This window comes from Bradyrhizobium sp. 138, from assembly GCF_023074075.1.
In the GTDB taxonomy this organism is placed as follows: domain Bacteria; phylum Pseudomonadota; class Alphaproteobacteria; order Rhizobiales; family Xanthobacteraceae; genus Bradyrhizobium.
The window spans coordinates 171,758-228,272 of the sequence record NZ_JADPKT010000094.1; the positions used below are offsets into that span (position 1 = coordinate 171,758).

53 protein-coding genes (2 of these 53 cut by a window edge) are annotated in these 56,515 nt (G+C 64.6%); 31 read left to right on the plus strand and 22 right to left on the minus strand.

Annotated features, from left to right (window positions below):
- Window positions 1–538, minus strand: the 5' portion of a protein-coding gene (locus IVA79_RS33055) for a TRAP transporter substrate-binding protein (RefSeq protein WP_346658223.1). It extends 473 nt beyond the left edge of the window; only the first 538 of its 1,011 coding nucleotides appear in the window; the start codon lies at window positions 536–538; its stop codon lies off the left edge, out of view.
- 220 nt (window positions 539–758) lie between these two features.
- Between IVA79_RS33055 and ugpB the strand changes: the two genes are divergently transcribed.
- The gene (gene ugpB / locus IVA79_RS33060) at window positions 759–2,063 is read left to right on the plus strand and encodes a sn-glycerol-3-phosphate ABC transporter substrate-binding protein UgpB (protein ID WP_247561532.1); all 1,305 of its coding nucleotides are present in this window, start codon (window positions 759–761) and stop codon (window positions 2,061–2,063) included.
- A 180-nt stretch (window positions 2,064–2,243) separates the two neighbouring features.
- A complete protein-coding gene (locus tag IVA79_RS33065; RefSeq protein WP_247561174.1) occupies window positions 2,244–3,191 on the plus strand; it encodes an aminoglycoside 3'-phosphotransferase/choline kinase family protein in 948 nt (315 codons plus the stop codon).
- 34 nt (window positions 3,192–3,225) lie between these two features.
- On the opposite strand, the gene IVA79_RS33070 is transcribed toward IVA79_RS33065, so the two are convergent.
- The 3 genes from IVA79_RS33070 to IVA79_RS33080 are packed head-to-tail and all read right to left on the minus strand — an operon-like array spanning window position 3,226 to window position 4,739.
- Window positions 3,226–3,675 carry a hypothetical protein gene (locus IVA79_RS33070; RefSeq protein WP_247561176.1) on the minus strand — a complete coding sequence of 150 codons (450 nt, stop codon included), beginning with the start codon at window positions 3,673–3,675 and terminating at the stop codon, window positions 3,226–3,228.
- A gap of 36 nt (window positions 3,676–3,711) precedes the next feature.
- Complete coding sequence (locus IVA79_RS33075; RefSeq protein WP_247561178.1) at window positions 3,712–4,158, minus strand: hypothetical protein; 447 nt, start codon at window positions 4,156–4,158, stop codon at window positions 3,712–3,714.
- Window positions 4,159–4,169: 11 nt separating this feature from the next.
- Window positions 4,170–4,739, minus strand: coding sequence for a hypothetical protein (locus tag IVA79_RS33080; protein ID WP_247561179.1), 570 nt, complete (start codon window positions 4,737–4,739; stop codon window positions 4,170–4,172).
- Window positions 4,740–4,921: 182 nt separating this feature from the next.
- Here IVA79_RS33080 and IVA79_RS33085 point away from each other — a divergent pair, with 182 nt between their 5' ends.
- From IVA79_RS33085 to IVA79_RS33125, 9 genes are all read left to right on the plus strand, one after another.
- The gene (locus tag IVA79_RS33085) at window positions 4,922–6,325 is read left to right on the plus strand and encodes a caspase family protein (protein WP_247561181.1); all 1,404 of its coding nucleotides are present in this window, start codon (window positions 4,922–4,924) and stop codon (window positions 6,323–6,325) included.
- 224 nt (window positions 6,326–6,549) lie between these two features.
- On the plus strand, window positions 6,550–8,172 hold the full coding sequence (locus IVA79_RS33090; protein ID WP_247561183.1) for an ABC transporter substrate-binding protein: 1,623 nt from the start codon (window positions 6,550–6,552) through the stop codon (window positions 8,170–8,172).
- Between the two features lie 111 nt (window positions 8,173–8,283).
- Window positions 8,284–9,297 carry an ABC transporter permease gene (locus IVA79_RS33095; RefSeq protein ID WP_247561185.1) on the plus strand — a complete coding sequence of 338 codons (1,014 nt, stop codon included), beginning with the start codon at window positions 8,284–8,286 and terminating at the stop codon, window positions 9,295–9,297.
- A gap of 9 nt (window positions 9,298–9,306) precedes the next feature.
- Window positions 9,307–10,206, plus strand: a complete 900-nt coding sequence (locus IVA79_RS33100) for an ABC transporter permease (protein WP_247561187.1) — start codon at window positions 9,307–9,309, stop codon at window positions 10,204–10,206.
- 91 nt (window positions 10,207–10,297) lie between these two features.
- A complete protein-coding gene (locus IVA79_RS33105) occupies window positions 10,298–12,034 on the plus strand; it encodes an ABC transporter ATP-binding protein (protein ID WP_247561189.1) in 1,737 nt (578 codons plus the stop codon).
- Window positions 12,035–12,060: 26 nt separating this feature from the next.
- The gene (locus IVA79_RS33110; RefSeq protein ID WP_247561190.1) at window positions 12,061–12,240 is read left to right on the plus strand and encodes a DUF4089 domain-containing protein; all 180 of its coding nucleotides are present in this window, start codon (window positions 12,061–12,063) and stop codon (window positions 12,238–12,240) included.
- 7 nt (window positions 12,241–12,247) lie between these two features.
- Window positions 12,248–13,642: an AtzE family amidohydrolase gene (locus IVA79_RS33115; protein WP_247561193.1), complete on the plus strand. Its 1,395-nt coding sequence runs from the start codon at window positions 12,248–12,250 to the stop codon at window positions 13,640–13,642.
- A gap of 12 nt (window positions 13,643–13,654) precedes the next feature.
- Window positions 13,655–14,050, plus strand: a complete 396-nt coding sequence (gene hpxZ / locus IVA79_RS33120) for an oxalurate catabolism protein HpxZ (RefSeq protein WP_247561194.1) — start codon at window positions 13,655–13,657, stop codon at window positions 14,048–14,050.
- On the plus strand, window positions 14,047–14,769 hold the full coding sequence (locus tag IVA79_RS33125) for a GntR family transcriptional regulator (protein ID WP_247561197.1): 723 nt from the start codon (window positions 14,047–14,049) through the stop codon (window positions 14,767–14,769). The genes hpxZ and IVA79_RS33125 overlap by 4 nt, the downstream gene beginning before the upstream one ends.
- A gap of 144 nt (window positions 14,770–14,913) precedes the next feature.
- Here IVA79_RS33125 and atzF read toward each other — a convergent pair whose 3' ends face one another.
- Window positions 14,914–16,722, minus strand: coding sequence for an allophanate hydrolase (gene atzF, locus IVA79_RS33130; protein ID WP_247561199.1), 1,809 nt, complete (start codon window positions 16,720–16,722; stop codon window positions 14,914–14,916).
- A 194-nt stretch (window positions 16,723–16,916) separates the two neighbouring features.
- Window positions 16,917–17,423 (minus strand): MarR family winged helix-turn-helix transcriptional regulator, encoded by a 507-nt coding sequence (locus tag IVA79_RS33135; RefSeq protein WP_247561200.1) that lies wholly within the window; start codon window positions 17,421–17,423, stop codon window positions 16,917–16,919.
- A 153-nt stretch (window positions 17,424–17,576) separates the two neighbouring features.
- On the opposite strand from IVA79_RS33135, the gene IVA79_RS33140 reads away from it, so the two are divergent.
- Window positions 17,577–19,433 (plus strand): feruloyl-CoA synthase, encoded by a 1,857-nt coding sequence (locus IVA79_RS33140; protein ID WP_247561202.1) that lies wholly within the window; start codon window positions 17,577–17,579, stop codon window positions 19,431–19,433.
- Window positions 19,434–19,806: 373 nt separating this feature from the next.
- On the opposite strand, the gene IVA79_RS33145 is transcribed toward IVA79_RS33140, so the two are convergent.
- Entirely contained in the window at window positions 19,807–20,313 is a 507-nt protein-coding gene (locus tag IVA79_RS33145; RefSeq protein WP_247561203.1) for a MarR family winged helix-turn-helix transcriptional regulator, read from the minus strand.
- An 83-nt stretch (window positions 20,314–20,396) separates the two neighbouring features.
- On the opposite strand from IVA79_RS33145, the gene IVA79_RS33150 reads away from it, so the two are divergent.
- On the plus strand, window positions 20,397–21,617 hold the full coding sequence (locus IVA79_RS33150; protein ID WP_247561205.1) for a cytochrome P450: 1,221 nt from the start codon (window positions 20,397–20,399) through the stop codon (window positions 21,615–21,617).
- 44 nt (window positions 21,618–21,661) lie between these two features.
- Window positions 21,662–22,873, plus strand: coding sequence for an ABC transporter substrate-binding protein (locus IVA79_RS33155; RefSeq protein ID WP_247561207.1), 1,212 nt, complete (start codon window positions 21,662–21,664; stop codon window positions 22,871–22,873).
- Between the two features lie 126 nt (window positions 22,874–22,999).
- Here IVA79_RS33155 and IVA79_RS33160 read toward each other — a convergent pair whose 3' ends face one another.
- The gene (locus IVA79_RS33160) at window positions 23,000–24,262 is read right to left on the minus strand and encodes an NAD(P)/FAD-dependent oxidoreductase (protein WP_247561209.1); all 1,263 of its coding nucleotides are present in this window, start codon (window positions 24,260–24,262) and stop codon (window positions 23,000–23,002) included.
- A gap of 334 nt (window positions 24,263–24,596) precedes the next feature.
- Between IVA79_RS33160 and IVA79_RS33165 the strand changes: the two genes are divergently transcribed.
- Complete coding sequence (locus tag IVA79_RS33165) at window positions 24,597–25,769, plus strand: ABC transporter substrate-binding protein (RefSeq protein WP_247561211.1); 1,173 nt, start codon at window positions 24,597–24,599, stop codon at window positions 25,767–25,769.
- A gap of 216 nt (window positions 25,770–25,985) precedes the next feature.
- On the opposite strand, the gene IVA79_RS33170 is transcribed toward IVA79_RS33165, so the two are convergent.
- From IVA79_RS33170 to IVA79_RS33210, 9 genes are all read right to left on the minus strand, one after another.
- Window positions 25,986–27,857 carry a sugar phosphate isomerase/epimerase and 4-hydroxyphenylpyruvate domain-containing protein gene (locus IVA79_RS33170; protein ID WP_247561213.1) on the minus strand — a complete coding sequence of 624 codons (1,872 nt, stop codon included), beginning with the start codon at window positions 27,855–27,857 and terminating at the stop codon, window positions 25,986–25,988.
- Window positions 27,854–28,591 (minus strand): ABC transporter ATP-binding protein, encoded by a 738-nt coding sequence (locus tag IVA79_RS33175; protein WP_247561215.1) that lies wholly within the window; start codon window positions 28,589–28,591, stop codon window positions 27,854–27,856. Before IVA79_RS33175 ends, IVA79_RS33170 begins: the two co-directional genes overlap by 4 nt.
- Before the next feature lie 9 nt (window positions 28,592–28,600).
- Entirely contained in the window at window positions 28,601–29,344 is a 744-nt protein-coding gene (locus IVA79_RS33180) for an ABC transporter ATP-binding protein (protein ID WP_100179514.1), read from the minus strand.
- Window positions 29,341–30,339: a branched-chain amino acid ABC transporter permease gene (locus IVA79_RS33185; RefSeq protein ID WP_247561217.1), complete on the minus strand. Its 999-nt coding sequence runs from the start codon at window positions 30,337–30,339 to the stop codon at window positions 29,341–29,343. The genes IVA79_RS33180 and IVA79_RS33185 overlap by 4 nt, the downstream gene beginning before the upstream one ends.
- The gene (locus IVA79_RS33190) at window positions 30,336–31,211 is read right to left on the minus strand and encodes a branched-chain amino acid ABC transporter permease (RefSeq protein ID WP_247561219.1); all 876 of its coding nucleotides are present in this window, start codon (window positions 31,209–31,211) and stop codon (window positions 30,336–30,338) included. The genes IVA79_RS33185 and IVA79_RS33190 overlap by 4 nt, the downstream gene beginning before the upstream one ends.
- 103 nt (window positions 31,212–31,314) lie before the next feature.
- Entirely contained in the window at window positions 31,315–32,445 is a 1,131-nt protein-coding gene (locus IVA79_RS33195; protein ID WP_247561220.1) for an ABC transporter substrate-binding protein, read from the minus strand.
- Window positions 32,446–32,501: 56 nt separating this feature from the next.
- A complete protein-coding gene (locus tag IVA79_RS33200; protein WP_247561222.1) occupies window positions 32,502–33,377 on the minus strand; it encodes a shikimate dehydrogenase in 876 nt (291 codons plus the stop codon).
- A 143-nt stretch (window positions 33,378–33,520) separates the two neighbouring features.
- Window positions 33,521–34,459 (minus strand): LysR family transcriptional regulator, encoded by a 939-nt coding sequence (locus tag IVA79_RS33205; protein ID WP_247561224.1) that lies wholly within the window; start codon window positions 34,457–34,459, stop codon window positions 33,521–33,523.
- Window positions 34,460–34,781: 322 nt separating this feature from the next.
- A complete protein-coding gene (locus IVA79_RS33210) occupies window positions 34,782–34,958 on the minus strand; it encodes a hypothetical protein (RefSeq protein ID WP_247561226.1) in 177 nt (58 codons plus the stop codon).
- A gap of 166 nt (window positions 34,959–35,124) precedes the next feature.
- On the opposite strand from IVA79_RS33210, the gene IVA79_RS33215 reads away from it, so the two are divergent.
- The 9 genes from IVA79_RS33215 (at window position 35,125) to IVA79_RS33255 (ending at window position 43,858) form a co-directional block, all read left to right on the plus strand.
- Window positions 35,125–35,862 (plus strand): LuxR family transcriptional regulator, encoded by a 738-nt coding sequence (locus IVA79_RS33215; RefSeq protein WP_247561228.1) that lies wholly within the window; start codon window positions 35,125–35,127, stop codon window positions 35,860–35,862.
- Between the two features lie 85 nt (window positions 35,863–35,947).
- Window positions 35,948–36,607 carry an acyl-homoserine-lactone synthase gene (locus IVA79_RS33220; protein ID WP_247561230.1) on the plus strand — a complete coding sequence of 220 codons (660 nt, stop codon included), beginning with the start codon at window positions 35,948–35,950 and terminating at the stop codon, window positions 36,605–36,607.
- 1 nt (window position 36,608) lies between these two features.
- A complete protein-coding gene (locus IVA79_RS33225; RefSeq protein ID WP_247561232.1) occupies window positions 36,609–36,827 on the plus strand; it encodes a hypothetical protein in 219 nt (72 codons plus the stop codon).
- Between the two features lie 294 nt (window positions 36,828–37,121).
- Window positions 37,122–38,039, plus strand: a complete 918-nt coding sequence (locus tag IVA79_RS33230; protein WP_247561234.1) for a branched-chain amino acid ABC transporter permease — start codon at window positions 37,122–37,124, stop codon at window positions 38,037–38,039.
- A complete protein-coding gene (locus IVA79_RS33235) occupies window positions 38,036–38,980 on the plus strand; it encodes a branched-chain amino acid ABC transporter permease (protein WP_247561235.1) in 945 nt (314 codons plus the stop codon). Before IVA79_RS33230 ends, IVA79_RS33235 begins: the two co-directional genes overlap by 4 nt.
- Entirely contained in the window at window positions 38,973–39,737 is a 765-nt protein-coding gene (locus IVA79_RS33240; RefSeq protein WP_247561239.1) for an ABC transporter ATP-binding protein, read from the plus strand. Before IVA79_RS33235 ends, IVA79_RS33240 begins: the two co-directional genes overlap by 8 nt.
- On the plus strand, window positions 39,730–40,443 hold the full coding sequence (locus IVA79_RS33245; RefSeq protein ID WP_247561241.1) for an ABC transporter ATP-binding protein: 714 nt from the start codon (window positions 39,730–39,732) through the stop codon (window positions 40,441–40,443). Before IVA79_RS33240 ends, IVA79_RS33245 begins: the two co-directional genes overlap by 8 nt.
- Window positions 40,444–40,571: 128 nt before the next feature.
- Window positions 40,572–41,456 (plus strand): helix-turn-helix transcriptional regulator, encoded by an 885-nt coding sequence (locus IVA79_RS33250; protein WP_247561243.1) that lies wholly within the window; start codon window positions 40,572–40,574, stop codon window positions 41,454–41,456.
- Window positions 41,457–41,608: 152 nt separating this feature from the next.
- Entirely contained in the window at window positions 41,609–43,858 is a 2,250-nt protein-coding gene (locus IVA79_RS33255; protein ID WP_247561245.1) for a TonB-dependent siderophore receptor, read from the plus strand.
- Window positions 43,859–43,862: 4 nt separating this feature from the next.
- Here the strand turns inward: IVA79_RS33255 and IVA79_RS33260 are convergent, their stop codons facing one another.
- The 3 genes from IVA79_RS33260 to IVA79_RS33270 all read right to left on the minus strand — a co-directional run bounded on the left by IVA79_RS33260 (window position 43,863) and on the right by IVA79_RS33270 (window position 47,438).
- The gene (locus tag IVA79_RS33260; protein WP_247561246.1) at window positions 43,863–44,216 is read right to left on the minus strand and encodes a hypothetical protein; all 354 of its coding nucleotides are present in this window, start codon (window positions 44,214–44,216) and stop codon (window positions 43,863–43,865) included.
- A gap of 298 nt (window positions 44,217–44,514) precedes the next feature.
- Window positions 44,515–45,951 (minus strand): glutamine synthetase family protein, encoded by a 1,437-nt coding sequence (locus IVA79_RS33265; RefSeq protein WP_247561248.1) that lies wholly within the window; start codon window positions 45,949–45,951, stop codon window positions 44,515–44,517.
- A 128-nt stretch (window positions 45,952–46,079) separates the two neighbouring features.
- Entirely contained in the window at window positions 46,080–47,438 is a 1,359-nt protein-coding gene (locus tag IVA79_RS33270) for an aromatic ring-hydroxylating dioxygenase subunit alpha (RefSeq protein WP_247561250.1), read from the minus strand.
- 111 nt (window positions 47,439–47,549) lie between these two features.
- Between IVA79_RS33270 and IVA79_RS33275 the strand changes: the two genes are divergently transcribed.
- The 3 genes from IVA79_RS33275 to IVA79_RS33285 all read left to right on the plus strand — a co-directional run bounded on the left by IVA79_RS33275 (window position 47,550) and on the right by IVA79_RS33285 (window position 49,163).
- A complete protein-coding gene (locus IVA79_RS33275) occupies window positions 47,550–48,335 on the plus strand; it encodes an IclR family transcriptional regulator C-terminal domain-containing protein (protein ID WP_247561262.1) in 786 nt (261 codons plus the stop codon).
- Window positions 48,332–48,676 carry a hypothetical protein gene (locus tag IVA79_RS33280; protein ID WP_247561264.1) on the plus strand — a complete coding sequence of 115 codons (345 nt, stop codon included), beginning with the start codon at window positions 48,332–48,334 and terminating at the stop codon, window positions 48,674–48,676. The genes IVA79_RS33275 and IVA79_RS33280 overlap by 4 nt, the downstream gene beginning before the upstream one ends.
- Window positions 48,677–48,830: 154 nt before the next feature.
- The gene (locus IVA79_RS33285; protein WP_247561266.1) at window positions 48,831–49,163 is read left to right on the plus strand and encodes a PRC-barrel domain-containing protein; all 333 of its coding nucleotides are present in this window, start codon (window positions 48,831–48,833) and stop codon (window positions 49,161–49,163) included.
- A 13-nt stretch (window positions 49,164–49,176) separates the two neighbouring features.
- Here IVA79_RS33285 and IVA79_RS33290 read toward each other — a convergent pair whose 3' ends face one another.
- The gene (locus tag IVA79_RS33290; RefSeq protein ID WP_247561268.1) at window positions 49,177–49,572 is read right to left on the minus strand and encodes a group II truncated hemoglobin; all 396 of its coding nucleotides are present in this window, start codon (window positions 49,570–49,572) and stop codon (window positions 49,177–49,179) included.
- A gap of 2 nt (window positions 49,573–49,574) precedes the next feature.
- Window positions 49,575–50,483, minus strand: a complete 909-nt coding sequence (locus IVA79_RS33295) for a helix-turn-helix transcriptional regulator (protein ID WP_247561270.1) — start codon at window positions 50,481–50,483, stop codon at window positions 49,575–49,577.
- Between the two features lie 121 nt (window positions 50,484–50,604).
- On the opposite strand from IVA79_RS33295, the gene IVA79_RS33300 reads away from it, so the two are divergent.
- The 4 genes from IVA79_RS33300 to boxB all read left to right on the plus strand — a co-directional run.
- Window positions 50,605–52,146: a benzoate-CoA ligase family protein gene (locus IVA79_RS33300; RefSeq protein WP_247561273.1), complete on the plus strand. Its 1,542-nt coding sequence runs from the start codon at window positions 50,605–50,607 to the stop codon at window positions 52,144–52,146.
- Between the two features lie 124 nt (window positions 52,147–52,270).
- Complete coding sequence (locus IVA79_RS33305; RefSeq protein ID WP_247561275.1) at window positions 52,271–53,089, plus strand: alpha/beta hydrolase; 819 nt, start codon at window positions 52,271–52,273, stop codon at window positions 53,087–53,089.
- 143 nt (window positions 53,090–53,232) lie between these two features.
- Window positions 53,233–54,921 carry a 2,3-epoxybenzoyl-CoA dihydrolase gene (gene boxC, locus IVA79_RS33310; RefSeq protein WP_247561277.1) on the plus strand — a complete coding sequence of 563 codons (1,689 nt, stop codon included), beginning with the start codon at window positions 53,233–53,235 and terminating at the stop codon, window positions 54,919–54,921.
- A 144-nt stretch (window positions 54,922–55,065) separates the two neighbouring features.
- A protein-coding gene (boxB, locus tag IVA79_RS33315) for a benzoyl-CoA 2,3-epoxidase subunit BoxB (protein ID WP_247561290.1) crosses the window boundary here: on the plus strand, window positions 55,066–56,515 show its 5' portion. 2 nt of this gene lie beyond the right edge of the window; only the first 1,450 of its 1,452 coding nucleotides appear in the window; the start codon lies at window positions 55,066–55,068; only part of the stop codon is in view: it crosses the right edge, with 1 base visible at window position 56,515.

The window sequence follows — 56,515 nt, forward strand, 5'->3', positions numbered from 1 at the left end:
CGCGGATCCGCAATCCCCTGAGGTCCGCGATATTCCTCACCGGGCGGACGCCGTTGTAGATCGACCGCGCGCCGGAATCGTAAAAAGCGAGCCCGACGAAGCCGTAGGGCTCGAAGCTGCCGAGGATCTCGCTGCCAACAGGCCCGTCCAGCACCTTCTGCATGTGCTCGATGGACCGGAACAGGAACGGCATGGCAAGCACGTTCATCGCCGGCACGAAATTGCCGATCAGCGCCACGTTGGTCCGGTTGAGGTCAATCGCACCGGCCCGGGTCTGCTCGATGGTCTCCTTTTCCTCGCCGAGCTGACGGGAGTGGAACACCTTGATCTCGTGGCGGCCGCCGCTGCGCTCGGCAATCAGGGCGCCCATGTAGCGCAGCGCCTGGACGGTCGGGTAATCCTCGGTCTGGGTGTCGGCGGCGCGAAATTCGCGCGCAAATGCGTCCGTCGCGCGCAAGCCCATCGAGACTGCGGCAAGCAGAAGCGCGACGAAGATCACCCCGGTCCGCGAGAGTTCGGCACGGCTCAGCACTGGCACACTCAACCCCTCAGTGGTGCAGTCTATGGCGGGAGGAAAAGGTTCAATGCAATCTAGCAAATGGTTAAGGGAAGGCCATCCCGCCCGGTTCCGCGGACCGATTGTGCGGCGCGGTTGGCGCTCATTCCCGGTTGAAACCGCAATTGCCGCGCCTTAAGCAGGGCGGCCGCCTTTGTCGTGCGGCTCGGGAAGAGCCATCTTGACTTCAACATTGCGCTTTTTGCAGGTCGTCGCCGCCGCCGCGGCCTTCACCTTTATCGCGCCGGCAAACGCCGCAACCGACATCGCGCTGTGGCACGCCATGTCCGGCGAGCTCGGCCGGCAACTGGACAAGCTCGCCGCCGACTTCAACGCCTCGCAGTCCGGCTACCGCATCGTGCCTGCATACAAGGGCAACTACACCGAGACGGTGACCGCCGCGATCTTCGCCTTCCGCTCGCGCAGCCAGCCAGCGATCGTCCAGGTCAATGAGGTCGCCACCGCCACCATGACCGCGGCCAAGGGCGCGATCTATCCGGTGTTCAGCCTGATGCGCGACCAGGGCGAGCCGTTCTCGCTAAGCGATTACCTGCCCGCGGTCTCCGGCTACTACACCGATGCGGCCGGCAATCTGTTGTCGTTCCCGTTCAATTCCTCGACGCCGATCCTGTACTACAACAAGACCATGTTCCGCGACGCCGGCCTCGATCCGGAGACGCCGCCGAAGACCTGGCCGGAACTGGGTGCGGCTGCAAAGCGCCTGCGCGATCGCGGCGCGCCTTGCGGCTTCACCACGTCCTGGCCGTCCTGGATCCATGTCGAGAATTTCTCCGCCTTCCATAATCTGCCGGTGGCGAGCCGCGCCAACGGCTTTGCCGGGCTGGATGCGGAATTGACCATCAACAATCCCTCGCTGGTGCATCACATCGCAGCGCTCAGCGAGTGGCAGAAGAGCAAGCTGTTCGACTATAGCGGCCGCGGCCAATCGGCTGAGCCACGCTTCCAGAAGGGCGAATGCGGCATCTTCATCGGCTCCTCGGCCACGCGCGCCGACATCAGGGCGAATTCGAAATTCGAGATCGGCTACGGCATGATGCCGTACTGGCCGGACATGAAGGGCGCGCCGCAGAATTCGATCATCGGCGGCGCCACGTTGTGGGTGCTGCGCGACCGTCCCCGCGAGGAATACAAGGGCGTGGCCCGGTTCTTCTCTTATTTGTCGCAGCCCGGCGTGCAGGCCGCCTGGCATCAGAACACCGGGTACTTGCCGATCACCCGTGCCGCTTTCGAGCTGACGCGGTCGCAAGGTTTTTACGAGCGCAATCCGGGCTCGGCGATCTCGTTCGAGGAGATCACGCTCAATCCGCCGACCGAGAATTCGAAGGGCATCCGGCTCGGCTCCTTCGTCCTGATCCGCGGCGCGATCGAGGACGAGCTGGAGCAGGCCTTCGCCGGCCACAAGAGCGCGCAAGCCGCGCTGGACTCCGCCGTCGAACGCGGCAACAAGCTGCTCCGCCAGTTCGAGCGCGCAAGTCCGGAGCGGTAGGGTAGTGCGCGCGCCTCGTCCTTCGAGACGCCCGCCTTCGGCGCGCTCCTCAGGATGAGGCTAAGCAGCATCGGTGCCTGTCGATAATGCTGCCGCGCACTCAGCTCCTCATCCTGGGGAGCCCGCACAGCGGGCGTCTCGAAGGATGGCCGCAGGGAATTTGATCTGATTGAATTTGCAATGTCGATGACACTCCCTCACTTCACCCACGCCGAAAGCTTCCGCGCCTTCCGCTCCGATGCGCCGCGTTGGTTTCCAATCGCGCTCGACATCGCACGCGGCCACGGTCTCGATACCAGCGCGCCGCACGTGTTTGCGACCGGCACCAATCTGGTGGTCGGGCTCGGCGACAAGCTGATCCTGAAAATCTTCCCGCCGCTCTTGCATGCGCAGTTCGTCTCAGAGCGCGGCTCGCTCGCGCAGCTCGCTGGCCATCTCGATCTGCCGATCCCCGAGATCGTCGCCGAAGGGACGCGCGACGGATGGCCATACCTGATTATCACGCGCCTTGCCGGCACGCTCGGCTCGGAGGTGTGGCCGCAACTGCCGGAAGACCAGAAGGAGCGCCTGCTGCGCCAGATCGGCGAGACCATCGCCGCCGTGCAGCGTGCCCCGCTCGGGCCGCTTGCACTGATCGAGCCGCGCTGGGACGATTTCATGCGCCAGCAGATGCAGGGTTGCCGTGCCAGGCACGAGCGTCTTGGCCTTGCGCCGAAATTCCTCAAAGGGCTCGACGATCTCCTGCGCGACGCGGCCAAGCTCATTCCGATGGATGCGCCGCCGGTGATCCTGATCGGCGAGTACATTCCGGAGAACTTTCTGCTCGCCTGCGACGACGGGCAATGGTCGCTCGCTGGTCTGTTCGACTTCGGCGACGTGCTGGCGGGATGGCGAGATTACGATCTGCTCGGCCCCGGCGCGTTCATGGCGGCCGGGCGGCCGGGGAGGGTGCGGAGCCTGCTCGAAGGCTTTGGCTATGCGAAGCTCGACTATGCGCTCAAGCGCCGGCTGACGGCCCTAATGCTGCTGCACCGCGCCAGCGACCTCAACAGCCACATCTGCATCGAGGGCTGGCAGGAGAAGGCGGCGGATCTCATCGAGCTGCAGGAGCTGATTTGGGCGGAGTGAGCACTCGCGGAGCCGCGAGGCTCCGGCGTGCCCGCTAGCCCTTGGACTGGATCAGCTGGGCCGCCTTGGTCAACACCCCGACAATGGCGCTGAGTCCGGAGCCGTGACCAGCGGTGGCCTGCTTGATCAGACCCGCAAAGACGGAGCGGCACTGGGAAATTGCCGAGAGTGCCTGAGCCTTGTTGCTCGCAGCCCGCAACTGCGAAGCTGCGGCCTGCAACGCACTACGTGCCTCGGGAGGATCCCATTTGTTGAGCGTCCCGCTCATGCGATCCAGCACGCCTGCCACGCAGTCGTAGAGCACCTTGCCGGCGGTGGCGCTGCACGATTGCAGGCCGGCACTGCCGACTGCGGCGGCCGCGGATGCTCCACCTCCGGCGTACGCAGGGCCTGCCGCCGGCAGAGCGGCTCCGACCAGGAGCAATACCAAGATGGTGCGAAGGCGTGCCTTCGTCGAGCTGACTACGTCATTTCTGGTCGCCATGATGCGGTCCTCCTCTGTGCTCCTGTCCCGTCGGCCCTATCCCTTGGCCTGGATCATTTGCGCCGCTCGTGCCAGCACGCCGGCGATGGCGCTGAAGCCGGTCGTCGTTTTCCCTTCTGCCTTCCACCGCTGGATGATGCCAGAGAACACCGAACGGCATTGTGCGATGGCGGAGAGAGCCTGGGCCTTGTTGGTAGCGGCCCGTAGCTGGGATGCCGCGCTCTGCAGCGCGCTTCGCGCTTCCGCTGGGGCTCGTTGGTCGAGGCTGCTGCTCATCCTGTCGAGCACGTTCGCGACGCAATCGTAAAGCGGCTTGCCTGCGTTGGCCCTGCAGGAATTGAGGCCCGCCTGGCCAACCTCAGCGGCTGAACCCGCGTGAGCCATGCTGCCCAGCGGAGCCGCCGCAATCAGCAAGGCTAGTGCCAGCATCCGCAGATCCGAGCGCTGGCGGCCCCTGCGGGCTCCAGGAGTCAGCGTCGTCATGAAAGTCCCCCTTATCGCGGTGCCGTTGGAGTCACCGCATTGCCAACCGTGAACTCGCACGGCACCGTCGTCAGTCTAGGTTCACCTTTAAGCGCGAACAGCCGCTCCCACTGTGATCTGCGGCACACGACGCCGCCCGGCGCGTCCTCGACGATCACGACGGCGTAGAGTCGGTCGCGCTTCTGGAAGGCCTTGATGGTGGTGTCCTCGGGAAAGGTCTGGAGCAGGGTCAGCACGCCATGGCCGCTGTCGGCATCGGCGGCGATGCCGGCGATTCCCGAGATGGTGCGCCATTTACCGCTCTCGATCGTCGCACCGATGAAGGTGCCCTCAGTGACCGTGTTCTGAAGGATCTTCTGCTTCAGGAATTCCGTGCCGAGTTCGCCGCTCTGGCGCAGCCGGTTCTTCAGGCTAGGCGAGTAGAAGATCTTGTCCGTGCCGCCCTGAAATACGATGGTCGTCCCCTCTGGCCCGCCGGCAATCAGGTTCTGGAATTCGCGTCCGCTGAGCACGCCGGCCGAGGCCGGCATCGCTTGCAGGATTGTCAGCGCACCAGCCATCACCAGCCGGCACAGGATCAATCGGGATATCGAGCAGGGATTTTGGCGCCGCATGGAGGGTAAAAATATGATTGCTGAAAATTCAATCCTAGATATTGCGCCGGTCACTCGTCAATCTGATGAATCTCTTCGTCGTCGCCCGGCATGACAGATCAGCAGCATTTGCGTAACGTCGGTCACGTAATGATGGTGTGATGGTACGGATGCGAAGAAGTCGTCTTGCGGTGTTGTTTGCCGCCGCACTCATGTGGCTGGCGGCCGGCTGCGCGTGCGCCGCAACGGAGGCGCGGAAGCCGGTCGCGGATTCGGCACCGCGCCTTGCACTGGTGATCGGCAATGCTCGTTACGCAAAGCTTGGCACGCTCGCCAATCCCGGGCGCGATGCGCATTTGATGGCGGACAGGCTGCGGCAGACCGGCTTCGAGGTCACGTCGGTCGCCGACCGCGACTTGAAAAGCCTGTCGCAGGATGTCGAGGAGTTTGCGCTGAAGGTCAAGGCGCGCGGCCCGGCGGCTGTCGCCGTGCTCTATTATGCCGGTCATGGCGTCGAGAGTGACGGCGTCAATTACATCGTGCCTGTGAACGCCGATATCAAGCGGCGCGCCGACATCGGACCGCAATCGCTCAGCGTCAAGCGTGTCGCCGATCGCCTGTCCGGCGCCGGCAATGCGCTCAACATCCTCATCGTCGATGCCTGCCGTGATAATCCGTTTCCATCAGGCGTGGCCGGAAGCGAGACGCTCGGGGGGCTGGTGCCGATGGGCGCCGTCTATGGCGTGTTCATCGCCTCGGCGACCGGCTCGGGCAAGGTCGCCCTCGACGGCGAGGACGGCCATAGCCCGTATACCAAAGCGCTGGCGGATGCGATGACGGTGCCCGGCGAACGGCTGGAGGACGTCTTCAAGAGCGTGCGCCGCCAGGTGCGGCTTTCAACCGGCGAGCAGCAGATCCCCTGGGAATCCACCTCGCTTGAGCTCGACTTCTTCTTCGTGCCGCCGCCGCCTCCACCAAGCCAGGCCGCGCAATTGCTCGCGGCGGCGAAGGAGACCGGCAATGTCGCGCTATATGATCTCCTGATCGACCGCTTCCCGGAAAGCCCGGAAGCGGTCGAGGCGCGCGCCGCCGCCGGGGAGCTGAAAAAAAGGGCGGGCGCCACCGGGGCTCCAGCCTCCTCCGCCGCGTCGCTGGTGCTCGACCGCGCGCGACAGACCCGTGCGCCGGAAGCCTACGACCTCGTTGCCTCGCTATTTCCGGATACGCCCGAGGCCGACGAGGCGCGCGGCGCGGCCTCGCGCCTGCGCGAGATCACCGTGCTCGACAGCGCCGGGCCGACCTATGAGGGCCGCGAGCTGGTGCAGCTCATCCAGGCCCAATTGGCGCGGCTCGATTGCTTTGCCGGCGAGCAAGTCGGGATGTTCGATGCCGCCACCATCCAGGGCCTGCGCCGCGCTTCGCTGCTCTCCGACGAGCGCTTCCTCTGGTATCGCCCGACCATGGCCGCGTTGCGAGCGCTGAAGAAGGTCGATAGCCATGATGGCTGCGCTAGGCAAAGGACAGTTGCGGCGCCCCGCTGCCTGCGCGTCAACAATGAGGACTTTTGCCAGTAGGAGGCTGCCTTTCAAGCGGGCCGCGAACTCATTCTGTCTATTTTTTGAGCAATTCATCATGTTTGTATGCAATGTAAGATTTCGACACTCTCCATTCGGCCGATGGGAAGTATGAATCGAGTTTTGACTTCAAAAGGTTAGGCCTAGCTTAAACTCCCGTTAAGCCTTGGCACGAACCTTGCGAATCCGCTTCCAACCAAAAACGTTTGTGTTGGAGCCATTTCATGAAGCGCCGCGATTTTCTCAAGTCCGTTTCCGGATTGGCCGCTGGAGCTGCGCTTCCGGCCATGCCGCAGGTCATCTCCACCGCCTATGCCGACGCCCGTTCGGAAACGCTGCTGATCGTCTCGGAGGGCGGCCCGAACAATCTCGACATCCACGGCATCGGCACCAACGTGCCCGGCTATGAGGTGTCCTGGAATTGTCACGACCGTCTGATCAGCCACGAGATGAAGAGCGGCCCGGGCGGCGTGCCCTATTACGACCGCGACAAGTTCAAGGGCGAGCTCGCCGAAGACTTTAGGATCGACGACATGTCGGTCACCTTCAAGCTGCGCAAGAACGCCAAATTCCACGACGGCACGCCCGTCACCGCCAAGGACGTGAAGTGGTCGCTCGACCGCGCCGTCAGCGTCGGCGGCTTTCCAACCTTCCAGATGAGCGCGGGCTCGCTCACCAAGCCGGAGCAGTTCGTCGTGATCGACGACTATACCGTGCGCGTCGACTTCCTGAAGAAGGACAGGCTGACCATCCCCGATCTCGCCGTGATCGTGCCCTGCATCGTCAACTCCGAGCTGGTCAAGAAGAACGCCAGCGAGAAGGACCCCTGGGGTCTCGAGTTCACGAAACAGCAGACCGCGGGCTCCGGCGCCTACAAGGTGACGAAATGGACCGCCGGCACCGAGGTCATCATGGAGCGCAACGACGATTGGGTTTGCGGTCCGCTGCCGAAGATCAAGCGCGTGATCTGGCGCATGGTGCCGCAGGCCGGCAACCGCCGCGCGCTCTTGGAGCGCGGCGATGCCGACATCTCCTACGAGCTGCCGAACAAGGACTTTCAGGAGATAAAGGCGAACGGCAAGCTCAACGTGGTGTCGCTGCCGTTCTCCAACGGCATCCAGTATATCGGCATGAACGTCACCAAGCCGCCGTTCGACAATCCCAAGGTGCGTCAGGCGGTGGCCTACGCGCTGCCCTATCAGAAGATCATCGACGCGGTGATGTTTGGCCTGGCCAACCCCATGTTCGGCGCAGCGAAGGACAAGCCGACCGAAATCGCCTGGCCGCAGCCGCACAAATATAACACCGACATGGACAAGGCGAAGGCGCTGCTCGCCGAAGCCGGCTACGCCAATGGTTTCGAGACCACGATCTCGTTCGACCTCAACTTCGCCGGCGTCAACGAGCCGCTCTGCGTGCTGGTGCAGGAGAGCCTGGCTCAGATCGGCATCAAGACCACCATCAACAAGGTGCCGGGCGCCAACTGGCGCACTGAATTGAACAAGAAGGAGATGCCGCTCTTCACCAACGTATTCTCGGGCTGGCTCGATTACCCCGAGTACTTCTTCTACTGGTGCTATCACGGCAACAATTCCGTCTTCAACACCATGAGCTACAAGTCGGCCGAGATGGACAAGCTGATCGACGGCGCGCGCACCGCCGCCGCGAGCGGCGACAAGGCGGTCTACGATGCCGACGTGAAAGGCTTCGTCGATCTCGCCTTCACCGACATCCCACGCATCCCGCTGTACCAGCCCTTCGTCAACGTCGCGATGCAGAAGAACATCAGCGGCTATCAGTACTGGTTCCACCGCAGGCTGGACTATCGCGCGCTGGCGAAGGGGTGAGAGAGGCGAATAGTGAGTGGCGAATAGCGAATAGGGGGAAGTGATGGCCGATAGCCGCGAGTATCCATTCGCCACTCGCTATTCGCCATTCGCGCGAGCGGAGCGAGTATCATGCTGACCATGATCGGCAAGCGCCTGATGTTCGCGATTCCCTCGCTGATCGGCGTGGTCATCGTCACCTTCCTGCTGACGCGCGCGTTGCCGGGTGATCCCGCCGCCTACTTCGCCGGTCCCGCAGCGACGAAAGAAGCCGTCGAGCAGATCCGCAAAAAGCTCGGCCTCGACAAGCCGCTGATCGAGCAGTTCTTCCGCTACACCAATGACCTCGCCCATGGCGATTTCGGCAATTCGCTCACCACGGGGCAACCGGTGGCGGCCGAGATCCGCAACCGCCTGCCGGCTTCGGCCGAGCTGACGCTGCTCGGCCTCATCGTCTCTGTCGTCATCGCGATCCCGCTCGGTGTGCTGGCGGCAACGCGGCCGGGATCATGGATCGATCATCTCTGCCGGGTCACCACGACATCAGGCGTATCGCTGCCGGTGTTCTTCACCGGCCTCGTGCTGGTCTATGTCTTCTACTTCAGGCTCGGCTGGTCGCCGGCGCCGCTCGGCCGTCTCGACGTGTTCTACAGCGCGCCGCCGACGGTCACCGGCTTCTATCTGATCGACACGCTGATCGCGCGCGATTTCGAGGCGTTCCGCTCCGCGCTAAGCCAGCTCATCCTGCCAGCAACGACGCTCGCGATCTTTTCGCTCGCGCCGATCGCGCGCATGACGCGGGCCTCGATGCTGGCGGTGCTGGCGTCCGAATTCGTCCGCACCGCGCGCGCCAGCGGCCTGTCGCCGGCAACCGTGATCGTCACCTACGCCTTCCGCAACGCCATGCTGCCCGTCATCACCACGCTCAGCATGGTGTTCTCGTTCCTCCTGGGCGCCAACGTGCTGGTCGAAAAAGTGTTCGCCTGGCCCGGCATCGGCTCCTACGCGGTGGAAGCGCTGATCTCGTCGGACTTCGCGCCGGTGCAGGGTTTCGTGCTGACCATGGCGGTGATGTACGTGCTGCTCAATCTCGTGATCGACATTCTCTACGGAGTGATCGATCCGCGCGTGCGGCTGGAAGGGTAGGGGTGAAAGATGAGCTCCGTTGCACCTGCTGTTGAACCTGCCGGTCCGGCGCGGACCTCGGGATTGGTCGCCGTCCTCGAACAGACCCGCTACGTGCTCGGCGAGAACAAGGTCACGGGCTTCGCCTTCGCCCTGCTGATCCTGATCCTCATTGCCGCGATCTTCGGCCCCTATGTGGTGCCCTATGATCCGCTGGCGTCCGACACCGCCGCGGCGCTAAAACCGCCGTCGGCGGCGCACTGGTTCGGCACCGACCAGCTCGGGCGCGATATTTTCAGCCGCGTCATCGTCGCGACCCGGCTCGATACTTTCATCGCGATCGCCTCCGTCGCGCTGGTGTTCCTGATGGGCGGCCTCGCTGGCATTGCCGCGGGCTATTTCGGCGGCTGGACCGACCGCATCGTCGGCCGCATTGCCGATACCATCATGGCCTTTCCGCTGTTCGTGCTGGCGATGGGCATCGTCGCCGCGCTCGGCAACACCGTGCAGAACATCATCCTCGCGACCGCCATCGTGAACTTCCCGCTCTATGCCCGCGTCGCGCGCGCCGAAGCGAACGTTCGCCGCAATGCCGGCTTCGTGCAGGCCGCGCGTCTGTCCGGCAACGGCGAGTTCCGCATCCTGCTGGTGCATATCCTGCCCAACATCATGCCGATCATGATCGTGCAGATGTCGCTGACCATGGGCTACGCCATCCTCAATGCCGCCGGCCTGTCCTTCATCGGCCTCGGCGTCCGTCCGCCGACCGCCGAATGGGGCATCATGGTCGCTGAAGGCGCCGGCTTCATGGTCTCAGGCGAATGGTGGATCGCGCTCTTCCCCGGCCTTGCACTGATGATCGCGGTGTTCTGCTTCAACCTCCTCGGCGACGGCCTGCGCGACATCGTCGACCCCCAGCGGAGGACGTGATGGCAAAAATCCGTCGAAAATTCCCCAACGATTCCAGCGCCATTCTACTGTGCATGGGGTTGTTTTCGCACTTTTTGATCGGCAGGCCCGCATGACCGCCCAGCCGCTGCTCGATGTTCAGGACCTCACCGTCGAATTCACCACCCGTCGCGGCATCGTCAAAGCCGTGCAGCACGTCAACATCTCCGTCGCCAAGGGCGAGACGCTCGCCATCGTCGGCGAGTCCGGCTCGGGCAAGTCGGTGACGTCCTATGCGGTGATGCGCATCCTCGACCGCGCGGGGCGGATCGCTGAGGGCTCGGTGATGTTCTCCGGCATCGACGTCAAGGCCGCCACCGAGGACCAGATGCGCGATCTGCGCGGCCGCGAAGTCTCGATGATCTTCCAGAACCCGCGCGCCGCGCTGAACCCGATCCGCAAAGTCGGCGACCAGATCGAGGACGTGCTGCGCACCCATGTGCAGCAGGCCCAGGTCACAGATGGCGGCGAGAAGGCGATCGAGGCGCTGGAGCAGGTCAAGATCGCCCGCCCGCGCGAGCGCTACCACGCCTATCCGTTCGAGCTGTCGGGCGGCATGTGCCAGCGCGTCGTCATCGCGCTCGCGCTCGCCTGCAATCCGCAACTGCTGATCGCGGACGAGCCGACCACCGGCCTCGACGTCACCACCCAGAAGGCGGTGATGGACCTGATCGTCGAGCTGACCAAGCGTAAGGCGATGTCGACCATCCTGATCACGCATGATCTGGGTTTGGCCGCAGCCTATTGCGACCGCGTCGTGGTGATGGAGAAGGGCCGGGTGGTCGAGACCGCCAAGGCTGCCGACATTTTTGCCAACCCGCAGCACCCCTACACCAAGAAGCTGATGCGCGCGACGCCGCGGCTGGGCGTGAGCTTGCGGGACTTGCTGCCGGAGGAAGAGGGAGTAACCCCATCCGCATCCGTCGCCGCTACGCCCGACCAACGCGTCACACAAAGCGATGAGAAAAGCGTGCAACCGCTCCTCCTCGTCGACAAGCTCGTGAAAGAATACCCCCGCCAGGGCGCGACCGCCGTGCTTGGAAAACTGTTCGGCCGCAAGCCGCCGGTGGACCCCGATGTGTTCCGCGCGGTCGACGGCATCAGCTTCTCGATCAGCCATGGCGAGAGCGTTGGTCTCGTCGGCGAATCCGGCTGCGGCAAATCGACGACGTCGATGATGGTGATGCGGCTGCTGGACCAGACCTCCGGCCTGATCCAGTTCGACGGCGAGGACATCTCCGGCGTCGCACCATCCGCCTTCGCCCGGCTGCCGCAGCGCAGCCGCATCCAGATGGTGTTTCAGGATCCGACCGACAGCCTCAATCCGCGCTTCACCGCAGTGCGCGCCATCGCGGACCCCATCATGCAATTGGGCGACATTAGGGGCCGCGACGCGCTGCGCGCCCGCTGCGAGGAGCTGGCGACCATGGTTGGCCTGCCGCACAATCTGCTCGACCGCTTCCCGCACCAATTGTCCGGCGGCCAGAAGGCCCGCGTCGGCATCGCGCGTGCGATCGCTCTGCATCCGAAGCTCGTCATCCTGGACGAGCCGACGGCGGCGCTGGACGTCTCGGTGCAGGCCGTGGTGCTCAATCTGCTTCAGGACCTCAAGGCGCGGCTAGGTATGAGTTATCTGTTCGTCTCGCATGATTTGAACGTGGTGCGCTTGCTGTGCGATCGTGTCATTGTGATGCGGACGGGACGGATCGTCGAGGAGGGCTCTTCCGAGCAGGTGCTCGGCGATCCCAAGGACGACTACACCAAGGAACTGCTGACGGCGATCCCGCATCCGCCGCTGCAGGTCCACTGAGAGTGCACTGATTGTTGGGAAGCGCGATGGCCGAACCTCTGGACGACTATATCGACGCCGTATCGAAAGCGCTGGCGCTGCCGGTCGAGGAGGCCTGGCGGCCCGCGGTGCGGGTCAACCTCGAAGTGTCGCTGCGCCTTTCCCGCCTGGTCGACGAATTCGCGCTGCCGGACGAGACCGAGCCGGCGCCGATCTTCACGGCCTGATGCTGTCATGACCACCAAGCCAGAAATGACCGCCGCCGAAATCGCAAGCGCGGTCGCATCCCGCAAGATGTCCGCGCTCGATGCCACCGAAGCCGCACTCGCGCGCATCAAGCAGCACGACACTATCCTCAATTCCTTCACCGACATCACCGCGGATCGCGCCCGTGCCAAAGCGCGCGCGATCGATGCCGATATCGCGGCCGGAAAGGAAGTCGGCCCGCTTGCCGGCGTGCCCTTCGCGGTGAAGAACCTGTTTGACGTCGCGGGGCTGCCAACGCGCGCCGGTTCGAAGATCAACCGTGACCTCGCACCGGCCAAGCGTGACGCCACGCTGATCGAGCGCATGGAAGCCGCCGGCGCCGTGCTGGTCGGCGCGCTCAACATGGGCGAATACGCTTACGACTTCACCGGCGAGAACGTCCATGACGGTCCCTCGCGCAATCCGCATGATACGACGCGCATGACCGGCGGCTCCTCCGGCGGTTCCGGCAGCGCCGTCGGCGGCGCACTGGTGCCGATTGCGCTCGGCTCGGACACCAACGGCTCGATCCGCGTGCCGTCCTCGTTCTGCGGCATCTTCGGTTTGAAGCCGACCTATGGAAGACTGTCGCGGGCGCGTTCCTTTCCGTTCGTCGCAAGCCTCGATCATCTCGGCCCGTTCGCGCGCTCGGTCACCGATCTCGCGCTCGCCTATGACGTGATGCAGGGCCCGGATGCGGAAGACAGCGCCTGCACGACGCGCGGCCTTGAGCCGACGCTGCCGCTGCTCGCCAATCCGGTCTCGGACCTGCGGATTGCCATCGCGGGCGGGTATTTCCAGAAGAATGTGTTCCCGGAAGCGGTCGAGGCCGTCGGCCGCGTTGCCAAGGCGCTTGGTGCAACGCAGGTGGTCGAGATCCCCGAAGCCGCGCGCGCCCGCGCGGCAGCCTATGTCATCACCACCACTGAAGGTGCCTCCCTTCACCTCGATCGTCTGCGTACGCGGCCGAACGATTTCGATCCGGCGGTGCGCGACCGGCTGATCGCCGGCGCGATGGTGCCTGCTCCCATGGTCGACCGCGCGCAAAAATTCCGCCGCTGGTACCGCGCTCAGCTTGCCGAGATCTTCAAATCCGTCGACGTGCTGCTGGCGCCGGCAACGCCCTGCACCGCGCCAAAGCTCGGCCAGGTCAATTTCAATCTCGATGGCGTCGAGCTGCCGGTGCGCGCCAATATCGGTATCCACACCCAGCCGATCTCATTTATCGGCCTGCCGGTCGTCGCGGTGCCCGTGCCGCTCGAGCCGCTGCCGATCGGCGTGCAGATCATCGCCGCGCCCTGGCGCGAGGACATTGCGCTGCGCGTCGCCTACGCCCTGGAGAAGATGGGCGTTGTGTCAGCACCCACGCCAAGGGGACTTTAAGAGGAATTTGAAATGGAGATCGATCTCCCCGACGTGATCGCGGAAGTCAAAGCCGCATTCGATCGTTATGAGCAGGCCCTCGTCAGCAACGACGTCGCCGTGCTCGGTGAGCTCTTCCGCAACGATCCCCGCACATTGCGCTACGGCATCGGCGAGAATCTCTATGGCTACGAGGCAATCAGCGGCTTCCGCGCCGGCCGCTCGCCGGTCGGCCTCAACCGTCGCACTGCAAAGACCGTGATCACCAGCTATGGCCGCGACGCGGCCGTTGCGTCCACCCTGTTCTATCGCGACACGGCGCCCGGCAAGGTCGGCCGGCAGATGCAGACCTGGATTCGTTTCCCCGAGGGCTGGCGCGTCGTCGCCGCCCATGTCAGCATCATCGACGCGCCGAAAGAGACCGCATGACGCTCGACGAGTTTCCGCGAGAGACACCGCCGACTGAGCCGGTGGTGCCGCGCGTCGATCGTCCCTCGGCATCGGTGCAGAAGGTCACGCGCGCCGAGGAGCTGCGGCTGCAACTCGCCGACGAGATCGTGCGCGGTGCCCTGGCCCCCGGCGCGCCGCTGGACGAGACAGATATTGCGCGCCGTTTCAGCGTCTCGCGGACACCGGTGCGCGAGGCGCTGCGTCAGCTCGTGGCAAGCGGCCTCGTCGAAGCGCGTGCCCACCGCGGCGCGGTGGTGGCGCAGCCCTCGATCGAGCGTCTCAAGAGCATGTTCGAAGCGATGGCCGAGCTCGAGGCGCTGTGCGCTGGTCTTGCCGCCGAGCGTATGTCCGCGGCCGAGCGCCACGGCCTGGAGGCCGTCCACGAGGAGCTGCGGGTCTTAAGCTACACCGGCAATCCCGATCGCTTTCACGAGGTCAACGAGCGCTTCCACAACGCGATCTATGCCGGCTCGCAAAACGGCTACATTGCCGAGATCACGCTGGCGACGCGCGTGCGCGTGCAACCGTTCCGCCGCGCCCAGTTCCGCAATCTCGGACGTCTCGCTAAATCGCAAGCCGAGCACGACCGCGTCGTCGTCGCCATCATGCGCGGCGACAAGCAGGGCGCTGCATCCGCGATGCGCGCGCATATCGAGCTGGTGCGCGGCGAGTACGAGATCTACGCGGTGTCGGTGTAGAGCCGAACACCCGGTGCCGTAGGGTGGGCAAAGGCGCAAAGCGCCGTGCCCACGATCTTTTCATGAAGGACGAGATCGTGGGCACGCTTCCGCCTTCGCTCTTCGAGCTTCGGCGGACAAGTCGCTTTGCCCACCCTACGGGAGCTACGTCTTGGCGGCTTCCGCCACATACGCGCGCCATCCCCCAAACGCGGTGATATCCCGCGCCTCGCCTAGCACCTTCGGCTCGACGAGAAACCCCTTCACGTTGCGTCCATCCGCGAGCTGCACCGTGCCGATCGCCATTGGCGAAGGAATCGCGTTGACGAACCTGCCGAAGGCGGACGACGACAGCGACCAGATCTCCAGCTCGATCGCGGCGCCCTTGCCTGCCGCGACGCGCAGCAGGCCGGGCTTTGGCGGCGTGGTCTTCAGCGCGTAGAGCTTGTAGTCCGGCGCCGTCCTGGTCGCCTCGATTAGGTGGCCGTTCAGCGTCGTCAACTCGCCGTTCAGCACCATGCCGGACAGATGCGCGCCGACCACCGCGATCGCAATGTCGTCGCCGCTGCTTGCCGGCAGCGGCGCGAGCGGTGCCTGCGCCACGCTCTTTGCACCGAGGGTCAGCTTTGTATCCGCATGGAATACGCGGCCGATGCTGGCCAGCATCGCATCGCGTCCTGCGGGCGCGAGCAGCGTGATGCCGAACGGAATGCCGTCGGCGCGCATCGATGCCGGCACGGCAAGGCCGCAGAGATCGAGCAGATTGACGAAATTGGTGTAGGTGCCGAGGCGGCTGTTGAGCTCGATCGGATTGGCGAGCACCTGCGCGGTCGTGTAGGCCGTCGGCGCTGTCGGCAGCACCAGCGCGTCGATATTGGCAAAGGTGCGCTCGGCGATCTTGCGCAGGCCCTGCAGGCGGTAGAGCGCCGAAAAGGTATCGGCCGCCGTCAGCCGCGCGCCGGCCGCGGTGATCTCGCGCGTCACCGGATGAATCGCATCCGGCGCGGACGCGAGCAGATCCTTGATCACGAGATAGCGCTCGGCGACCCACGGGCCCTCATAGAGCAGCCGCGCCGTCTCGTAGAACGGCTCGAGGTCGAACTCGACCAGCGTTGCGCCGAGCGAAGTCCAGCGCTTCAACGCATCGCTGTAGGCGGCCTCCGCCTTCTTGTCGCCGAAGAAGATCAGCTGCCCGTTGCGCGGCACGCCGAGGCGCAGGTTTGCGGTAAACGGTGTGAGCGCGCCCAGCGGCCGGTCACGCGAGAACGGATCGGCCTGGTCTGGCCCCGCCATCACCGACAGAGCGAGCGCGGCGTCGTCGACGGTCAAGGCGAACACCGAGACGCAGTCGAGCGTGCGGCAGGCCGGTACCAGGCCCGCATTCGAGATCATGCCGAGGCTCGGTTTCAGCCCGACGATGTTGTTGAGCATCGCCGGGACGCGGCCTGAGCCGGCAGTGTCGGTGCCGAGTGACAGCGGAACGAGGCCGGCGCCGACGGCGACGGCGGAGCCGGAGCTCGATCCGCCGGGAATGAGATCCTCACGGATCGAGTTCTTGGGAATGCCGTAAGGCGAGCGCACGCCGACGAGCCCGGTTGCGAACTGGTCGAGATTGGTCTTGCCGATGATGATGGCGCCGGCGGCACGCAGCCGCGCCACCGCGGTCGAATCGTGTGTGGGGGTGGTGGAAAAGGCCGGGCAGGCCGCGGTCGTCGGAAATCCCAGCGCGTCGATATTGTCCTTCACCGCAACCGGCACGCCATAAAGCGGCAGTTCGGCGGCATCCGCGCGCGCGGCCAGCTTCTCGGCTTCCGCCACCGCATCCTTCTCGTCGCGCAGGCTGATGAAGATGGCGGGATCGTTGTGGTCATGGATGCGCTGATAGGTCCGCGTGACCGTCTGCGCCGGCGTCAGCGTGCCCGCGCGATGCGCGGCCACAATCGCGGCGATCGTTTCAGGCTGCTCGGCCCCCATGGCGACAAAACTCCGGCAATTCGTCTTCGCCCGGAGCGAAGCAAGCGATGTGCCATTGTGTACAATATCCGGGCAGCTCGATTGCTCCGGATATTATCGTGTGATCAGTGGCTTGGGAGATGTTTCGATGGCCGGACCGGCGGCCGCGCCGGCGCCCTGTGACGGGCATCTGCCCAAATCATGGGCAGTGGAGTTCAGGTGAAGCCGGCGAGGATGCGGAGCAGGTGGGCCCGGTTCTCCTTGCCGATCTTCGCCTCGACGTTCCGCTCGTGCTCGGCCGCGAGCCGCTTGAACTTCGCCAGTGCCGTCTCGCCCGGCGCGGTGAGATGCAGCGCATGTGAGCGCCGGTCCGCCTTCGACTTGATGCGCTTCACCAGCTTGCGCTGTTCGAGGCTGTCGAGCAGGTGCACCAGCCGGGCGCGCTCGATGCCGAGGCGCTTGGCCACGGCCATCTGCGACAGGCCCGGATTGGCGCCGATCACCGTCAGCACCGAATATTGCGTCGGCCGGATGTCGACATCGCCGAGCGTTCGGATGAAATCCTGGAAGATCCAGATCTGGAAACGCCGCACCGCATAGCCGGCGTGCCCGACCAGCGCGTCGAGGCCGACATCGTCGGCGATATCGCGGGGCGCCGGGCCATTGCCGGCGCGCTTGCGTGGGGAGGGGCGGGCGTCGGCCCGGGCTGCACTGGCTGTCACGTCAAGGTCTCCTGCCGCGCAAACCCTAGCGCTTCGGCGGGCCAAGCGAAAGATTGTTGTTGACGACAACAATTGTCGTGCCCAACATTATGGCCAAAGCAACGCGGAACGAAGCCGCGGCCAATCCCGTGACCGGGCGGAGGGAGGAAACACATGACAGTCGCCCCATGCGGTGACGTTGCAGGCCTGTTCGCTAGCCCGCGGACCGTCGCAGAGCATCGCGCCGACGGCAGCATCGTGCTGCGCTCGCCCGATCCATTGCGCGATGGCGCGCGCTGCGTCGGCGACTGGCTGGAGCAATGGGCGCAGCAAAGCCCGGATGCGACCTTCCTTGCCGAGCGCGGCAAGGTCGATGCGCCGTGGACCACAATCACCTACGCGCAGGCGCTGCGCCAGGTGCGCGCGGCAGCGTCCTGGATTCTGGCGCAGGGCCTCAGCGTCGAGCGCCCGCTCGCGATCCTCTCGGACAACAGCATCGATCACGCGCTGCTGGCGCTTGCCGCCCAGCATGTCGGCGTGCCCTCGGCCGCGATTTCGCCGGCCTATTCGTTGATGTCCGGGGATTTCGAGAAGCTCAAGAGCATGATCACCCTGCTCGAGCCAGGCGCGATCTACGTCTCTGCGACAAAACCCTTCGCGGTGGCGCTGGCGGCCATCGCGCCGCTGCACCGGGCGCAGATCATCAGCGGCCATGAGGATGACGCCGGCGCGCTCGCCTTCCGCGCTATTGTCGCAACGCCGGAGAGCCCCAGCGTCGCAAAAGCGTTCGCCGCGGTGACGCCGGATACGATCGCAAAGTTCCTGTTCACGTCAGGCTCGACCGGCACGCCGAAGGCCGTCATCAACACCCAGCGTATGCTGACCTCGAGCCAGCAGGCCAAGGCGCAGACCTGGACATTTCTCGAACCGGGCCGCGGCGATCTGGTCATCCTCGACTGGCTGCCCTGGAGCCACACCTTCGGCGCCAACCACAATTTCAATCTCGTGCTGCGCAATGGCGGCTCGCTTTATATCGACGGCGGCAAGCCTGCTCCGGGCCTGTTTGCGACCTCGCTCGCCAATTTGAAAAGCGTGATGCCGACGGTCTATTTCAACGTGCCGCGCGGTTTCGACATGCTGATCGCGGCCCTGCGCGGCGACGAAGAGCTGCGCCGCCGCTTCTTCGGCGAGGTGAAATTCGCCTTCTATGCCGGCGCGGCGCTGCCGCAAAATCTCTGGGACGCTCTGGAGCAGCTTTCGCTCGAGACTGTCGGTCGCGCGCTGCCGATGGTCTCGGCCTGGGGCTCGACAGAGACGTCGCCGCTCGCGGCCGATTGCCATTTCCTCGCCGAACGTTCCGGCAATATCGGTGTGCCGATCCCCGGCACCGAATTGAAGCTCGTCCCCTCCGGCGACAAGCTGGAGGTGCGGGTGCGCGGGCCTAACGTCACGCCGGGTTATTGGAAGGCGCCCGAACTGACCAGGCAGGCCTTCGACGAGGAGGGCTTCTATCTCATTGGCGATGCCGTGAAGCTTGCCGATCCGGACAGGCCGGAGCGTGGCCTGTTCTTCGACGGCCGCGTCGCGGAGGACTTCAAGCTCAATTCCGGCACCTGGGTCAATGTCGGCACGCTGCGCGTCGCCGGCATCGCTGCGCTTTCGCCGCTGGCGCAGGACATCGTTGTCGCCGGCCATGGCGGCGACGAGGTGCGCTTTCTGGTGTTTCCGAATATCGCTGCCTGCCGCGCCCATGCCGGGCTCGCCGAGACTGCGGCGGTGAGCGATGTGCTGGCGCATGACAAGGTCAGGTCTGCGATCGCGCTAGGCTTGGTGAAACTCAAGCAGCAGGGCCCCAACTCGTCCGGCCACGCTACGCGCGCACTGCTGCTCGCCGAGCCGCCATCGGTCGACGGCGGCGAGATCACCGACAAAGGCTACATCAACCAGCGCGCCGTGCTCACGCGCCGTGCGGAAGCGGTGGCGAAGCTGAACGATGATGCGCCTGGCGAGTGGGTGGGCTGTAGCGAGTAAGGGTACCTTGACTCAGGAGAATATCGTGCCCCGGACGCAGTGCAGCACGAAGTGATGCGCTGCAGAGCCGGGCCCCATCTCTCGTCGTGCACGTAGCTGCTGGGTCCTGGCTCAGCGTCGCGTCATTTCATGCCGCGCCGCGTCCGGGACATGAAATCGGGGCTGCGCTACGCCAGCAACCCTGCCGCATTATCTTGCCGATTCTTTTGTTGCTTAAGCAACTAATTTGTGCGAACCGTTCTAGAGGAGGATGACGGCGGGCAAACCGCTGCGCCTTTTTCTGGAGGAAACAATGCGCGGCAGAACCGGTGCCGTCGGCAAGCGCCGACGCATGCCTGAAGGCGGCGAGACGGCGTGCCCGGCGCGCGACCCGTCAGGTCTCGGCGCCGCCGGTGACCGCGCCGAGATTTTCGTGCAGCCGCCGCAACAGGTCGATCAGCACCTCGCGCTCGTCCTTGTTCAGACACGACAGCAGCCGCCGCTCGCGCTCGAGCGCCGCAACGATCACCTTGTCATGGGTGGCGCGGCCCTTCGCCGTCAGCGAGATCGAATGAGTGCGGCCGTCATTCGGGTCGGTGCGGATCGACACCAGCCCGCGCTTGTCGAGGCCCGCCAACGTCCGGCTCACCGGACCCTTGTCGAAGCCGATGACGTGGCAGATGCGCGATGCCGGAATGCCGGGTTCGATCGCCAGCAGCGACATGATCCGCCATTCCGTGACGTTGACGCCGAACTCGCGCTGATAGAGCGCGGTCGCGCTGTTCGAGAGCTTATTGGCGATGAAGGTGACGAACGCCGGGACGTAACGGTCGAGGTCGAGCGTCGGTCCCGCCTCGTTGGGCGCAGGCTTTTGGCGGGATCTGGTCGAGGGCGCAGGCATATCGGGATTTTATCTCGCGGCGGGACGGCTGACCTAATGGCATGCGCCGGCCTTTCACAAGATCAAAATGAGGGAGGTCTTCCATGACCGCATCCGGCTCCCCTGGATCGACGGGCTCTGCGGCCGTTCCGCATCTTGACGTCGATCCCTTCGACATGAAGTTTTTTGCCGACCCCTATCCCACGCATCAGCGGCTGCGCGAGGCCGGGCCGGTGGTCTATCTCGACAAGTGGAACGTCTATGGCGTGGCGCGCTACGCCGAGGTCCATGCGGTGCTGAACGATCCCGCGACCTTCTGCTCCAGCCGCGGCGTCGGCCTGTCCGACTTCAAGAAGGAGACGCCGTGGCGGCCGCCGAGTCTGATCCTCGAAGCCGATCCGCCTGCGCACACCCGCACCCGCGCCGTGCTGTCGAAGGTGCTGTCGCCGACCGTCATGAAGGGGCTGCGCGACCGCTTCGCCGCGGCGGCCGAGAAGCTGGTCGACGAATTGCTGGAGAAACGCAGCTTTGACGCGATCACGGATCTGGCGGAGGCCTATCCGCTCTCGATCTTTCCGGATGCGCTCGGGCTGAAGCCGGAGGGACGCGAGCACCTGATTCCCTACGCGAGCGTCGTCTTCAACGCCTTCGGGCCGCCCAATGAATTGCGTCAGAAAGCGATCGCGCGCTCGGCGCCGCACCAGGCTTACGTCACCGCGCAGTGTCAGCGGGACAATCTCACGCCCGGCGGCATCGGCGCCTGCATTCACGCCCACGTCGACGAAGGGGCAATTACGGCGACGGAAGCGCCGCTGCTGGTTCGCTCGCTGCTCTCCGCCGGCCTCGACACCACCGTCAATGGTATCGGCGCCGCCGTCTATTGCCTCGCGCGCTTCCCGGAGCAATGGCAGCGCCTGCGTGCGGATCTCACACTGGCGCGCAATGCCTTCGAGGAGGCGGTGCGCTTCGAGAGCCCGGTGCAGACGTTCTTCCGCACCACCACCCGCGAAGTCGAGCTGTCCGGAGCGACCATCGGCGAGGGCGAGAAGGTGCTCATGTTCCTCGCCGCCGCCAACCGCGATCCGCGGCGCTGGGACGAGCCCGACAGCTACGACATCGGCCGCCGCACATCGGGCCATGTCGGCTACGGCTCCGGCATCCACATGTGCGTCGGCCAGCTCGTGGCGCGGCTCGAAGGGGAGACGATGCTCTCGGCGCTGGCCCGCCGGGTTGCCAGCATCGAGATCGCCGGCGAGCCTAGGCGCCGTTTCAACAATACGCTGCGCGGGCTCGACAGCCTGCCGGTGACCATCACGCCGGCCTGACGCGGTCGGCGACGCAAACAACACATGCAAAAGGGGAGGGAGCATTGAAGAACTTGAAGTGGACGCTTGCGCTGGCCGCAAGCCTGGTATCCGGCGCGGCAAGCGCCGAGATCTCCGACAATGTCGTGCGCGTCGGTGTGCTCAACGACATCTCCGGCATCTTCCAGGACACCAACGGCATGGGCTCGGTGGAAGCCGCGCGCATGGCGGCGGAGGATTTCAATGGTGGCGGCAAAGGCATCAAGGTCGAGATCGTCTATGCCGACCATCAGAACAAGGCCGATGTCGGCAACGCCATTGCGCGCAAATGGCTCGATGTCGAAGGCGTCGATGCTATCGTCGACGTACCGAACTCGGCGGTCGGTCTGTCCATCAACTCACTGCTCCGCGACAGCCGCATGACCTTCCTGGCCTCCTCGACCGCGAGCTCCGATCTCACCGGCAAGGCTTGCTCGCCCAACACCATCCAGTGGGTTAACGACGCCTGGGCGACCGGCAACACCACGGCCGCCGCGATGATGTCGCGCGGCGGCAAGGACTGGTATTTCCTCACGGTCGATTACGCGCTCGGCAAGGGCATCGAGGCGGAGGCGCAGAAATACATCGAAGGGCACGGCGGCAAGGTGCTCGGCTCCTCCAAGCATCCGCTTGGCACCTCCGACTTCGCCTCCTTCCTGTTGCAGGCGCAGGGTTCGAAGGCGCAGGTGATCGGCCTTGCCAATGCCGGCGGCGACACGATCAACGCCGTGAAGCAGGCCGCCGAGTTCGGCATCCAGCAGAACGGCCAGAGGCTCGTCGCCTTCCTGCTCTTCATCAACGACATTCACGGCATGGGCATCAAGGTCGCGCAGGGCCTGCAGCTCATGGAGGCCTTCTACTGGGACATGAACGACGACACCCGCGCCTTTGCCAAGCGGTTCGCCGCGCGGCCCGGCATGAACGGCAAGATGCCGAGCGGCAACCAGGCCGGCGTCTATGCCTCCACGCTCGCTTATCTCAACGCGGTTGCCACCACCGGCAGCGACAATGCCAAGGACGCCGTGCCCGAGATGAAGAAGTTCAGGGGCAAGGACAGACTGTTCGGCGACACCACCATCCGCCAGGACGGCCGCGTCGTGCATCCGATGTACCTGTTCGAGGTGAAGAAACCGGAGGAGTCGAAATACCCGTACGATTATTACAAGCTGGTCTCGACGATCCCCGCGGAGCAGGCGTTCCGGCCGATGGCGGAAGGCGGGTGTGAATTGGTGAAGTAGGTCTGGTGCCCCGGACGCAGTGCAGCGCGTAGCGCTGCGCCGCAGAGCCGGGGCCCATAGCTTCTGGATCCCGGCTCTGCGTCGCGTCATTTCATGCCGCGCCGCGTCCGGGACACGAGAGCTTCCCTACACCACCTTACTGCTCCCCTGCGTGATCAACCGCGCCGCGCGCTGATCGCGCGCGTAGATCCAGAGCCAGCTGAGCGCGACGCTGAGGCGGTGGCGGAGGCCGATCAGGAAGTAGATGTGGGCGATGCCCCAGATCCACCATGCGATCGTGCCGCGCAGCTTGAAGCGGCCGAAATCGATGACGGCGAGCCGCTTGCCGATCTGGGCGAGGCTGCCGGCGTGCTTGTAGCGGAACGGGCCGGTCGCAGCACCGCGCAGGCGGGCCTTGATGGTGTCGGCGACGTGTCGGCCCTGCTGCTTGGCGGCCGGCGCGATGCCGGGCACCGGCTTGCCATCCCAGGCGTTGATGCTGACGGTGTCGCCGATCGCAAAAATCTCGGGATGATCAGGAATCGTCAGGTCCGCCTCGACCTGCACCCGCCCGGCGCGATCGCTGGGTGCGCCGAGCCACTCGGCGGCAGGCGAGGCCCGGACGCCGGCGGCCCAGATCCTGGTCTTGGCATTGAGCCGCGTGCCGCCGAAAACAACGCCGTCGCGGTCGATCTCGGTGACGGCCTGCCCGAGCACGACCTCGACGCCGATCTTCTCCAGCGAGGCCTGCGCATAGGCCGAGAGATCGTCGGCAAAGCCCGCGAGCACGCGCGGTCCCGCCTCGATCAGCACCACACGCGCTTTCGTCGTGTCGATGTTGCGGAAATCGCCGGGCAGCGTGCGACGCGCCATCTCGGCGATGGTGCCGGCGAGTTCGACGCCGGTCGGGCCGGCGCCGACGATGACGAAGGTCAGCCGCGCCGCGCGCTTGTCCGGATCGGTCTCGCGCTCGGCGCGCTCGAACGCCACCAGGATGTGCCGGCGCAAGGTGGTACCATCCTCCAGCGTCTTCAGGCCCGGCGCCCATTGCTCCCACTCATCATGGCCGAAATAGGCGTGACGTGCACCGGTCGCCAGCACCAGCGTGTCGTAGGGCACCTCGCTGCCGTCGTCGATCAGCACGCAACGCCTTGCCGCATCGACGCCGCTGACGGTCGCGAACAGTGTCGTGACCTCGGGCCTGTCGCGCATGAGATGACGGATCGGCCAGGCGATCTCGCTGGTCGCGAGCGAAGCGGTCGCGACCTGGTACAGCAGCGGCTGAAACAGATGATGATTGCGGCGATCGATCAGCGTGATCTCGACCGGGGTGCCCGCGAGCCGGTAGGTCGTCTCCAGCCCGCCAAAGCCGGCCCCGACGATGACGACGCGATGCGGTGTCGTGGTCATGATGTACCCTCGAATCTCGCTGCTCCACTCTCCCATTTAAGTGCGGATTGGACGCGGTGGTCCAATAGCTGTCATCAATCGCCGCATAGGCCGAATGTATCGATCAGCCGCGAAAAGCGCCGCAGCCTTGGATCACGCCCTGGACCACGCCTTGGACCAGACCTTGGCCGAAGTGAGTAGAATTATATTTCTTGCCATCCGCGATGGGAGAGAAATATGGTGCAGGGGCAGGCGCTGAGCCATTGGCGGCTCGATGGATTTTGCGTTCAATAGAGACGACCCGGGGCGGCGATCACCCCGCTTGCGGGCTCAATAATTAAGGAGGGGAGTTGTTATGAGGACGGCATTCTGGCTGGCGGGCGCAGCGGCGCTGGTGCTGGCAAATCAGGCATTCGCCGGCGACACCATCAAGATCGGTTTCGTCTCGACCTTCAGCGGCCCGACCGCCGTGATCGGCAACGACATGCGCAATTCCTTCGAGCTCGCGCTCGATCATCTCGGGCGCAAGATGGACGGCAAGCCGGTGGAAGTCATCTACGAGGATGACGGGCAGAAGCCCGATGTCGGCAAGCAGAAGACCGAGAAGCTGGTGCAGTCCGACAAGGTCGATTTCATCGTCGGCTACATCTGGTCGAACGTGCTTTTGGCCTCGCTGAAGACGGCGGTGGATTCGCAGACCTTCCTGATCTCGGCCAATGCCGGTCCGTCGCAGCTCGCCGGCGAGCTCTGCTCGCCTTACGTGTTCTCGACCTCCTGGCAGAACGACCAGACTCCGCAGGCGGTCGGTACCTATATGAACCAGAAGGGTGTCAAGTCGGTGTTCCTGATCGGCCCGAACTACGCCGCCGGCAAGGACATGCTGGCCGGCGTCAAGAGCACCTTCAAGGGTCAGGTCGTGGGTGAGGAATACACGGTGTGGCCGAGTCAGCTCGACTTCTCCGCCGAGCTCTCCAAGGCCCGCGCCTCGGGCGCCGCGTCGATCTTCGTGTTCTACCCCGGCGCCGCCGGCGTGCAATTCCTCAATCAATATGCGCAGGCCGGGCTGAAGAGCACGATGCCGCTCTACACCGCCTTCACCATCGACGAGCTGTCGCTGCCGCTGCAGAAGGAGAACGCGCTCGGGGTGCCCGGCGCGCAGCAATGGGTCAACGACCTCCCCAACGAGCAGAACAAGCGCTTCGTCGCCGATTACCGCAAGAAGTATACGGGCCTGCGCCCGACCTTCTACGGCGCGCAGTCCTACGACGCCGCCCAGCTCATCAACAGCGCGGTGGTCGCGGTGAAGGGCGACACCAGCAAGAAGGACGCGATGAAGGCCGAGATGGAGAAGGCCAACTTCAAGTCGCTGCGCGGCGCGTTCAAATACGGCAACAACCACATCCCGGTGCAGAGCTTCTATCTGCAGGACGTGGTCAAGGACGCCGAAGGCCAGCTCGCGCTGAAGACGGTCGCGACCATCGTCGAGAACGACCAGGATCGCTTCCACGACAAGTGCAAGATGAAGTGAGCTGACGATCCCCGATGCCTCTTCCCCTTCTCCGCGCGTGCGGGGAGAAGGTTGGGGTGAGGGGGCTCTCCGCGAGCACGGACCGGTAGGGTGGGCAAAGCGAAGCGTGCCCACGCATCTCTTGCCGTATCGGGCAGGTGGTGGGCACGGCGCAAGAGCGCCTTTGCCCACCCTACCCGGACTCGGGGAGAGAGACTCCGCAAGAGGAGAGGATCGTTACACCCTTGGCATGCTCGCGGGCCGCACTTCGCGGGCCTGCGCCGCCAGCCTGATGCCGGCGTTGGCGGCACCGAACCCCTGATAGTCCCGCCGCTCGACGATCTCGAAGAAGAAGCGCTCGTCGAAGATGTGGGTGTAGACTTGGAAGAACTCGCCATCGCCCTCGCGGTCGTAGAGGATGTGGTTGGCCCGCAGCTGCGCCATCAGCTCGGGCGCGAGGTCGTATTTGGCTTCGATGTCGTCGTAGTAATTGTCAGGGATATCCAGGAAATCCGCGCCGCGCTGGCGCATTGCCGCAACGGTCGCGAAGATGTCCTTGCACGCGAACGCGACGTGCTGCACGCCTGATCCGAAGAACTCCGTGATGAAACGCGCCGGCAGCGTGCGGTTGGCGGAGGAGCCGTTCAGCACGAAGCGCAGGCTCTGGTCGGCGTTGATGATGGCCTGGCTCTGCACCAGGCCTCTGGGGTCGGCGATCTCCATCTGCGGCAGCCGCTTGAGGTCGAGGATGCCGGTGTAGAACAACAGCCAGGACAGCATCTCGTCATAGGGCATCGACTGCGCGATGTGATCGACGGCGAGCAGCGCGTCCTTGTCTGCGTCGCTCGCGATCGCTTCGAAATCGGTGTCCCAGTTCTTGCCGGCCTGATCGAGGAAATAGAGCAGGCTGCCGCCGACGCCGTGAATGGCGGGGATTTCGAGCTCGCCCGGCCCGACCGGCTGGTAAAAGGTGCGCGCCTTCAGCGCCTCGGCACGCTGCATGGCAAGGCCGGCATTGTCGACATCGAGCGCAATCGCGCAAATGCCGGGGCCGTGCGTGACATAGTGGGAATGGGCAAAGCCGTCGGTCTCGCTGTTGATGACCAGCTCGACCTTGCCCTGCGTCCAGCGCTCCACCGCCTTGCTGCGATGCTGACCGGTCTTGCGGAAGCCGAGTTGCGAGAACAGGCGGGCGAGCTCGCCGGCCTTGGTCTCGTTGACCGCAAATTCGATGAACCCGGTGCCGCGGCTCTTCGCCTTCGGCGCCAGCGGCTCGGCGGCGAATTTCGGCCAGTCCGGCGCCAACTGGTCCTCCAGCAGGATCAGCGAGCGCAGGCCGTCCACCGCGGTCTGCGCGGCCGAGCCGGCGCGGAACTGGTCGTTGAAGATCTCCAGCGACAACGGCCCGGCATAGCCGGTCGCCGCGATCGCCGCCATGAACTCGCCGACCGGCAGATCGCCCTGGCCGGGGAAGGAGCGGAAGTGCCGGCTCCAGGACAGGATGTCGAGCTCGAGCTTCGGCGCGTCGGCAAGCTGCACCAGAAAGATCTTGTCACCGGGGATCGAGGCCATCGCGCGGGTGGGGAATCCCGGCGCGAGCGCGTGAAAGCTGTCGAGGATGATTCCGATCGCGGGATGATCGGCGCGGCGCACGATCTCCCAGGCGTCGCGATAGTCATTGACATGGCGTCCCCAAGCCAATGCCTCGTAGCCGACGCGCAAGGAGCGTTTCGCGGCGCGTTCGCCGAGCTCGCGAAAATCATCGGCGGCGCGGTCGATGCCGCCGAGCGAAGCCGGCGAGACGTTGGAGCAGATCAGCAGCAGGTCGGTGCCGAGCTCCTGCATCAGATCGAACTTGCGCTCGGCGCGGGCAAAGTTGCGCGCGCGCTGCGGCTCGGGCATGCCCTCGAAATCGCGGAACGGCTGGAATGCGCAGATCTCGAGATTTAGGTCCTTGCACAGCTGCGCCACCTCGCGCGGGCCTGACCCGAATGACAGCAAGTCGTTCTCGAAGATCTCGACCGCGTCGAACCCGGCGGCGGCGATAGCACGAAGCTTTTCGTCGAGCGCGCCTGAGAGCGAGACGGTGGCGATTGAGCGCTTGTTCATGCCGCACTCTCCTCCATGGCGCCGCCCAGGAACAATTGGCCGATGCGCGGATCGTTCAAAATGCGTTTGGCGTCGTCGACCATGCGGGTCTGGCCGAGCTCGAGCACGATACCGATGTCGGAGATTTCCAGCGCCGAGCGCGCGTTCTGCTCGATCATCAGGATGGTGACGCCACGGTTGCGCAAGCTTTTGAGGATGTCGAAGGTCTGCTGCACCATCAGGGGCGACAAGCCGATCGAAGGCTCGTCGATCAGCACCAGCTTCGGCTCCAGCAGCAGCGAGCGGGCGATCTCGAGCTGCTTCTGCTCGCCGCCCGAGAGCGTCGAGGCTTGCTGCGCCGATTTGCGCCGCAGCGCCGGGAACAGGTTGAGCGCCGCCTCGATCCGCCGGGGCAGGTCGAGGCCCTTGTCGGCGGCGACACCGCCGAGTTCGATATTGTGGCGCACGGACAGTTCGGGGAAGATGTTGCGGCCCTGCGGCACGTAACAGATGCCGGCATTGAGCAGCGCGCGCTGGCTCAAATTGGTGACGTCGCGGCCGGCAAAGCTGATCTTGCCCTCGCGCAGTTTCAACAGGCCGAAGATCGCCTTGAATACGGTGGATTTACCGGCGCCGTTCGGGCCGATGATGGTGGTGATGGTCGCCTGCGGCACGGCGAAATTCGTGCCGTTCAGGATCGTCATCTTGCCGTAGCCGCCGACGAGGTTGTGAACCGAAAGGATCGGATCGCTCATGTTGGCTTCCTAATGTCCGAGATAGGCTTCGATCACGGCGGGGTTTTTCCGCACCTCGTCCGGCCGCCCCATCGCCAGCACCTTGCCTTCCGCCATCACCATCACGCGCGAGCACAGCGACATCACGAACTCCATGTTGTGCTCGATCACGACGAAGGTGGCGTTCTTCTCGCGGTTGATCGCGACCAGGCGGTCCTTTAGGTCGGCCAGCATTGACGGGTTGACGCCGCCGGCGGGCTCGTCGAGCAGCACCAGGCGCGGTCCGCCCATGAAGGCCATGGCGGCGTCGAGCAGTTTTTGCTGGCCATAGGAGAGGCCACCAGCCGGCTCGTCAGCGAGATGATCGAGCTTGAAGAAGCCAATCATCTGGTTGGCGGCGTCGGTGAGCCCAGCATCGGAGCGGCCGACCAGGCGCGAGGCCATGTTGCCCTGATGCTCCTGCCCCGCAAGGATCAGGTTTTCGCGTACCGAGAGTTTTGGGAACACCTGCAGGAGCTGGAAGGTGCGGCTGACGCCGAGCTTGTTGAGCTCGGCGGGACGCAGGCCGGTGACGAGCTTGCCGTCGAGCTTGACCTCGCCGCCTGACGGGGTGAGCTGACCGAGGATGCAGTTGAACAGGGTCGACTTGCCGCAGCCGTTCGGCCCGATCAGGCCGAGGATCTCGCCCTCGCGCACGTCGAAGGAGACGCCGTCGACGGCGCTGATGCCGCCGAAGTTCTTCTTGATGCCGGTGACTTCGAGGACCGCACTCATTGCGCCGTCTCCAGGCGGGATTTCGCGACGGCCCGCAGCGCGGACGCCGCCTTGGTGCGGCGCTCGGCGAGATAGCGGTCGAGGATTCCCAGAATGCCGGTCGGCGACCAGATCAGGAGCAGCATCACCGCCACCGCGTAGAGCATCAGATAATAGCCCTCGGTGAAGCGCAGCCATTCCGGCAACAGCACCGCGATCATGGCTCCCAGGAACGGGCCGAAATAGAAGCCGGCGCCTCCGACGATCACCATCATCAGGAGGTCGAGCGAGAGCGACAGGTTAAACGGCACCGGATCGATATATTGCGTCAGCGGCGCATAGAGCGCGCCGGCGACGCCGCCGAGAGCCGAGCCGATCGCGAACGCCATCAGAGTGTAGCGCCTTGTGTCGATGCCGAGCGATTGCGCGCGCAGCGGATTCTCGCGCAGCGCCATGAAGGCGCGGCCCCAGGGCGAGCGGATCAGCCACCACACCGCCAGCGACACGATCGCGAGCGAGCCGAGGCAGACATAATAGAAGGGAAGGGGCTTGTTGGTCGCGATGCCCAAAATATGCGGCCGCGGGATGTTGGAGATGCCGTAGATGCCGCCGGTGAGCCAGCTCTCGTTGCGGAACACCAGGAAGGCGAGGGTGGAGAAGGCGAGCGTGACGAAGGCGAGGTAATGATGCTGCACGCGCAGCGCGGGATAGCCGAGCACCCAGCCGATGGCGAAGCTCAAGGCGATCGCGACCAGGATCGCCGCCGGCAGCGGCCAGCCATGCGTGGTCATGATCGCGGCCGCATAGGCGCCGATGCCGACGAACGCGCCCTGCGCCAGCGAGACCTGGCCGGCATAGCCGAGCGTGAGGTTCAGCCCCATTGCGGCGATGCTCATCACCGCCCATTGGCTCAGGATGAACAGGCCGTAGCGGTTGAAGTTCATGGGGACGATGATCAGCGCGGCAATGACGGCAAGGCCAAGCGCGATCTTCAGGGGTTTGGCGAAGCCTCTCATACCGTGCGCTCCTCGGCGCGGCCCAGCAAGCCCTGCGGCCGGAACAGGATGACCGCGATCAGGAAGATCATCGGCACGGCGGCGCGGTACTGCGTCGAGACATAGGCGGCCGCGAGATTGTCGAGCACGCCGATCAACAGGCCGCCCGCGATCGCGCCGCGCACCTGGTTGAAGCCGCCGACGATCGCGGCGATGAAGGCGGCCTGGCCCAGCACCTCGCCGGAGGAGAATTTTGCAAGGTATATCGGCGTAATCAGCAGCGAGGCCAGCGCCACCAGGAAGGCGTTGATCAGGAAGGTCAGCAGGATCATGCGCTCGACGGGGACCCAGATGATGCGTGCCACCGTCGGGTTCTGCGCCGCCGCTTGCATCTGATGCCCGAGCGAGGTGCGATTGAGCAGCGTGGTCAGGCCGACCACGGCGAGGATGGCGACGACGAGCACGCCGATGCTCTGCAGCGACACAGCGTGGTCGAGGATGGAGACGTCGCCGGTCGGCACGATCGAGGGGAATGGCGAGGCCTCGGCGCTGAAGAACTGCTTCACGGCCTCCTTGAGGCCGATCGCCAGCGCCATAGTCGCAATCGCGAGCGGCAGCACGCCGTGCCGCATCATCGGGTCGACCAGCAGCAGCTTGAAGGCAAGGCCGAGCAGGATCATCGAGAGCAGAATGCCGAGGATGATGGCGAGCCAGAACGGCGCGCCGACATGCATCGCCGCCAGCATCAAAAACGCCGGCAGCATCACGAACTCGCCTTGCGCGAAATTGATGGTCTGCGAGGTCTGCCACAGCAGCGTGAAGCCGACCGCAACCAGCGCATAGATCGCGCCGGTGGCGAGGCCTGCGACCAGAAGATCGAATAGGTTGGACATGGGTTCTCTTTGATCGTTAGAGCCCGAGTGAACGCGACGCGAATTCAGGCCTACCACTCCCTCTCCCCGCGAAGAGCGGGGCGAGGGAGTAGAAAGAAAAACCTCACTTCACCTTCGGCAGCACCTGCTTCACGATCTGCTTGCCTTCGACCACCTCGACCAGAAAGCTCTGGCGGTCGATGTCGCCGGTGTCGCTGAAGGTGACGTCCATCAGGATGCCCGGCTCGTCCGCGGCCTTGATGGTGAGGCCGTGCAGCGTGTCGGCGAACTTCTTCGGGTCGACCTTGCCCATCTTCTCGGTGGTGGCCTTCACCATGTAGACGGCGAGATAGCCCTTCAGCCCGTTATGGTCAGGGACGTAATTGTACTTCTTGGAAAATTTTTCGCGGAACGCCTTGATGAGGTCGACCGGCGCGTCGGTGGTGAGGCCGACATGGCCGCGCGCGCCGTTGGCGGCGTCGCCTGCGAGCTCGATCACCTTCTGCCCGATCAGTGTGGTCTCGCCCATCAGCGGCGCGGTGACGCCCTGGCGCTTCAGTTCTTTCAGGATGCGCGCGCTCTCTTCCTCGTTGAGGTAGACGAACACGGCATCGGGATTGGCAGCCTTGATCTTGCCGACATCGGCGGCGAAATCGGCCTGGCCCGCTTCGGTGGAGAGGTCGGCGACCACCTTGGAGCCGAGCCGGTCGAGCTCCTTGATGACGACGTCGCGGCCGCCGCGGCCGAAGTCGTTGTTGACCCAGACCACCGCGACCGTCTTCGCCTTCATCTCGTCGTGGATATACTTTGCGACCTTCGGCATCGAGGATTGCTGGCCGAACGAGGTTCGGAACAGGAATTTGTTGCCCCCTTGCGTCAGCTCGGCGGCCTCGCCGCCCATGATCTGCGCGATGCCGGCTTCGGCTGCGAGTGGGGCCGTGACCTTCACCGAGCCGGAATAGCCGGGCCCGAGCAGCACGTAAGGCTCGGCGTCGAGCGCCTTCTGGACCTGGGCCCGCGCCACGCCCGGGTTGGACTGCGAATCGGCGTGGGTGACCTCGAGCTTGCGCCCGAGCACGCCGCCCTTGGCGTTGATCTCCTCGATCGCGAGGTCGATGCCGTTCTTCCAATTGGTGCCCACGGTGGCGCCGCCGCCCGAGAGCTCGGCGACATCGGCGAGCTTGATCGCCTGGGCAAAGGCGCTGGTTGCCGTCATGGCGGTGAGCAGCGCGCTCACCAGTAGCGTTGATTTCATCGTCGTCTCCTCACGTTTCAAATTTTGCCAGCGGCCTTGTATCCGACCGCTTCGTCTCAAGCTGCCTGATAGGCGGCGCTGCGCGCAGCCATCACGGCGTCAAAAGCCTCTCCCATGACGTCCGTCGATGGGGCAAGGCCGGTGAACAGTTCGAAGGCGTCCGCGGCCTGGTAGATCGCGAGCTCGCGGCCGGTCATGATCGGAGAGCCTTTCTCCCGCGCTGCGGCAAGCAGCGGCGTGATCAGCGGCGAATAGACGGCGTCGGCGACCCACAGGTCTGCCCTGAGCAGCGCCGACGGCACTGGCGTGTCCCGGTTCGGCAGCATGCCGACCGGCGTGCCGTTGACGAGCCCGGTTGCGCCTTGCAGCGCCACCTCGACGCTGGCGGCAACGCGGGCGCCGCGCGGGGCGAGCAGGGCGACCAGCCTTTCGGCGCGCGCCGGCTCGGCGTCGAAGATACGGATGTCGGTCACGTCCAGGCTCGCCAGCGCAAACGCGATCGCCTTGCCGACGCCGCCGGCGCCGATCACGGCGACGGCGTTGGCGGACGGTGCAAGCAGCGGGGCCACTGCGCGCGCGAAGCCCGTGGTGTCGGTATTGTGGCCGGTCAGCCGGCCGTCCCTGACGACGACGGTGTTGACCGCGCCCATGGCGGCCGCGCCCGGCGCCAGGGCGTCGAGCAGCGGGACCACCGCTTCCTTGTAAGGGTAGGTGACATTGACGCCGGCAAAGCCGAGCCGCCGCACGCCTTCCAGCATCAAGCGCAGCCCGGCCGCGTCGGCGCCGGCGACCTCGATGAGCTGGTAGTGGCCGCGCAGGCCAAGCGCCTCGGCGGCGCGCTCGTGCATGGCAGGGGACGCGGAATGCGCGATCGGCGCGCCGATCAGGCCGGTGAGGAGCTTCTGGCTGGCGGCGTATCCGCGCTTCGACATGGTTCGCTATCGTCTCAAAGGGAGCGTTCGGCCCCGGTCATTAGCGGGGAAACCCGCGCAATTCCAAGGGGCTTCCGGCTGCGACGATAGCCTTTCCCCCGCCTAACACAATTACCCTTTTGTCCGGCAAACCTAACATCATGTTATTTCTTCCGCCCCCGCCCCGGCACTGCCTTGCCGTTGCCGCGGGCCGGCTCGACCGCCCGCATCTCGGCGCGCAGCGCCTCGATGAAAAACTCGGCATGAAGCGACAGCGGCGCGCCGCGCTTGACCGCGATGTAAGTGTCGAACCGCGTCGGCTCGGCGATCTTCAGGAGCTCGATCCCGGGATAGCCGCCATGGGCCACGGTGAACTGGTCGATGATGGCAATGCCGAGCCCGGCCTTCACCAGCGCGCAGACCGTGGTGCCGAAGCGCGCGCGGATGGTGATGTTGTAGGCGAGCCGGTTGCGCGCGAAGATCTCGGCCATGATCCGGCCGTAGGGATCGTTGGGATCGATGCCGATCAGCGGATAGCGGGTGATCTCGGCGGCCGATACCTGCTTGCGGCCGGCGAGCTCGTGGCCCGGCGGCACGATGCAGTACAGCTCGCCCGAGGCGAGCGGCATGAAGTCGAGCGCGGAATGCTCCAGCCGGTAGCTCATCGCCACGCACTCGCCGCGGCCGAGCATGAGATAGTCGATGGCCTCCTCGAGCTTGAGGATGTTGATGTCGATGCCGAGATCGGGATAGCGGCGCCGGACGCGCTCGATCGCGCGCGGCACCATCACCTGCGAGATGCTGGGCACCGAGCCGATCCGCAGCTCGGACAACCCGCCGCGGCCGATCTTGGAGATGATCTCGGAGAGATCGTCGACCTTCTTGTAGACGCCGTTGATCTGCTCGAAGATGTTCTCGGCCTCCGGCGTCGGGAAGTAACGCCCGTTCTGGCGCTGGAAGAAGCGGACGCCGAGCGAGCGCTCGGTGTATTTGACGAGGCGGCTGATCCCCGGCGCAGAGACGTTGAGCAGCTTCGCCGCACCGCCGATGGTCCCCGTCACCATCACGGCACGGATCACTTCAACCTGGCGCAGCGTCATCATGAAGAGGCATCCGGCAATGATCCTGGGCGGCGATCATGTCACGAGAGCCGTGATGTCATCCAGCGGCAAGTGGAAGGTGACTGAGGCAAGGTGCTCTCGTGTCCCGGACGCGCCGCAGCGCGTTTGGCGTTGCGGCATCGCTCGCTGGACGATGCTTCGCCAGGGAGACGCTGCGCTGCGTCCGGGGCACGCGAGCGCGGCCGGTTCATCAACCTCTCTACAAGGGGAAAGGAAGCCAGAATTCCTGGTCGGATTGTTTCGACTAAAATCAGCGCGTTCAAATGGACCGGCGTCGCAGAGCGCGTAACGCCGCAATCGCGCTTTAGCTCGCCGGGCCCTCGGGCGAGACGCTGTCGGCCAGCGCCGCACGCTCGCTTTGCAGCACCTCGCGCGCGAACTCGATGATCTTCTGCTTGTTTGCCGTGTCGTGGACGGCGAAAAACACGCGGTTCAATTCCAGGCCGAGCACGCTGTTGAGGGCAATGTCCTCGTCTTCCATTTGGCTTTCCCGCTGCGGTCCGTTCAGGTGTATCGTGACGTCAATTCTGCCACAAGTAGTTTAAATCTTCAGAGCAGATGAGCACCGGGAAACTACGGCCGCAGCGCATTTGAGGCAGCTCCCGAATACGTGCTATAGGGAGGACGGAAGGTCAGGAAACGCACCGATGTCCGCCGCAGATGCCGTTGATTATGGCCGGGAGGCGCTCGACTTCATCGAAGGGCTTGGAGCCTACACCAAGGTTCCGGACGCCATGGACGCACTTGCGACCGCGTTCGGCCGGTACGGCTTCGAACATATCATCGTGACGGGCTTGCCGAATCCCGAGCAGCGCTTTTCCCAGATGGTGCTCGCCAAGAAGTGGCCGGCGGAGTGGTTCAGCCTCTACACCGAGAAGAGCTACGACCGCGTCGATCCCGTGATCCGCAAATGCCGGCAAACGGTGAACCCATTCGAGTGGTCTGAAGCGCCGTACGATCCGGAGCTGGAGCCGGGCGCGGTGGAGGTGATGCGGCGCGCTGCCGATTTCCGCATGTCGCGCGGCTTCGTCGTGCCGATCCACGGCTTGACCGGCTACGAGGCCGGCGTCTCGCTTGGCGGCGTCCATCTCGACCTCAATGCGCGCAGCAAGCCGGCGCTGCACCTGATCGGGATGTACGGCTTCGACCACATTCGCCGTCTGCTCGATCCGGCGCCGCATCCATCGACGCGCCTCACCCCCCGCGAGCGCGAGGTGATCGCCTGGGCCTCGCAGGGCAAGTCGGCGTGGGAGATCGGCGAGATCCTGCACATCACGCAACGCACGGCGGAAGAGCATCTTGCAACCGCCGCGCGCAAGCTTGGCGCCGTCAACCGGACGCATGCGGTCGCGATCGCGATCCGCCACAGAATCATCAATCCCTGAAATCCTCGCCTACTGGGAAATTTCCCAATAGTCGGTTTTGTCCTTTTCGCTGAGGCTCCCCTCATTTCAAGCCATGGGGGAGTTCATGATTCATGTGATTTCTGCCGTCAATCGGCACCTGTACGAGGACGTCCTCGAACAGCATTTTCGGGTTCGCCACCAGATTTTCGTCGAGGAGCGGAAATGGGAAGCGCTGCGCAAGCCCGATGGCCGCGAGATCGATACCTACGACAATGAGGATGCAGTCTACCTGCTGGCTCTCGAGAACCGCCGTGTGCTCGGCGGCTCGCGCCTGTATCCAACTACCAAGCCGACGATGATGAGCGAGGTCTTCCCGCATCTCGCCGCGGTGTGCGGCTGCCCCTCGGACCCGCTGGTCTGGGAGTGGTCGCGCTTCTTCGTCTCGCGCGAGCGCCGCGATGGCGCATTCAATCTGCAATTGATGGCGGCCGCGCAGGAGTTCTGTCTCGAGCAGGGCATCGAGCGGCTTTGTCTCGTCATGGAGACCTGGTGGTTGCCGCGCTTCCACGACATCGGTTTCGTCGTCACGCCGCTGGGATTGCCGGCGCTGGTGGAAAATTCCTGGACCATGGCGGCAACGATCGACGTCCGTCAGGAGTCGCTCGATGTCGTGCGTGACCGTATCGGAATGACGAGCGTCGTCCAGCAGGACGGTCCGCGGATCGACTGTATCGCCCGTGCCAACCTCTGCGGCGCTGCTGCCGCGCAACGAAAGAGTGCCTGAGATGTCGAACATGATGCGGAACAGCCAGATCATGGCGCATATCAAGGACGAGAATCTCGGCTACATGTCCGACATGGCGCTCGAGCTGGCGCAGATGGCGGAAGACACCGGACTGGCGACGCTCGCCTATCTGTTCCGGATGGCGGCGCTGGAGGCCTCGACGGCCAACAGCGTGCTCGCAGAGCCGGATGACCTTCCCCGGCAGATGACGTCGCACTAGACGCTCAATTCCAACGAACGTCGCACCCTCTCTCGGTCGGCCCGAGGGAGGGTGTTCTTTTGGGTGCGGCAGGTTGCCCCATGCTGACCGGCAGTTTTCTTGCATCGCGGAACGCGTGTCGGTCGCATGCATCGGCATGCAACAAAGTGCATGTTTGGTGTCGAATCGCTCTTGCCTCGGAACGATACTGCCATTACCCATTTTTCCGCCTTGAACAGGCAGGGGGAGCTCTTTCACTGATGGCGAACGTGTTCGAACATCGGCGCGACACCGCGTGCGCCTGAAAGAGTCTTGATGCTGCTCGTCGTCGAACAGTTCTTGAACGGATTGCAGTTCGGCCTGCTGCTGTTCCTGCTCGCCGCCGGCCTGACGCTGGTGTTCGGGATCATGGATCTCGTCAACCTCGCGCACGGCTCGCTCTACATGATGGGCGCGTATTTCGCCGCGACCTTCGCGGCCTGGACCGGCAGCTTCCTGCTCGGCGCGCTGATGGCGCTCGGCGCCACGCTGGTGCTCGGCATCGTGCTCGAGATGAGCGCGCTGCGGCATCTCTACGGCCGCGACCACCTCGACCACGTGCTCGCGACCTTCGGCCTGATCCTGTTCTTCAACGAGGCCGTGCGGCTGATCTGGGGCCCGGCGGGTCTCGCGCTGCCGCTGCCGGCCTGGCTCACCGTGCCGGTGCCGATCCTGCCCGGCATCCACTATCCCGCCTATCGCCTCGCCATCATCGCGGTCGCGTTGCTGGTGGCGCTGCTGCTCTATCTCGGCGTGATGCGCACCCGCATCGGCATGCTGATCCGCGCCGGTGCCTCCAACCGCGAGATGATCGGGGCGCTCGGGATCAATATCAAGCTGCTCTACACGCTGGTGTTTGGTCTCGGGGCCGCGCTCGCGGGCCTTGCCGGCCTCATGCAGGCGCCGATCCTCACCGTGCAGATCGGCATGGGCGAGAACATTCTGATCCTCGCCTTCGTCATCATCGTGATCGGTGGCATCGGCTCGATCCGCGGCGCGTTCCTCGCCGCGATCTTCGTCGGCATGATCGATACGCTCGGCCGCGCCTTCCTGCCAAATCTGCTGCGCCAGGTCTTGAGCGGCGCCGCCGCCTCCACCGCCGCGCCCGCGCTGTCGTCCATGCTGATCTATCTCCTCATGGCGATCGTGCTGGTGGTGCGGCCGGAGGGGCTGTTTCCGGCCAACCGTCGATGAAGAATTTCACCGTGAGCAAGGCCGCCACGGCCCTGATGCTGGCGGGCCTCGTGCTGCTGCCGCTCTATTCGCAGCTCAGCGGCAACGTCTTCATCCTGACGCTGTTCACCCGCATCATCATCCTGGCGCTGGCCGCCGCGAGCCTCAACCTCATCATGGGCTTTGGCGGCATGATGAGCTTTGGCCACGCCGCCTATCTCGGCATCGGCGGCTATGCCGTCGGCATGCTCGCGCAGGAAGGCGTCGGGAGCGGCTTCATCCAGTTTCCGGTCGCACTCGCGGCCTCCGCGATCTACGCGCTCGTGATCGGCGCGCTCTCTTTGCGCACCCGCGGCGTCTATTTCATCATGATCACGCTGGCCTTCGCGCAGATGGCCTATTACGTCGCCTCGGGCCTCGCACGCTACGGCGGCGACGACGGCCTCACCGTCTACAACCGCAGCGACTTCTCCGGGCTGATCAACCTGTCGAACCGCACGCAGTTCTATTATCTCTGCCTTGCCTGTCTATTCGGCGTCATCTTCCTGATCTGGCGCATCGTCAATTCGCGCTTCGGCCTCGTCGTGCAGGGCCTGCGCTCCAACGAGCAGCGCATGCAGGCGATCGGCTTTCCCGCCAAGCGCTATCAGTTGGTCTGCTTCGTCATCTCGGGCACCATGTGCGGCCTTGCCGGCGCGCTGCTCGCCAACAACACCGATTTCGTCAGCCCGGCCGTGATGTACTGGACCCGCTCCGGCGATCTCATGGTGATGGTGATCCTGGGCGGCATGGGCACGCTGTTCGGCCCGATCATGGGCGCGGTGGTGTTCCTGCTGCTGGAAGAATTCCTGTCGCAGATCACCGAATATTGGGCGCTGATCATGGGCCCGCTGCTGCTGCTGATCGTGTTGTTCGGCCGCGGCGGCATCATGGGCATGCTCGGGAGGGCTGGCCGTGGCTGAACCCCTGCTCCGCGTCGAAAAGCTGGTGCGCCGTTTCGGCGGCATCATCGCGACCGACAACGTCTCGCTCGACGTCGCAAGTGGTGAGCTGCACGCCATCATCGGCCCGAACGGTGCCGGCAAGACCACACTGATCAGCCAGCTCACCGGGCATCTCGAGCCGCATTCCGGCAGCGTCTCGCTGGCCGGGCGCGACATCACATATTTGCCGGCCTATCGCCGTTGCGCGCTGGGCCTGGCGCGTTCGTTCCAGATCACCTCGCTGCTGCTCGATTTCACCGCCGCCGACAATGTCGCGCTGGCAGCCCAAGCCCATGCCGGCACCTCGTTCCGCTTCTTCGCCAATGCGCGCAAGGAGAAGGCTCTGCGCGATGCCGCGCATGCCGCGCTCGATCGCGTTGGCCTCGCTCATCGCGCCGATGTGCTGGTGTCGAAGCTCAGCCATGGCGAGCGACGCCAGATCGAGCTTGCGGTCGCGCTCGCCAGCAAGCCGAAATTGCTGCTGCTCGACGAGCCCATGGCCGGCTTAGGAGTCACCGAATCCCAGGGCATGGTGAAGCTGCTCCAGGAGCTGCGCAAGGAAGTCTCGATCGTGCTGGTCGAGCACGACATGCCGGCGGTGTTCGCGCTCGCCGACCGCATCTCGGTGCTGGTCTATGGTCGCGTCATCGCCTCCGGCGATCCCGCCGCGATCCGGGCCAACGAAGACGTCAAGCGCGCCTATCTCGGCGACCAGCATGTGGTGACCCATGGCTGACACGCTGCTGGACGTCGAGGGAATCGAGACCTGTTATGGCCTGTCCCAGGTGCTGTTCGGCCTGTCGCTGTCGATCAAGCCGGGTGAGATGGTCTCGCTGATGGGCCGCAACGGCATGGGCAAGACCACCACCATCCGCTCCATCATGGGCCTGACCCCGGCGCGCGCAGGCAGCATCCGATTTGCGGGCACCGAGGTGCGGCAGCTCCCGTCCTACAGAATTGCCAAGCTCGGCGTCGGCCTGGTGCCTGAGGGACGTCAGATCTTCCCGAACCTCACCGTGCGCGAAAACCTGGTCGCGGCCGCGGCCGATCGCTTCGACAGCCCCAATCCCTGGACGCTCGCCGCAATCTACGTGCTGTTTCCGCGCCTTGCCGAGCGCGCCGCCAACATGGGCAACCAGCTCTCCGGCGGCGAGCAGCAGATGCTCGCGATCGGCCGCGCGCTGATGACCAACCCGAAGCTGCTGATTCTGGACGAAGCGACCGAGGGCCTCGCGCCGCTGATCCGCGAAGAGATCTGGAGCTGCCTGTCGCTGCTCAAGAGCCGGGGCCAGTCGATCCTGGTCGTCGACAAGAACGTCGACCATCTCGCCCGCATCTGCGATCGCCACACCATCATCGAGCGCGGCAGGACGGTGTGGAGCGGCACCTCTGACCAGCTGATGGCGGAACCGGATCTCCAGCACAAATATCTCGGCATCTGACGCGTTCGTTGCCGTTCGCCGCAGGCCTCTTCGAGCAAATCCAGTTTCGAAATCCTCCAAACAGCGCGCGGAGCTCTTGAGCGCGCCGTCGTGAGCCGTCAAAGAAGCCGCTGCGTAAGCGGAATTCGATGCGGGACTTTTTCGATCAAATTGTCGGACGACCTGAAGACGACGTCGGTTCCGCACAGCCCGACGCTCCGACAGCGGACCAATGGCTGGATTTTCCGGGCTGCATGTTTGTCAGGGGTGAGTTTCGCGCCGATGCCGACGGCCCGGTGATCGCAGCTGCGGGCCTGTTTATCTCCGTGGCATTCGATGACCATGCTGGCCGCGGCACTCGGACGCGCGCGGCCAGCGGCGAAAGGCAGATGACGGCAATTGCCGTGCGCGAAGACAGCGCTGTGGGGCGCGCGGCACGCTCTGGCGATCGTCCTGCCGTCGGCCTTGCTCTTCCCCGGGCTTCCATCGATGAGCTTGGACTCGGCGACGCGTTTGAGGCGCTGTTCAGGAACAACGACGCAGGCACGGCCGTCGTCTCCTTGACGGCATCGCCGCGCATCGAGGCCGTCGCGGCAGAAATGTTCTCTCCGCCGGTCACGGGAAACGCAGGCCAATTATTGCTATCGGCGCACGCCGCCGAGATCATCGTCCACGCATTATTTAGTGAGCGCGGCCGGATTGCGGTCGACCCGGCCGCCGACCTGCAACAGATGCGGTTGCAATCGGTCAAGGAGCGGATGGACGCTGATCTCGCCTACCCCTGGAGCATCGACGAACTGGCGCGGAGCGCAGGGTTGAGCCGCAGGTCCTTCAACCAGAAATTCCAGATGGCGTATGGCGCGAGCGCCATCGATTATCTGAGGGCGCAGCGACTCGATGCCGCACGTGCGCTTTTGATCCATCAGCGCTTGTCGGTCACCGAAGCGGCTTATCGGGTCGGCTATGCCCATCCCGCCAATTTCGCGACCGCCTTTCGCAGGCGTTTCGGCCATTCGCCGAGCCGCTATCAGTAATCTCGAAAGCCTCCACGTGGAATCAAAGGCGATTTGCACAGTCGCAAAGGCGGTGCGCGCCTCGATCTGATTACTCCCGGGTTGTCAAAATACGGAACTCGGGGAAGTCGATGAGGCGCAACGACGGGCACAAGCCCGGCTGGGAACGAAGGATGAAGGCTGGCCTGGGTATGGCCGGTTTGGGGGTGGTGCTGCACGCGACGCCCTCGGCTGCACAGGTCTCCGGGACCAATTCGGGGTCAGCGGCCGCGACATTGCCGCCCGTCACGGTCGAGGCGCCGAGCCAGGCGCGCCCGCGGACTCAATCTGCCCAGCGCGCTTCCCAATCGCAGCGTGGCCGCGCCGCGCCGCCGCGCAATGCCGCAGCCGGCCAAGCCAGAAACCCTGATACACGCGAGGCAGGTAGCGGTCCTACCAATGCGCCGGGCGAGAACAGCTATGTTGCAGGCGGCAGCTCGGCGGGCACCAAGACGAACACACCGTTGCTCGAGACGCCGCAGTCGATTTCGGTGGTGACGCGCAAGGAGCTCAACGATCGCGCCGTGCAGACGCTGACGGAAGCGGTCGGCTACCAACCGGGCGTGCGCATCGATGCTTCCGGCTACGATCCGCGCTTCGACGCCATCTCGATCCGCGGCTTCGACGTCACCTACAACGGCATCTATCTCGATGGCTTGCGTCTCGTCGGCGCCGGTCTCGGCGTGTTCAAGACCGAGCCCTATGGCGCCGACAGCATCACTGTGGTTCGCGGGCCGAGCTCGGCGCTCTATGGCCTCGGCTCGCCCGGCGGATTGATCGACCTGCAGAGCAAGCTGCCGACCAGCCAGCCGTTCCATGAGGTGCAGACGCTGTTCGGCGACCGCGATCGCGTTCAGGGCAATTTCGATTTCTCGGGGCCGATGGATCCCAACGGCCAGTTCTCGTACCGGCTGACCGGCGTGGTGCGCGACGCCGATGTGTTCGTGCCCGGCGGCAAGGATAATCGCACCTATGTCGCTCCGGCCATCACCTGGAAACCGGATCAATCGACGACCCTCACGCTTCTCGGCGCCTACCAGAAATCGAAGACGCCAGGCTCGATGTTCACCTACTCTTCGGGCACCGGCACGACCACTGATATCTTCACCGGCAGTCCGTCCTACAATTCGCTCGATCAGGAACAGGGACGCGTCGGCTATCTGTTCGAGCATGCGTTCAACAACGCCGTGACCGTTCGCCAGAAATTCCGCTACGTCGACGTCGATGCGGTCACCCGCTATGTCGGCTTTCTCGGTGCTCCCGTCGGTGATGTCGTCTCGCGCTATACCGGCTACGTCCACGATACGCTGCAATCGGCCATCATCGACAACCAAATGGAGGCCAAGCTCTCCACCGGGCCGGTGCAGCACACGCTCCTGATCGGCAGCGACTACACCTCGTCGAAGTTCAGCGACAAGCAGGGATTTGGCTTCGGCGTCTCCGATCTCAATCTGGCCGCGCCGGCCTACGTGCCGGAATCGATTCCCGATCCCACGATCTCGTCCTCGACGCGGCAGCGGCAGACCCAGTCCGGAATTTACATCCAGGACCAGGCCAGGCTCGATCACTGGATCCTGACGCTGAGCGGCCGCAGCGACTGGGTCCGCACCACCGGTGAGGATCTGTTCGCGCTGACCAACCAGACCCAGTCCGATCAGGCCTATAGCGGCCGGGCCGGGCTGACCTATGTGTTCGATTCCGGAATTGCGCCCTACGTCGCCTATTCGACCTCGTTCTTTCCCAACCTCGGCGTCGATCCCACCGGCGCCTTCTTCAAGCCGACCACAGGCAAGCAGACCGAATTCGGCGTCAAGTTTCAGCCGTTGGGAACGCGAAGCTTCATCACCGCTGCGGTGTTCGACCTGACCCAGGACGGCGGACTGGTGACGACGGGAACGGGCGTGACGGTGCAGCGCGGCGAGATCCAGAGCCGCGGCTTCGAACTGCAGGGGCTCGCGAGCCTCGGTGGTGGTTTCGACATCACCTCGTCCTACACCTATCTCGACATGGTCACCAAGCAGGCCGGCGACAGTTCGCTGGTCGGGAAGTTTCCGTCGGGCAATCCACCCCACACGGCGACGCTGTGGGCGAACTATGCATTGCCGCTGGCAGGCCCGTTTGCTGGGCTGAGCATCGGTGGCGGCGCGCGCTATATGTCATGGAGCTATGGCGACGACCTCAACACGTTCAAGAACAGTTCGGTGACCCTGGTCGACGCGGCGCTGAAATATGATTTCGGCCAGGCGGCGAAGGAGCTGAAAGGGCTGTCGTTCCAGCTCAACGCCAAGAACCTGTTCAATCTGCACTACACGACATGCCAGGTCGGCTATTGCTACCGCGGCGCCCCGCTGACCGTCATCGCCACGCTCGGCTATCGCTGGTGAGCGATCACCAATAGATCCCGTGGCGATGCAGTTCGCGGATCACGCGGGCTTCGGTCGAGGGCGCGCGCCGCTTCGGCTTGGCCGCGGCCGGGCTCGATGCGGCTGACGCGGCCGACGTCGCGGCTGGCGTGGTTGCGACGGGTGCAGCCGGCGTCGGCGTCGTTGCCGTTTGCGTGGTCGTAGGCTGTGCTGCTGCCGGCGAGGGCATCGCTTGCATCGCGCCAGCCGCGGGTGAGGCCGGCTGCTCGGTCGCCTGTTGGTTCGAAGGGCTCGCCGCAAGGCTCAGGCTGCGCGAGCCACCGGCGTAGGCCTGGCTTGCAAGCAGCGACATAACGGCAATCAGGATGAGTTTGCGCATGGCCATCCCCGTTATCCGGTCAATCCGTCTTACCTAAATCGGCTCCGCTTGGCCCGCTAACGCGCCAGCCGATGGGTGCCGATTTCGATCAGGGTGGCCCGGCAGGACCAGCGATAGACCAGGCTGAACAATTGACCCAACATGATCGAACTCCACTGTTGATCATGGGCGGCAGCCTAGACCCTGCATCTTTCCGGCGGTTGTCGCGGCGAGGGGAAAATGGCTTCGTTGACAGGCAAACTGATGTCGTCGGAACAGTCCGGACGAAGTCGCATCACGCCGGCGTGAGAGACCACCCTCAAAACACCTCGAAATATTCGCGGTGCTCCCAGTCGGTCACCTCGGACAGGAAGCGGTCGATCTCGGCGTTCTTGATGTGGGTGTAATAGCCGACGAATTCGGCCCCGAGCTTCTCGCGGAAGAACGGATCATCCTTCAGCGCGCTGACCGCATCGCGCAAGCTCTTCGGCAGCAGCGGTGCCTTGGTCTCGTAGGGCGCGTCGGCCGACGGGCCGGGGTCAAGCTTGCGGTCGGCGCCGTCGAGACCCGAGAGAATCTGCGAGGCCATGTAGAGATAGGGATTGGCGGCGGGCTCGCCGATGCGGTTCTCCAGGCGCGTGGCGGCATCGCCGGCCGCGCCAAGCACGCGGATCATCACGCCGCGATTGTCGCGGCCCCAGATCGCGCGGTCCGGTGCCAGCGAATAGGAGCGGTAGCGCTTGTAGCCGTTGATCGTCGGCGTGGTGAACAATGTCGAGGCGCGGGCGTGGTCGAGCAGGCCGGCGAGATAGGCCTTGCCGAACGCGCTGAGCGGCTCGCCGCCGTCTTTCGCCATGAACAGGTTCTCACCGCTCGCGCGCGACACGATCGACTGATGCAGGTGCCAGCCGCTCGCAAATACATTCGGCAGTTTCGGGCGGCACATGAAGGTGGCGTGGTAACCGTGGCGGCGCGCGATCTGCTTCACGGCGGAGCGGAACAGCACCATGTTGTCGGCGGGCTCGAGCCCCTTCCGCGGCGCGAAGGTGAATTCGCACTGGCTCGGCCCGAACTCGACCTCGACCGAGCGCAGCGGCAGCCCGAGTGCGACGATGTCGCGGCGCAGAATCTCCAGCACCGGCTCCATCTGATCGAAGCGCTGCTCGGTGAGATATTGATAGCCGTGGCTGAGCAGGCTCACCGATGGCGGCATGCCCGGCTGTCCCGCATCCTCGGGCCGCATATGCGGATCGTCGAGCTTGAAGATGTGGAACTCGACCTCGAGGCCGGCGACGAAGTCGTGGCCGCGGCTGGCGAGCTCGTCGAGCACCTTGCGATAGAGCGAGCGCGTCGCGAACGGCACCGGGCGGCCGTCATTGAAGTAGAGGTCGCACAGCACCCATCCCGTCGTCGGCGCCCACGGCAGCACACGAAACGTGGTGGGATCGGCGACCATCAGCACGTCGGCCGCGCCCTCCATCTCCTTCATGCCGAAGCCGCCGCCCGCGGTGAACACCGGAAACACCGTGCGGTGCGAGGTGTCCTTGGCCAGCATGGTCGTGGTGATGGAGCAGCCGCTCTCCAGCGAGGCGATCGCCTCGGAGGCGATGATGGTCTTGCCGCGCAAGATGCCGTGCTGGTCGGGGAAGGCGAGGCGGATGACCTCGAGGTTCTTTTCGCTGGCGAGACGGCGCATGCGCGCCGCCGCGTCCGTCTGCTCATCCGACCACAACGCATGACGCGCGACGAAAGTCACTTCATCACTCCCTCAACTGCCGTAGGGTGGGCAAAGCGAAGCGTGCCCACGATTTGTATCGATCACGGAGAAATGGTGGGCACGGCGCTTTGCGCCTTTGCCCACCCTACGACAGCGGTGCACGCGCGTCACTCCGCCGCCGTCAGCTTGTGCACGTTGTCGGCAATCTCCTTCGGCACCGGCGCGGTCCAGGGCGCGCCGCGGCGGCGCTTGACGTCGACCTCCATCCAGTAGGTCTCCCAGCCTCGCGTCGGGCCGATGCCGTCCATGGTCGCCGGTCCCTGGATCGAACGAGCGTTGCTCTCGTCGAGATGCAGCATCGGCTTCTCGCCGCCCTGGACCTTCTCGATCTCCTGCCGCAGCAGGCGGCGGTACTGCACGATCGCCTTGTCGCTCGAGCCGAGATGCTCCTTGGTGCGGTCCTGGATCGCGCCCATCGACTCCACCGCCCACTGGTCGTGGACGTTGATGTCGGTACCCATGCCGGTATAGGTCGCGGTCTGCTGCTCGTGCGGATCGAAGCCGTAATCGTTAGCTCTGTTCTTGCGCGACTTGTAGTCCGGCAGCTCATAGAGCTCGAGCCGCTGGTCGCGCATCTTCTTCTTGTCGACCGGGTTCGAGTAGCTGGTGAAGATCGCGTACCAGTAGCAGTTCTCATCATCAACCGGCACGTGCCACTGCGTGATCGTCATCTCCGTGCTCATGGGGATGACGAAGCCGTGCGGGAACAGCTGGTTGGTGACGCGCACATGGGTGCGCTCCTCGTCGATCTCGCGCAGCGCGATCAGCCGCAGGCCATATTCGGTGTGCTCGACATTGATGATCGGGCGGTCGTATTCACGCAGGATTTTCGTCATCGGCAGGTCGGAGCCGGCCGAGGCGCCGCGAAACTGCTTGCCATAGGCGGTGGAGGTGTCCTCGTCCTCGAAGAAGCGGTGCAGGTAGGAGGCGTGCGCGGGATCGATGCCGACTTCGAGTGCCTGCAGCCAGTTGCAGGCCATGTGGCCCTTGAACGCGAAGGCGTGAGTATCAGGGGCGACGAAGCAGTCGATCTCCGGAAAGGCGGGCGGGGTGCCCTCGCCAAGATAAGCCCAGAGGATGCCGCTCTTCTCGACCACGGGATAGGAGCGTTGGCGGATGTTCTGGCAGAGTTTTGAATCCTTCGGTTCGGCCGGTGTCTCGATGCACTGGCCGGTGGCGTCGAACAGCCAGCCATGGAAGGCGCAGCGCAGGCCACCATGCTCAAGCCGCCCGAAGGCGAGATCGGCGCCGCGATGGGCGCAGTGCCGGTCGATCAGCCCGTAGCGTCCGTTCTCGTCGCGGAACAGCACCAAATTCTCGCCGAGCAGTTTGACGGGGCGGATCGGCCGCGCGCCCTCCAGCTCATCCACCAGCGCCGCCGGCTGCCAATAGCTCCGCATCAGTCTGCCGCAGGGGTCCTTCGGCCCGGTGCGGGTGATCAGGTCGTTCTGCTCCTGGCTCATCATCGCGCGTGCATCCCTGTGGAGTGGCGTTTGTTCGCCTATTGAACGAATGGGCGAATTATGGCATGCCTTGGAGCGGCAGCAAGCACTATTTTGCAGGATTGTCCCGTCACCATGCCCAAGCTGAAGCGGAACGAGAGCGAGGAGCGCGCGACGGATTTCGTTGAGGCCCTCGATCGCGGCCTGCGCCTGCTGCAATGCTTCGGCACGAATGCAGGCCCGATGACGCTGAGCGATCTCGCCCGCGCCGCCGAGCTGCCGCGCGCGACGGCCCGGCGCATGCTGTTCACGCTGCAGCGTGGCGGCTACGTCTCCGGGGATGGAAAGCTGTTCTCGCTGACGCCGCATGTGCTGACGCTGGCGGCGTCGTACTTGCGTTCGAGCCAACTCGTCGCCGTGCTTCAGCCCGTGCTCGATCGCGTCGCGACCGCGGCCAACGAAATCTCCTCACTCGCGGTGCTTGATGGCGACGAGGTCGTGTTCGTCGCCCGCAGCAGTCCGGCGCGGATGTTCTCAGGCGGCCTCGAAATCGGCTACCGCTTGCCGGCATTCTGCACCTCGGTCGGCCGCGCCATGCTCGGTCAGCTCGGTGATGCCGATCTTGCCGCGCGCCTGAAGACCATGAAGCGCGGGCAGCTCACGCCGCAGACGGTGACGGATGCGAAGGCGCTACTCGCGCGCATCACGGCCGACCGCGCGCAGGGCTATTCGCTGGTCGACCGCGAGGCCGAGCCGCATTTCCGCTCGATCTCGGTTCCCGTGCGCCGCTATGACGGCGTGATTGTCGCCGCCGCCAACATGGGCGCCCATGTCGATCGCGTGCCGGCGCAGGAACTGCTCGACCGCTTCCTGCCGTTGTTGCGAGAGGGTGCGGAGAACGTAAGGGATAGGTTGCTATGAAAAACGGCGTGACCGGCACACCTCTTCTTACGCTGACGCATATGGATACGGGCGTGAAGTTCTATCATCTGAATGATGAGAGGGCATTCTTCGAATGGTTGACGCGAATCCCGTGCGTGCAGAGTTGCGAGGGCGACGGCAATCGGGGTCTGGTGGTTCGATTAAAGCGCCGGCCCGGAGACGACGATCTCAGACAATTTCTTGCGCTCTGCCGTCGCTATGGCGTCGATATGAAGCAATTGGCAAAATTCGAGACGACAAAAAATCGCGCCTGGTTTCGCGATCCACAGACGCCCTGGTACCGGGCAGTGTTCGGAGAACGATCCGCGCGGGGATCGTAGGGTAGATCAGCTGCTGTCGCCCGGGTGAGCGAAGCGAGACCTGAGAACTTGTCGCGAAAAGTCCCGGTTGTCGCCTCGCCCATATGGCCGCATTCCGCCGCCTCGAAACCGGTGCTATAATGGTCGCAAAGTACAAGAGAACAGGGAGCACGCCATGCAACACACCATGGTTCCCAGTGATCGCGTCGAGCACGTCGCCGTCTTTGGTTGCGACGGCAACAAGCTCGGCACGATCGAGCGATTGATGCTCGACAAGGCGAGCGGAACGGTCGCCTACGCCGTGATCAAGACCGGCGGGCTGTTCGGCACCCATCACCATTATCCCGTGCAGTGGAGCGCGCTGAAATATGATCCGGGACGTCAGGCCTTTCAGGTCGATCTGACGCCGGAGCAATTGAGCAGCGGCCCCTGCGAGGCCGATGGCGATGAATTCGACTGGGGCGACCGCTCGCGGCCGTACCAGCATCCGAATTATTGGTCGATCTAGCCGATCGGCTGCGTCACTGCCGGTTGCGCATCCAGTCGGCGAGGCCGGACAGCGCCTTGTCGAGATCCTGGCGCGCGGCGGCATCGGTGATCGTCTCGTCCATAGCGCCACGCATGCACAGCATCCACGCGTCGCGCTCGGCATCGCCGATGGCAAAGCCGATGTGTCGTTGCCGCAGCCGCGGATGGCCCTTCTCGGGGGTATAGAGACGCGGGCCTCCGGTCCATTCGGTGAGATAGCGCTTCAGCACGTCCCTGATCAGGCCGAGATGGTCCGCATGCATGGCGCGGATGATCTGTGCCTCCGGCATCGTGTCCATGCGTTCGTAGAAGCGGTCGACGAGACGGTCGATCGTGGCGCTGCCGCCGATCCGCTCGAACATGGAGGTGGTGACGTCGCTATCGGACATCTCTACAGCGCCACGCTGCGCAGCCCGAAGCTGCGGGCTTCGTTCTGCAGCACCGGCCGCACCGCATCGATCAACCGCGCGGCGGCAGCGTCGACGCTGAGGCCCGCGGTGTCCACCACCGCCGTCGCGCGCGAATAGAGCGGTTCGCGGCTCAGCAAAATGTTGCGCAGCTCCGCCATTGCGGAGCGGTCGTCGGCCATCGGGCGCAGATCGCCCTGGCGGCGGACGCGGGCCATGTGCTCCTCGGGCTCGGCCTTCAGCCAGATTGTGTAGAACGAGGTCAGGATCTGGTCGAAGGTCAAAGGCTCCGACACGATCCCGCCCCCGGTCGCCAGCACCATCAGCTCGTTGCGCGCGAGCAGCTGCTGCAGCGCCGCCTGCTCCATGCGGCGAAAGCCTTCCTGGCCATAGAGCGCGATGATCTCGGCGACCGAGAGCCCGTTCTGCTGCTCGACCTCCTTGTTGAGCTCGACAAAGCTCCAGCCGACCTTCTTCGCCAGCATCCGGCCAAGCGTGGATTTGCCGGCGCCGCGCAGCCCGATCAGCGCGATGCCGCAGAACGGTGCGCGCCGCGGCGCGGTTGCGCTGCCGCCAGTGAGCAGATCCTTGGCCTGCGCAATCTGCGCGGGCGTCGCCTTGCGCAGGAGATCGCGAAACATCTGCCAGTCCGGCGTCGGTTCGGCGGAGGGAAGCAGATCCTCCAGATGCGCGCCCATCGCGTCGGAGACGCGGCGCAGCAGGACGATGGAGACGTTGCCCTTGCCGCTCTCGAGCTGCGCGATGTAGCGCTCCGAGATTCCTGATACCTTGGCGAGCACCTTGCGCGACATGCCGCGCAACGCGCGCATGGTGCGCACGCGCTGGCCGAGCTGTTCGAGAAAGCGGGATTCGGCGTCGGGACTGTCGGTCATGAGCCTTCTTTACAGATGTCCTGCGGCGCATTTTAATGAAACATAGTGCCTGCTGGCATTGACAGCAAGCCGCCGCAGTGTCTTTCTATGAATTATAATTCTAAATTCGGGAGAGAACCCTGTGAGCGAGGGATCCTATAACGCGGTGACCTGGCTGCTCGACCGGAACGTCGAGGAGGGCCGGGGCAACAAACTGGCCTTCGACGACACCGTCTCGCGGCTCACCTATGGCGAGCTTGCGCGCGAGACGCGGCGCGCTGCCAACATGCTGCGCCGGCTCGGCGTCCGCCGCGAGGAGCGCGTGGCGATGATCATGCTCGATACGATCGATTTTCCGATCGTGTTCCTGGGCGCGATCCGCGCCGGCATCGTTCCGGTGCCGCTGAACACGCTGCTGACCGCGGACCAATACGCCTACATCCTCGCCGATTGCCGCGCGCGCGTGCTGTTCGTCTCGGAAGCGCTCTATCCCGTCATCAAGGACGTGGTCGGCCGCATGCCCGATCTCGAGCATGTCGTGGTGTCCGGCGCGAAGCAGAACGGCCACAAGCAGCTCGCAGAAGAACTGGTAGGCGAGAGCGACCAATTCACCACCGCCGTGACGCATCCCGACGAGCCGGCGTTCTGGCTCTATTCGTCGGGCTCGACAGGCATGCCCAAGGGCGTGCGCCACATCCATTCCAATTTGCAGGCGACCGCCGACACCTACGCCAAACAGGTGCTGGGCATCCGCGAGAGCGATGTGTGTCTGTCCGCCGCAAAGCTGTTCTTCGCCTATGGGCTCGGCAATGCGTTGACCTTCCCGATGTCGGTCGGTGCCAGCGTGATCCTCAACAGCGAGCGGCCGACGCCGGCGCGGATGTTCGACCTGATGAACCGCTACAACCCCTCGATCTTCTATGGCGTGCCGACCTTGTTCGCGGCGATGCTGAACGACGAGACCATGAAGGCCGAGCGCGGCGGCAAGGCCTTGCGCATCTGCACCTCCGCGGGCGAGGCGCTGCCGGAATCCGTCGGCAACAGCTGGAAGGCGCGCTTCGGCGTCGATATTCTCGACGGCGTCGGCTCGACCGAGCTGTTGCACATTTTTCTTTCGAACGCGCCCGGCGATATCAAATATGGCTCCTCTGGCAAGCCGGTGCCGGGCTATGCGGTGCGGCTTGTCAACGAAGCCGGGCAGGATGTCGCCGACGGCGAGGTCGGCGAATTGCTGGTCGATGCGCCCTCGGCCGGCGAAGGCTATTGGAATCAGCGCCACAAGAGCCGCCGCACCTTTGAGGGCCCGTGGACCCGCACCGGCGACAAATATGTCCGCGACAGCGAAGGCCGCTACACCTTCTGCGGCCGTGCCGACGACATGTTCAAGGTCTCCGGCATCTGGGTCTCGCCGTTCGAGGTCGAGAGCGCGCTGATCACGCATCCGGCGGTGCTGGAAGCCGCCGTCGTGCCCGAGGCCGATCCGGAAGGATTGCTGAAGCCAAAGGCTTTCGTCGTGCTGCGCCCCGGCGCGACGACGACGGATTTGCAGGAGATGCTCAAGGAGCACGTCAAGCAGAAGATCGGCCCGTGGAAATATCCGCGCTGGATCGATGTGGTGGAGTCCTTGCCGAAAACGGCGACGGGCAAGATCCAGCGGTTCAAGCTGCGCGAAGGCGCGAATTAACTCGGCATTCCGGGGCGATGCGAAGCATCGAACCCGGAATGACGAGCCGCAAAACAATCTCGAGATTCCGGATCAGCTCGCGTCGCGAGCTGTCCGGAATGACGGAATGAACGGGAACGACAGTATGACCAATCTCACCCCCGCCGGTGTCCTCAGCGTCGATAGCGCCAGCCTCGAATACAAATGGCTGGCGCCCGCCTCCGCTGACGCACCCACCATCGTCATGCTGCATGAAGGCCTCGGCTCGGTCGGGCTCTGGGGCGATTTCCCGGAGAAGCTGCAACAAGCCACCGGCGCCGGCATCTTCGCCTATTCACGCGCGGGCTACGGCCAGTCGAGCCCGGTGCCACTGCCGCGGCCGCTCGACTACATGCAGCGCGAGGCGCTGGACGCGCTGCCGAAGCTGCTCGACGCCATCGGCTTCAAGCGCGGCCTGCTGCTCGGCCATTCCGACGGCGCCTCGATCGCGACGATCTATGCCGGCGCGCATCAGGATCATCGCCTGAGCGGCCTCGTGCTGATTGCGCCGCATTTCATCGTCGAGGACATCTCGGTGAAATCGATCGCCGCGATCAAGACCAGCTTCGAGACCACGGACCTCAAGGCCAAACTGGCGCGCTGGCACAAGGACGTCGACAACGCCTTCTACGGCTGGAACGGCGCCTGGCTCGATCCCCAATTCCGCGATTGGGACATCTCCGAATACCTCGCCTATATCCGCGTACCCATCATGGTCGTGCAAGGCGCGGACGACCAATATGGCACCCTGCGTCAGGTCGAGATCGCGCAGGAAGAGTGCTACTGCCCGGTCGATTTCAAACTCATTTCAGGCGTGGGCCATTCCCCGCATCGCGAGGCGCCGGCGGCGACGCTCGAGGCGATCGAGCAATTTGCGAGAGCGGCCTTGCGCGACGATCAGGGACTGCAAGGGCGCGCCGCCTGACAGCGGCGCCGGCGCCGCCTGGGGGCTTTCCCATGAAACAAAATGCATGTGAGCCCGGTTAAGGGCTAGACGCGCTCGAAAAGATGCACTATTGTGCATCTAACGCTACGGCGAAAATGCATAATCAAGCTCAGGGATGACCCATGGCCGGGGAAGATCGGCGCCTCGCAGGCGGCGCGACATTCATCGATTTCCAGACCGAACCGTCCCGCTACAAGCATTGGAAGCTTGCGGTCGAGGGTGACGTCGCGACGCTGACCATGGATGTCGACGAGAACGGCGGCCTGTTCGAAGGCTATCTGCTCAAGCTCAATTCCTATGATCTCGGTGTCGACATCGAGCTGGCCGATGCGGTGCAGCGGCTGCGCTTCGAGCACCCCGAGGTAAAGGTCGTGGTGATGCGCTCGGCCAAGAACCGCGTGTTCTGCGCCGGCGCCAACATCCGCATGCTCGCGGGCTCCACGCACGCCCACAAGGTGAACTTCTGCAAGTTCACCAATGAGACCCGCAACGGCATGGAAGATTCTTCCGAGAATTCCGGCCAGCGCTTCATCACCGTGGTGAACGGCTCGGCCGCCGGCGGCGGCTATGAGCTGGCGCTTGCGACCGACCATATCATTCTCGCCGACGACGGCTCGTCCGCCGTCGCGCTGCCCGAGGTGCCGCTGCTCGCGGTGCTGCCGGGCACCGGCGGCCTCACCCGCGTCGTCGACAAGCGCAAGGTGCGCCGCGACCACGCCGATTTCTTCTGCACCATCGAGGAGGGCGTGAAAGGCAAGCGCGCCGTGCAATGGCGCCTGGTCGACGAGATCGCGCCGAACTCGAAGCTCGAGGCCAAGATCGCCGAGCGCGCCAAGGAATTCGCAGGCCAATCGAAGCGCAAGGGCAGCGGCAAGGGCATCGCGCTGACGCCGCTCAGGCGGCTGATCGACCAGACCAGCCTGCGCTACGGCTTCGTCACGGTCGACATCGACCGCACGGCCCGCATCGCCACGATCTCGATCAAGGCGCCGGAAGCCGCGCCGCCCGCCGACATCGACGGCATGATGGCGCAAGGAGCTTCGTTCTGGCCGTTGCAAGTGGCGCGCGAGATCGACGACGCCATCCTGCATTTGCGCATCAACGAGCTCGAGATCGCCATGCTGGTGTTCAAGAGCCATGGCGACCGCGCTCATGTGCTCGCGGCGGACGCCTTCCTCGAAGCCAACAAGGCGCACTGGCTGGTCAATGAAATCCGCCATTACTGGAAGCGCGTGCTCAAGCGCATCGACGTGACCTCGCGCACGCTGGTGACGCTGGTCGAGCCCGGCTCCTGCTTTGCCGGCACGCTCGCCGAGCTCGTCTTCGCCGCCGACCGCTCCTACATGCTGATCGGCACGCGCCAGGGCGACAACCGTCCGCCGCCGTCGATCGAACTCTCTGCCATGAATTTCGGCCCCTATCCGATGAGCCATGGCCTGACGCGGCTGCAATCGCGCTTCCAGGCCGATCCCGCTGACGTCGAGCGCGCGGAAGCGACGCTCGGGACCTCGCTCGACGCCGAGCAGGCCGAAGAGCTCGGCCTCGTCACCTTCGCGCTCGACGACATCGACTGGGACGACGAGGTTCGCGTGTTTCTCGAGGAGCGCGCCAGCTTCTCGCCTGACAGCCTCACCGGCATGGAAGCCAGTCTGCGCTTCGTCGGCCCCGAGACGATGGAATCAAAGATCTTCGCGCGCCTCACCGCCTGGCAGAACTGGATCTTCCAGCGCCCGAACGCGGTCGGCGAGGAAGGCGCGCTGCGCCGCTACGGCAGCGGCCAGAAGCCGAAATTCGATATGACGCGAGTTTGATGACTTTCGTGTCCCGGGCGCGGCGCAGCACGAAGTGATGCGACGCAGAACCGGGACCCAGCGAGACGAGACAATGGGTCCCGGCTCAGCAGCGCACCGCTTCGCGCTGCGCAGCGTCCGGGACAAGAAACAAGGAGCACGGCCATGAACATGAACATCATGAACGTCGACTACTCGACCAAGATTCCGAACAACGTCAATCTCGCCGAGGACCGCCAGGTGCTGAAGGCACTCGAAGGCTGGCATCCCGGCTACATGGATTGGTGGAGCGACATGGGACCGGAAGGTTTCCAGGAATCGCTGGTGTATTTGCGCACGGCGTATTCGGTCGATCCGCGCGGCTGGGCCAAGTTCGATTATGTCCGCATGCCCGACTATCGCTGGGGCATTCTGCTGGCGCCCCAGGAAGAAAATCGCGTCGTGCCGTTCGGTGAGCACTTTGGCGAGCCGGCCTGGCAGGAAGTGCCCGGCGAATATCGCGCCATGCTGCGCCGCCTGATCGTGATCCAGGGCGACACCGAGCCGGCCTCGGTCGAGCAGCAGCGCCACCTCGGCAAGACCGCGCCCTCGCTCTACGACATGCGCAATCTGTTCCAGGTCAATGTCGAGGAAGGTCGTCATCTCTGGGCGATGGTCTATCTGCTGCAGAAATATTTCGGCCGCGACGGCCGCGAGGAGGCCGACGATTTGTTGCGCCGCCGCTCCGGCGATGCCGACGCCCCGCGCATGCTCGGCGCCTTCAACGAGGCGACGCCGGACTGGCTGTCCTTCTTCATGTTCACCTATTTCACCGACCGCGACGGCAAGATGCAGCTGCACTCGCTGGCGCAGTCCGGCTTCGATCCGCTGTCCCGCACCTGCCGCTTCATGCTGACGGAAGAAGCGCACCACATGTTCGTCGGCGAGACCGGCATCACCCGCGTCGTGCAGCGCACCTGCGATGCGATGCGCGAGGCCGGCATCACCGACCCCACCGACATCGCGAAAGTCCGCGCGCTCGGGGTGATCGACCTGCCGACCATCCAGAAGAAGCTGAACCTGCACTACACGCTGTCGCTCGACCTGTTCGGCTCGGAGGTTTCGACCAACGCGGCCAACGCCTTCAACACCGGCATCAAAGGCCGCTATCACGAGACCCAGATCGACGACGATCACCAGCTCAAGAACGCCACCTATCCGGTGCTGAAGTTCATCAACGGCGAGATCAAGCTGGTCGACGAGCCGGCGCTGACCGCGCTCAACATGCGCCTGCGCGACGATTACAGCCAGGATTGCGTCAAGGGCATGCTGCGCTGGAACAAGGTGATCTCGACCGCGGGCTATCAGTTCCAGCTCAAGCTGCCCAACGTCGCCTTCCATCGCCACATCGGCGAGTTCAAGGACATCCACGCGACGCCCGACGGCATTTTGATCGACGATGCCACCTGGGCCAAGCGCAAGGACGAGTGGCTGCCCTCGACTGCCGACGGCGACTTCATCACCTCCTTGATGCAGCCCGTCACCGAGACCGGCAAGTTCGCCTCCTGGATCTCGCCGCCGAAAGTCGGCATCGACAACAAGCCGGGTGACTTCGAGTACGTGAAGATCGAGTCGT

Bases quoted from the DNA above. Each gene is read 5' to 3' on its own strand.
- IVA79_RS33095 (WP_247561185.1), top strand. From the start codon at position 8,284: ATGCTGACCATGATCGGCAAGCGCCTGATGTTCGCGATTCCCTCGCTG.
- IVA79_RS33305 (WP_247561275.1), top strand. From the start codon at position 52,271: ATGACCAATCTCACCCCCGCCGGTGTCCTCAGCGTCGATAGCGCCAGC.
- IVA79_RS33125 (WP_247561197.1), top strand. From the start codon at position 14,047: ATGACGCTCGACGAGTTTCCGCGAGAGACACCGCCGACTGAGCCGGTG.
- IVA79_RS33225 (WP_247561232.1), top strand. From the start codon at position 36,609: ATGTCGAACATGATGCGGAACAGCCAGATCATGGCGCATATCAAGGAC.
- IVA79_RS33195 (WP_247561220.1), bottom strand. From the start codon at position 32,445: ATGAAATCAACGCTACTGGTGAGCGCGCTGCTCACCGCCATGACGGCA.
- IVA79_RS33115 (WP_247561193.1), top strand. From the start codon at position 12,248: ATGACCACCAAGCCAGAAATGACCGCCGCCGAAATCGCAAGCGCGGTC.
- IVA79_RS33215 (WP_247561228.1), top strand. From the start codon at position 35,125: ATGTCCGCCGCAGATGCCGTTGATTATGGCCGGGAGGCGCTCGACTTC.
- hpxZ (WP_247561194.1), top strand. From the start codon at position 13,655: ATGGAGATCGATCTCCCCGACGTGATCGCGGAAGTCAAAGCCGCATTC.
- IVA79_RS33235 (WP_247561235.1), top strand. From the start codon at position 38,036: ATGAAGAATTTCACCGTGAGCAAGGCCGCCACGGCCCTGATGCTGGCG.
- IVA79_RS33140 (WP_247561202.1), top strand. From the start codon at position 17,577: ATGACAGTCGCCCCATGCGGTGACGTTGCAGGCCTGTTCGCTAGCCCG.
- IVA79_RS33100 (WP_247561187.1), top strand. From the start codon at position 9,307: ATGAGCTCCGTTGCACCTGCTGTTGAACCTGCCGGTCCGGCGCGGACC.
- IVA79_RS33105 (WP_247561189.1), top strand. From the start codon at position 10,298: ATGACCGCCCAGCCGCTGCTCGATGTTCAGGACCTCACCGTCGAATTC.
- IVA79_RS33245 (WP_247561241.1), top strand. From the start codon at position 39,730: ATGGCTGACACGCTGCTGGACGTCGAGGGAATCGAGACCTGTTATGGC.
- IVA79_RS33070 (WP_247561176.1), bottom strand. From the start codon at position 3,675: ATGGCGACCAGAAATGACGTAGTCAGCTCGACGAAGGCACGCCTTCGC.
- IVA79_RS33190 (WP_247561219.1), bottom strand. From the start codon at position 31,211: ATGTCCAACCTATTCGATCTTCTGGTCGCAGGCCTCGCCACCGGCGCG.
- IVA79_RS33280 (WP_247561264.1), top strand. From the start codon at position 48,332: ATGAAAAACGGCGTGACCGGCACACCTCTTCTTACGCTGACGCATATG.
- IVA79_RS33285 (WP_247561266.1), top strand. From the start codon at position 48,831: ATGCAACACACCATGGTTCCCAGTGATCGCGTCGAGCACGTCGCCGTC.
- IVA79_RS33185 (WP_247561217.1), bottom strand. From the start codon at position 30,339: ATGAGAGGCTTCGCCAAACCCCTGAAGATCGCGCTTGGCCTTGCCGTC.
- IVA79_RS33075 (WP_247561178.1), bottom strand. From the start codon at position 4,158: ATGACGACGCTGACTCCTGGAGCCCGCAGGGGCCGCCAGCGCTCGGAT.
- IVA79_RS33090 (WP_247561183.1), top strand. From the start codon at position 6,550: ATGAAGCGCCGCGATTTTCTCAAGTCCGTTTCCGGATTGGCCGCTGGA.
- IVA79_RS33290 (WP_247561268.1), bottom strand. From the start codon at position 49,572: ATGTCCGATAGCGACGTCACCACCTCCATGTTCGAGCGGATCGGCGGC.
- IVA79_RS33170 (WP_247561213.1), bottom strand. From the start codon at position 27,857: ATGAACAAGCGCTCAATCGCCACCGTCTCGCTCTCAGGCGCGCTCGAC.
- IVA79_RS33255 (WP_247561245.1), top strand. From the start codon at position 41,609: ATGAAGGCTGGCCTGGGTATGGCCGGTTTGGGGGTGGTGCTGCACGCG.
- IVA79_RS33175 (WP_247561215.1), bottom strand. From the start codon at position 28,591: ATGAGCGATCCGATCCTTTCGGTTCACAACCTCGTCGGCGGCTACGGC.
- IVA79_RS33270 (WP_247561250.1), bottom strand. From the start codon at position 47,438: ATGATGAGCCAGGAGCAGAACGACCTGATCACCCGCACCGGGCCGAAG.
- IVA79_RS33160 (WP_247561209.1), bottom strand. From the start codon at position 24,262: ATGACCACGACACCGCATCGCGTCGTCATCGTCGGGGCCGGCTTTGGC.
- IVA79_RS33085 (WP_247561181.1), top strand. From the start codon at position 4,922: ATGCGAAGAAGTCGTCTTGCGGTGTTGTTTGCCGCCGCACTCATGTGG.
- IVA79_RS33180 (WP_100179514.1), bottom strand. From the start codon at position 29,344: ATGAGTGCGGTCCTCGAAGTCACCGGCATCAAGAAGAACTTCGGCGGC.
- IVA79_RS33145 (WP_247561203.1), bottom strand. From the start codon at position 20,313: ATGCCTGCGCCCTCGACCAGATCCCGCCAAAAGCCTGCGCCCAACGAG.
- IVA79_RS33165 (WP_247561211.1), top strand. From the start codon at position 24,597: ATGAGGACGGCATTCTGGCTGGCGGGCGCAGCGGCGCTGGTGCTGGCA.
- IVA79_RS33200 (WP_247561222.1), bottom strand. From the start codon at position 33,377: ATGTCGAAGCGCGGATACGCCGCCAGCCAGAAGCTCCTCACCGGCCTG.
- IVA79_RS33150 (WP_247561205.1), top strand. From the start codon at position 20,397: ATGACCGCATCCGGCTCCCCTGGATCGACGGGCTCTGCGGCCGTTCCG.
- IVA79_RS33250 (WP_247561243.1), top strand. From the start codon at position 40,572: ATGCGGGACTTTTTCGATCAAATTGTCGGACGACCTGAAGACGACGTC.
- IVA79_RS33210 (WP_247561226.1), bottom strand. From the start codon at position 34,958: ATGGAAGACGAGGACATTGCCCTCAACAGCGTGCTCGGCCTGGAATTG.
- atzF (WP_247561199.1), bottom strand. From the start codon at position 16,722: ATGGGGGCCGAGCAGCCTGAAACGATCGCCGCGATTGTGGCCGCGCAT.
- boxC (WP_247561277.1), top strand. From the start codon at position 53,233: ATGGCCGGGGAAGATCGGCGCCTCGCAGGCGGCGCGACATTCATCGAT.
- IVA79_RS33205 (WP_247561224.1), bottom strand. From the start codon at position 34,459: ATGATGACGCTGCGCCAGGTTGAAGTGATCCGTGCCGTGATGGTGACG.
- IVA79_RS33260 (WP_247561246.1), bottom strand. From the start codon at position 44,216: ATGCGCAAACTCATCCTGATTGCCGTTATGTCGCTGCTTGCAAGCCAG.
- IVA79_RS33065 (WP_247561174.1), top strand. From the start codon at position 2,244: ATGTCGATGACACTCCCTCACTTCACCCACGCCGAAAGCTTCCGCGCC.
- IVA79_RS33230 (WP_247561234.1), top strand. From the start codon at position 37,122: ATGCTGCTCGTCGTCGAACAGTTCTTGAACGGATTGCAGTTCGGCCTG.
- IVA79_RS33295 (WP_247561270.1), bottom strand. From the start codon at position 50,483: ATGACCGACAGTCCCGACGCCGAATCCCGCTTTCTCGAACAGCTCGGC.
- IVA79_RS33220 (WP_247561230.1), top strand. From the start codon at position 35,948: ATGATTCATGTGATTTCTGCCGTCAATCGGCACCTGTACGAGGACGTC.
- IVA79_RS33110 (WP_247561190.1), top strand. From the start codon at position 12,061: ATGGCCGAACCTCTGGACGACTATATCGACGCCGTATCGAAAGCGCTG.
- IVA79_RS33275 (WP_247561262.1), top strand. From the start codon at position 47,550: ATGCCCAAGCTGAAGCGGAACGAGAGCGAGGAGCGCGCGACGGATTTC.